This is a genomic window from Allosphingosinicella deserti, assembly GCF_003012735.1.
Taxonomy (GTDB): Bacteria; Pseudomonadota; Alphaproteobacteria; order Sphingomonadales; family Sphingomonadaceae; genus Allosphingosinicella; species Allosphingosinicella deserti.
On sequence record NZ_PXYI01000002.1, the window covers coordinates 1 to 55,916 of the forward strand.

Genomic DNA, 55,916 nt, shown 5'->3' on the forward strand with positions numbered 1-55,916 from the left:
GAACGATCACAATTCCTGTCAGAACCCGTTTCAAGGTCGGCGCAAGCCGGTTCTTCGCATCCTATCGAGGCTCCTCCCCAATGAGCTTCGGGTCCTGGGAGCCGGCAATATGCTTGCCGGCTCCTTTTTTGCGGCTGCATGGGCGCGCGCGATCGCCCGTCCCGGGAGACCTCGTCCTTTTTTCAGAAAAGCGGTGGCCCCGAATTGGGCGGATGCTCTAGGCTCCGCCGATGGGGGATGAAGGATTTCCAAGCCGCGAGCGGGGGTTAGGCGACACGGCGGCGGCCCGGCACCGCGCGCCGACGGCCTTCATGCTGCTCTACGCGCTGGCTTACACCGGGCTGTTCGTCGCCTTCATTCCGTTCTTCAGTCTGTTGCTGCCGGTCAAGGTGGAAGCGGTGTCGGCAGCGGACCGCGTGGCCCTGCTGAGCCGAATCACCCTGGTCGGTGCCTTGGTGGCGAGTGTTTCCAACATCGCGTTCGGAGCGCTGAGCGACCGCACCTATCGCACCCGCGGAACCCGCCGGCCGTGGCTGCTCGCCGGGCTGATCATGCTGATCGGCGCTTATGCGATCGTCAATCTTGCCGGGGATGGAACGGCGTTGCTGCTCGGCGTGGCCGTCTTCCAAATCGCCCTCAACGCGATGTTTGCGCCATTGATCGCGATCATGGCCGACGAAGTGCCCGACGATCGGAAGGGCGTGATGGCGGGTCTGCTCGGAATTGCCCAGCCGGTGGCGACGCTCGCCGGAGTCGGGGTGACCCTGGATTTCGTATCCGGCAAGGCAGCGCAATATGCTTTGGTCTGCCTGGCGACAGCGGCGTTGATCCTGCCGTTGCTGTTGTTCGGCCGTGAAGGCGCACTGCCGGTGCCGCCCACGGCGCAGGCGAATGGCGGGCGCTTCCAGCGCCGCGATCTCGCGCTCGCCTGGGCGGGAAAGCTCGCTATTCAGGTCGCCGGCACGGCGGTCGTCACCTATTTCTTCTTCTACACGAGCGATCTGCTCCGCGGCGAAGCCAACGGCCAGGCGCGCGCGCGCACCATCGCCTGGATCATGGCCGCCGCGACCATCGTCGCAATCCCGCTCGCACTGGCCTGCGGCCGGATCTCCGACCGGATCGGCCGCCGCAAGCCATTGCTCGCCTTCGCCAGCGCGGGAATGGTCGCCGGGCTCGCTCTGATGGCCGGTGCCGGGCGGTGGGAGGTGGCCGCGATCGGCTATACGGCGTTCGCGGCGACCTATGCGGTGTTCATCGCCCTCCACGCCGCCTTCACCATGCAATTGCTCCCCTCGCCCGCCCATCGCGGCCGCGACCTCGGTTTCTTCAACCTCACCAACACCTTGCCCAACGTCGCCGGGCCTTTGCTTGCCTTGCTGCTGGTCGGCGGTGCCTCGACCTTCCCGATCCTGTGGACGGCCGCGGCGATCCTGTGTGCGCTCGGCGGCGGTCTGCTGATGCTCGTGCGGGGACAGCAATGACGACCCCAGCATCGGTCCCCGCGTGAACGGGAGGGAAACGCCGATGGCATTACGGTTCAAGCGGACGAAGGAGAGCGCCGGGCTGCTGCGCCGCGATGACTATCGTCCCCCGGAGTGGATCGTTCCCGATTCCGCACTCGACATCGAGATTTTCGCCGACTGCTTTCGGGTCCGTGCGACGCTGGACGTCGCCCGGGCCGAAGGATCGTCGGCACCGCTCCGGCTCGACGGCGAAGGGCTTCGGCTGCTCGGGCTCAAAATCGACGGCAGGCCCGCCGCGCACAAGCTCGACAAGACCGGGCTGACCGTCCGGATCGCCGCAGATCGCGCCCGTGTGGAGACGATCGTCGAAGCGCCGCTCGGCAGCGAGCAGCTCGGCCTGTTCGCCCAGGGCGGGCTGGTCTGCACCCAATGCGAGCCCCAGGGATTCCGGCGCATCACCTTCTTTCCCGATCGCCCGGACGTCCTCAGCCGCTTCCGCACCCGGATCACCGCCGACGCAGCGCGATTCCCGATCCTGCTCGGCAATGGCAATGCCGACGGCGCCGGCGCACTCGATGGCGGCCGCCACTGGACGGCGTGGGACGATTCCGTGCCCAAGCCGTGTTATGCTTTCTCCGTCGTCGCGGGCGACCCGGCGGCGCGGCGGGACAGGTTCGTCACCAGGGACGGCCGCAACGTCGAGCTCGCCATCTTCTCGGAGGCCGCCGAGGTGCCGAGATCGGCGCATGCGATGGCCGCGCTCAAGGCGGCAATGGCCTGGGACGAGGTCAACTATGGCCGCGTCTACGATCTCGACCGCTACGCGATCGTCGCAGTGCCGGGCTACCGCTTTGGTGCCGTCGAGGCGAAAGCGCTCAACATCTTCGACTCCGCCTTACTGCTTGGGCATCCCGCAACGTCGACGGACGGTGAGCTGGAGGCGATCACCGCCCTCGTCGGCCACGAATATTTCCACAATTGGTCCGGCAACCGGGTCACAATCCGGGACTGGTTCGAGCTTGCCCTGAAGGAAGGGCTTGCCGTCTTCCGCGATCAGGAATTCTGTGCCGCGCTCGGGTCACCAGCGGCGAAACGCATCCAAGACGTCAAGGCGCTGCGCGCCGCCCAGTTCGTCCAGGACGAGGGTCCAGGCGCGCACCCCGTCCGCCCCGAGCAATGCGAAACCATTGCCGACCTCTACGACGCCACGGTGTACATCAAGGGCGCGGAAGTGGTGCGGATGCTGCGGACGATCGCCGGTCCACAGGCGTTCGGCGCCGGACTCGACACCTTCTTCGCCCGCCATGACGGCACCGGAGCGACATGCGACGCGCTGATCGCCGCCGTCGCCGAGCACAGCCCGGACCGGCTGGAGACGTTCGACCGCTGGTATGCGAACACCGGCACCCCGCGGATCACCGCGTCCCTGAGGCAGGACGGTGCGCGTGCGATCCTGACGCTTGTGCAGGACGGTTCGCTTCCGATCCCGATCGGCTGCGCGCTGTTCGGGCCGGACCGAAAGCGGGCCGAGAAGTTAGTGCTGCTCGAGGCGAAGCGACAGGATTTCGTGTTCGAGGACGTTCCCGGACCACTCCTGCTCTCCATCAACCGCACATTCTCGGCGCCGGTGCAGATCGAGTGCGAGCGGACCGACACCGCGCTGCACGCGCTTGCCCTGATCGACGACGATCCCGTGGCGCGCTGGCAGGCGCTGCAGGACCTCGCCGCACGGGCCATCCTTGGCGAGGCCCACACCGCGGCGGTGATCGACGCCATCGCACGCGCGCTCGACGATCATGCGCAGGATCCTGCTCTCGCCGCCGAATTCGCCGCCCTGCCCGCCCAGAGCAGGATCGCCGACGGGCTCGAGGCCGCCGATCCCGGCGCGATTCTCCGCGGTTGGCGCGCAGTGCAGGCGGACATCGGCCGCGCGCTCGCGCCCCGGTGGCGCACCTTCCATGCCGCGGACGGCGCGACTGGCGCAGGAGTGCGCGCGCTGCGGGTGCTCGCATTACAGTATCTGCTCGCCGCCGACGTGCCGGACGCAGGCGCGCTCGCGCTGACGGATGTCGAGGGCAGCGCCACCCTGACCGAGCGATATGGTGCGCTGCGGGCACTCGCCGATAGCGACGCGGCCGAGCGGCCGGCCGCGCTCGACCTCTTCTACCGGCGGCATCGCGCCGACCCCGCGCTGCTCGACAAATGGTTCTGCGCCCAGGCGCTCTCGCTGCGCCCCGACACGGTCAGCGCGGCGCCCCGATTGCTCACCCATCCCGATTTCTCGCTCGCCGCGCCGAACCGGCTGGGCGCGATCGTCGGCGGCTTCACGGCCAATTCCGGCGCCTTCCACCACCCGAGTGGCCGCGGCTACAAATTCGTGACCGACGTGGTGCTCGCGTCCGATCGGATCGCACCCGCGGGCGCTGCAAGGCTGGCAAGGCCTCTGGCACGCTGGCACCGAATCGAGCCGGTGCGGGCGGCGCTGATGCGGGCGGAGGTGGCGCGGATCGCGGGAACGGCCGGGATCTCGCCGGAGCTGCGCAAGGCCGTCGGCGCCGTTCAGCCCAGCTGTATCTCGTAGAGGCGGCTCCAGTTCTTGCCGGTGACGAACAGCCTGCCGCTTTGCGGATCGTGCGCGATCCCGTTGGCGACCTTCTCGCGGTCGCCGGCCGCGGCCTCGGCGACGATCGGGCCGAGATCGATCCAGCCGCGCACGACGCCCGTCACCGGATCGATCCGCGCGATCGCCGGCAAGGTCAGCACGTTGGCCCAAATCTCTCCAGCCACATATTGCAGCTCGTTGATCCACGGCAGCGGCCGCCCGCCCGCAGTGACGACAAGGCTGCAGGCCGGCGCCAGCGTCACGGGATCCAGATAGGACAGACGCGGGGTGCCGTTGCTCATGATCAGGCGGGTGCCGTCATTGGTCAGTCCCCATCCCTCACCATCGAACGCGAACTCGCCGCGAAGCGCGAGCGTCCGGCGATCCCAGCGGAACCCGCGGCCGCCCTGGTAGGTGAGACTGAGCAATTCGTCGCCCCACGCGGTAAGGCCCTCGCCGAACAGATCGTCCGGCACGCGTGACGATTGCAGCACCGCGCCGTCCTCCAGCCGAACCCGGCGGACCGTCGAGCACCCCGTCAGCCCGGTGCTTTCGAACAGGGCATCATCCACCCAGCAGAGTCCCTGCGTGAAAGCTTGGGGATCATGGGGATGCGCGGCAACGACTGTGCAGGGGGAGAGGGAAAGCATCGACACGCGGGTGACCTCGGGAGGATTCATCGTCGCCAATGCGGCCGCGCGCCCGTGAGAACAAGCATCGCCGCGCGGGAGCGCTCGCACCCGGAGACGTCAACGGCGGGAGCCGGCCGTCGTCTGCCTTCCGTCATCTCGGAGATGCAACGTTGCCAAGCGGTCAATGGCGGACAGTTCGAAAATTCCCAGCGCCGTTCCGGCGTGAACGCCTCGCACCGCAATAACCCACACCTTCCCCCATCGCCGCATACGCGCTAAGGGCCGCGCCAACCGCGCCGGGCCGCGTCCTGCTCTCCGGCGCAAAGTACCACTTTGCGACGAGGCACTTATGACCGCTGTCGGCCACGACACTCTCCAGACCCGTACCACCCTCAACGTCGGGGGCAAGGATTACGCTTATTACTCGCTGGCCAAGGCAGCGGCGCAGCTCGGCGACGTGTCGCGCCTGCCCTTCTCGATGAAGGTGCTGCTCGAGAATCTGCTGCGCTTCGAGGACGGAGTCACCGTGTCGCGCGACGACGTCCAGGCGCTCGTCGACTGGCAGAAGGAGCGGTCGTCGACTCGCGAAATCCAGTACCGTCCGGCGCGCGTGCTGATGCAGGATTTCACCGGCGTTCCCGCGGTCGTCGACCTCGCCGCGATGCGCGACGGAATCGCCAAACTCGGCGGCAATCCCGAGCTGATCAATCCGCTCGTTCCGGTGCATCTCGTCATCGACCACTCGGTGATGGTCGACGAGTTCGGCACCCCCAAAGCGTTCGAGCAGAACGTCGCGCTGGAATATCAGCGCAACATGGAGCGCTACCAGTTCCTGAAATGGGGCTCGTCGGCGTTCAACAATTTCAAGGTGGTGCCGCCGGGTACGGGCATCTGCCACCAGGTTAATCTCGAATATATCGCCCGTTCGGTGTGGACCTCCAACGACCAGAATGGCGCCGAAATCGCCTATCCGGATACGCTGGTCGGCACCGATAGCCACACGACGATGGTCAACGGCCTCGGCGTGCTCGGCTGGGGCGTCGGCGGCATCGAGGCGGAAGCGGCGATGCTCGGCCAGCCGGTATCGATGCTGATTCCCGAAGTGGTCGGCTTCCACCTGTCCGGGGCGCTCAAGGAAGGCATCACCGCCACCGATCTCGTCCTCACCGTCACCCAGATGCTCCGCAAGAAGGGCGTCGTCGGCCGGTTCGTCGAATTCTACGGCCCGGGCGTGTCGGAGCTGTCGGTCGCCGACCGTGCGACCATCGCCAACATGGCGCCCGAATATGGCGCGACCTGCGGCTTCTTCCCGGTCGACCACAAGACGCTCGACTACATGCGCCTGACCGGCCGTTCGGAAGAGACGATCGCCCTCGTCGAGGCTTATTCCAAGGCACAGGGCCTGTGGCTCGATCCGGCGATCGAGCCGCTGTTCACCGACACGCTCGGCCTCGACATGGCCAGCGTCGAACCCTCGCTGGCCGGCCCGAAACGCCCGCAGGACAAGGTTCTCCTGTCCAAGGTCGACGAGGAATTCATCGCCAACTTCACCAAGGAGTTCGGCCATGAAGCGACCGAACTCGGTGAGCGCTTCCCGACCGGCAGCCACGATCTGGGCCATGGCGACGTCGTCATCGCAGCGATCACCAGCTGCACCAACACCTCCAATCCCGCCGTGCTCGTCGCCGCCGGCCTGGTCGCCCGCAAGGCGCGCGAGAAGGGCCTGGAGCGCAAGCCGTGGGTCAAGAGCTCGCTCGCGCCCGGTTCGCAGGTGGTCACCGACTATCTCGTCGCCGCTGGCCTGCAGGAGGATCTCGATGCGATCGGGTTCAACCTCACCGGCTATGGCTGCACCACGTGCATCGGCAATTCGGGTCCGCTGCCCGAGCATATTTCCAAGGCGATCAACGAGAATGATCTCGTCGCCGCCTCGGTGCTGTCCGGCAACCGCAATTTCGAAGGCCGCGTATCGCCCGACGTGCGCGCCAACTTCCTCGCCTCGCCGCCGCTGGTCGTCGCCTATGCGCTGAAGGGCACGGTGACCTCGGACATGATCGAGCAGCCGATCGGCACCGGCAAGGACGGCGTCGACGTCTTCCTCAAGGACATCTGGCCGAGCAACGCCGAAGTCCGTGACCTGATGGACCGCTACGTCACCGGCGACATGTTCCGCAGCCGCTATGCCGACGTCTACAAGGGCGATGCGCGGTGGAGCGCGATCCCGGTCACCGGCGGCGAGACCTATGCTTGGTCGGCCGGATCGACCTACATCCAGAACCCGCCTTATTTCGAAGGCATGTCGATGACCCCGACCCCGCCGGGCGACATTGTCGGCGCACGGCCGCTCGCCATCTTCGGCGATTCGATCACCACCGACCACATCTCGCCGGCCGGCGCGATCAAGGCGGACAGTCCCGGCGGCCGCTACCTGACCGAGCATCAGGTCGCCCGTCCGGACTTCAACAGCTACGGCGCCCGCCGCGGCAACCATGAAGTGATGATGCGCGGCACCTTCGCCAACATCCGCATCAGGAACCGGATGACCCCGGGAATCGAAGGCGGGGTCACCAAGCACATCCCGACCGGCGAAGTGATGGCGATCTACGACGCCGCGATGCGTTACAAGGAGGCGGGCACGCCGCTCGTCGTCATCGCCGGCAAGGAATATGGCACCGGATCGTCGCGCGACTGGGCGGCCAAGGGCACCAACCTGCTCGGCGTCCGCGCCGTGATCGCGGAGACCTACGAGCGCATCCACCGCTCCAACCTGGTCGGCATGGGCGTCCTGCCGCTGCAGTTCGTCGGCGATGTGCCGACGTTCGACGGCAGCGAGATGTTCAGCGTCACCAACATCACCGACCTGAAGCCGCGCCAGGAAGTGGAGGTCGTGGTCAGCAAGGCCGATGGTTCGTCCTTCACCTTCACCGCCCGCTGCCGGATCGACACGCTGAACGAGCTCGAATATTTCAAGCATGGCGGCATCCTGCACTACGTGCTGCGCCAGCTTGCCCGGGGGAAGGCCGCCTGAGCGGCACCGAACTCCTCGTAGAGACTGCCGGCTGGGCCGGCGCCGTCCTGATCCTGGTCGCTTATCTGCTCCTCTCGATGGGGCGGATGAGCGGCCAGTCGGCCGCCTATCAGGCGATGAACGTCGTCGGCGCGGCCGGCTTCATCGTCAACGGAGTCTGGCACGGCGCAATGCCGTCCGCGACGCTCAACGTCATCTGGATGCTGATCGGAGTCGTTGCCCTGACGCGGATCGCACGCCGGCGGACCGACATTACGCGCCCCTCGCCGAGCCGGCCCGGAGAGGATTGACTCGCGTCGCGACCCGCGCCTGCCAGAGAGCAAGCGCCGGAACGACGCCAAGCTCCATGCCGAGGCCGAACAGGTGGCCGGCGCTCGGCACCCCAACGACCAGCAGCGACAGCAACCGGGCGAGCCCCCCGCAGACGACCACCAGTGTCAGCCCCTGGAACAGCGCGCTCTTGGCCTCGATCCGCGGAATGCAGGCGGCAAAGCCCAGCCCCACGCCGATCAGCAGGCCCGACAGATAGCGGAAATGGCTGTCGAGATCGGTGGGTGGAATGCCGACGTGCTTCACCATGGCGACGCTCTCGATCACACCGGCCCCGCCGGCGGCGAACGGCACCAGGCACGCCAGCGCCACGGCGAATTGCAACAGACGGCGTTCGTGCATCGATCCTCCTCACGGCCCGGCGACGGACGAGCGGACGGTGAACGTTTGCGCTGCTCCGCCGTATCCGCGCGGCATGGCGGCGGAACGACCGGAACCGGCCCGGGGCGCAGAGGTTGGTCCGTCAACGCTTTCGAGGAGAGCAAGATGAGCAAGAACCAGCACAATCCCGACTCGAGCGACCGCCCGCTCAACCAGAACAACCAGATGTCGGACGATCCTGCCGACGGCAGCCGCAACAGCTTCGTGCTCGGCAAGGACGGCGGCTCCCCGGCCGAAAAGAAGCCGCCGCAGGAGCGCCAGGACCAGTCGACCATCGAAGCCTTCGGCGAGGAAGGCGCGGGCGTCGCGCCCAAGGAGTAAGCGCATGAGCGAGACCGAAACCCTCGACATGATCCACGAGGACGGGCTGCCCGGGCACGAAAGCCAGATGGACGACAAGCCGGATTGGCAACCGCGCTATGCCGGGTCCGGCCGCCTCGAGGGCAAGGTCGCGCTGATCACCGGCGCAGACAGCGGCATCGGCCGGGCGGTCGCGGCCCTGTTCGCCCGGGAGGGCGCCGACATCGCCATTCTCTATCTGTGCGAGCATGACGACGCCGCCAAGACGAAGCAGATCGTGGAGCGCGAGGGCCGCCGCGCGATCACGATCGCAGGTGATGTCGGCGAAAAGGATTTCTGCGACCGCGCCTTGGCCGAGACCGTCGAGAAACTCGGCGGCCTCGACATCCTGGTGAACAACGCCGCGGAGCAGCATCCCGACAAGGACATACGGGACATTACCGAAGAGCAGCTGAAGCGCACCTTCCAGACCAATATCTTCGGCTATTTCTTCATGGTCCAGGCGGCGCGGCCGCACCTGAAATCCGGCTCGGCGATCATCAACTGCACCTCGGTGACGATGTATCAAGGCTCGAAGGAGCTGCTCGATTATTCGGCCACCAAGGGCGCGATCACCGCCTTCACCCGATCGCTGTCCGAGAATCTGATCGAGGCCGGCATCCGCGTGAATGCGGTGGCGCCGGGGCCGATCTGGACCCCGCTCAATCCCTCCGGCGGCGCCAGCCCGGATAAGCTTGAAACGTTCGGTGAGGACACGCCGATGGGCCGCCCGGGTCAGCCCAACGAAGTCGCGCCGAGCTTCCTGTTCCTGGCCTGCGAGGATTCGAGCTACATGTCGGGGCAGGTTCTGCACCCGAACGGCGGCACGATCGTCAACGGCTGATCGAAGGCGATCGGGGCGTCTGTCTCACCGGCCCGGTCGACGCCGCTTCTGGCGGGCGATGATAATTGTTATGCTGACCTTCTGAACAGAAACAGGGGGTGACAATGGCGCGTGTAATCGGTGGCGTGCTCCTCGGCCTGATTGCCGCATTCGTGGCGATCTGGTCCGTGGAAATGGTGAACCACCTCATCTACCCGCTTCCGCGCGACATCCGGGTCGACGATCCGGAGGGCCTTGGCGCCTATGTTCGCGCGATGTCGATCGGCGCCCAGTTGTTCGTTGCCGGAGGATGGCTGGCCGGTGCTTTCGTCGGCGGATGGGTTGCAGGATCGATCAGCCGGCGTAGCTGGACGATCTGGCTGATCGCCGGCCTCATCGTGATCGCCGGGCTTGCCAACATCCTGTACGTGACCCACCCGACCTTTCTCAAGATCGCTTCGGTGGTCGCGCCGCTGATCGGCGGGCTGATCGCAGCCCTGCTTCTGCGCCGCTGCCCTTCGGCGGGGATGGGGGCGCCGGTATGAGCCGTTACCGCAGCTTCGCCGAATTCTGGCCTTTCTACCTGCGCGAGCATTCGCGCCCGACCACCCGCGCGCTCCATTATGCCGGCACCGGCCTCGTCATCCTGCTCGGTGCCGGGGCGATCGCCAGCGGCGACGCGCGGCTGATGATCGCGCTTCCGATCGCCGGCTACGGGTTCGCCTGGGCGAGCCATGCCGTGGTCGAGCGCAACCGTCCCGCGACGTTCAAATATCCCTTGTGGTCGCTCGCCGCCGATTTCCGGATGTTCTTCCTGTGGCTCACGGGCCGGATCGGCCGCGAGCTGCAGTCGGCGGGCGTTCGCACCGACGGGCGCGGCCAAGGGCGCAGCGATACGCCCGATGCCCGGTGACGATCCCGGGATAGAGCGCGCCCTCGCCAAGCTCAGGGTGCGCGACGTCGTTACTCCGGAAGAAGAACGAGTCTTCACCGCCTCGATCGCCGAGACGCGGGTAATCGCCGCGCACCGCCAGATCGTTCGATCCGGCACCACGCTCAGCGAGTCGACGCTTCTGCTGGATGGGTTGGCTTGCCGCTACAAGGATCTCGCCAATGGCGAACGTCAGATCCAGGAGGTCCACGTTCCAGGCGATTATGTCGATCTGCACGGATTCCTGCTCAAGACGCTCGATCATAATGTCGGCGCGCTCACCGACGTCCGGATCGCGCTGGTTCCGCACGACGCGTTGCGCGAGATCACCGAAAACCATCCGCATCTGGCACGTTTGCTGTGGTTTTCGACCTTGCTCGACGCCGCCATCCAGCGCGAGCGCATTCTGTCGATCGGACGTCGCAATGCGGCGTCGCGGATCGCCCATCTGATCTGCGAGCTGTATCTGCGGATGCAGGTCTCCGGTCTTGCCGAGGAAGGCCGATACGCGCTGCCGATCACCCAGACCGACATCGCCGATACCTGCGGACTCACGCCCGTCCACGTCAACCGCATGCTCCGGCGCTTGCGCGGCGAGGGCCTGATGACCTTTCGTGGCGGCGAGGTGGTGATCCACGATTGGGACGGTCTCGTCCGAGTCGCCGAGTTCGATCCGACCTACCTGCATCTGGATCGGCGCCCGCGATAGGGCTTCGGGGATGAGATCTGTTCCGGGGAGGTGTGCAGCTTCCGAGGTGCGCCTTAAGGAAGGGAGGGTTTCGACAGGCTCAACCCGAACGGGGCAGGCCTACCGCACCCTTGCGCGGGAGCCGGTCTCCGGTCTCGCGACGCGGCGTTAAAAGCCTACAGGTTCACCACCTCGAACGACGCTCGGTCCAGCATCCGCTCGGCGAGCATTGCGCGGTGGCAAACGGGCGCGTCCTTTTCGTAGCAGAGCAAGGCGGCGCGGCGTTCCTCTGCAGCGCCCAGAGCCTGGACCATGGCGATCTCGGCTTCAGGAGTCTCGAGCTGATCGGCATAGATGGCGCGCATCTCGGCGGTGCGCCCGGCTCGGGCAGCCTGCCGCCCGGCCGCGGGCGTGCCGAGCGGGCGAAGGTGCAGGTAGTCGATGCCGCGCTCGCGCAGGGCTCCTGAGAGCGCCGTCTTCGAGAAACCGGGCCTGCGCGATGCGGCCACGGCGCGGACGTCGATCAACAGATCGACTCCGGCCGCCTGGAGTTCGCCGAGAAACTCGTCCAGCGTCTTCCCTTCGTAGCCGATGGTGAAAAGCGGCCGCATGGCTTCCCCGCTCAGTCGAATATCTCCTCGAGCCAGCTCTTGCGCCGCTTGTGGGGCTTCTGGTGACCGTGGCCATAACCCTGATGCGGCTGCCCCCACGGCGCCTGCTGCTGAGGCGGCGGGGCATATTGCGGGGAGGCGGGTTGCGGGGTGTATTGCTGCGTCGGCTGGGCAGCGGCCGGCGCCGCGCTGCGCTCGATGATCTTGTCGAGCTCGCCACGATCCAGCCAGACACCGCGGCAATTCGGGCAATAGTCGATCTCGATCGTCTGCCGTTCGCTCATCACCAGCGGTGTGCCGTCGACTGGGCAGGCCATCGGGCCGGATCGGGTCACCATCTCACTCTCCTTTTTGGTCTGACGCTCACTTGGGAACGGGACCGCCGGAACGCAACGACGCCGAAATCGAACAGCCCCTTTCAACCTGCCCGGAATCGCACACCAAGCATTGGTATTTTTCGCCGCCAGTTAGCATGCGCGTCGCCACCAACTGGTGCTGCCGGGCAAGAAAATGGCGGTTTTCTGCCGTTTTCGCGACTTGGCACGCCCTCTGCAAACTTGTGGATACCAAGCGCCGACGATCACCGGAGCGCTTCAACACAGGGAGACAGACAATGACCTTCGAACTTTCCGACCTTCAGCGTTTCGCGGTTTCGGCCTTCGGCGCCCTCTTCGCCGCCTCGCTGTTCATCTCTGCCGCCGTCGGCCCCGCCGGCCAGCTCATCTGATCCAACTTCTTCAAAGGACCAAAGCAATGACCTTCGATCGTACCGACCTGCAGCGCTTCGCGGTTTCCGCGCTCGGCGCGCTCTTCGCCGCCTCGCTCTTCGTCTCCGCCGCCGTCGGCCCCGCCGGCCAGCTCATCTGACCCCTCACACCAAGCACAGGAACAAGCCAATGACCTTCGATCTCTCCAGCCTGCAGCGTGTCGCGGTTTCCGCCTTCGCCGCCCTCCTCACCGCCTCGCTGTTCATCTCCGCCGCCGTCGGCCCCGCCGGACAGTTGATCTGATCCGCCCCGTCATCAGGACACAAACGATGTCGTTCAACCTTTCCAACCTCCAGCGCAGCGCGATCTCGGCCGTGGGCGCAGTCTTCGCCGCAACCTTGTTCATCGGCGCGGTCGTGGGCCCGCTCGGCCAAGTCGCCTGATTCCGCTTCGACTCCAACCTTCAAACAGGAACTTCAGACAATGTCCGCCTTCACGCTCGACAAGACCAACGCCAAGATGATGGGTGTCTGCGCCGGCATCTCCCGCACCACCGGCATCGACGTCACCATCATTCGCCTGCTCGCCGTCGCCGCCACCCTGATCGTCAGCGGCGTCACCATCCCCCTCTACATCATCGCCGGCCTGGTCGCACCGAACGCCTGATTACGCGCCAGCCGACACGAAACCCCGGGAGACAGACGATGGACAAGGTCTACCGCACCTGGATGAAACGCCTTCAGCTCTTCCTCGCCAATCCGGCCCCCGCGACACCGCGGCGCGCGGCCCCGCCCGGCCTCGCTCGGCACAGCTGACCGGCAGCGCGGGAGCCAAGCGGGTTGCGGGACGCGCCCGTTTCGCCGAAGATGCTCCGATGCGCACTGCCCTTTCCCTCTTCGCCTTCTTCGCCCTCTCCGCCTGCGCCGGCTCCGGCATTCCCCGGATCGGCCTCGGCGACTTTTCCGCTCTGAACGTCAATGGCGCCCCGGTCACCGGCGACAGGCCGCTGACCCTGCGGCTCGAGAAAGAGGGCCGCGCCAGCGGACACGGGGGCTGCAACAGCTTCAGCACCAGCTACACCCTCGAATCGGGCGAGCGCATCACCTTCGGTCCGATCGCAAGCACCCGCATGGCCTGCGCGCCCGAGGTGATGGAGCAGGAAACCCGCTACTTCGCCATTTTGTCGGCGGCGGAGAGCTACAGCGTCTACGGCTCGGGCAGCCTGTCGATCATCGCAGCGGACGGCCGCGCCATTCGCTTCCGGCGCTGATCGCGCGGCCATGGCCGAGGCCGGCAAGCCCTTTTACCGGACGCTCTATTTTCAGGTTCTGATCGGAATCGCGCTCGGCATCCTGACCGGCTGGCTGTTCCCGGCTTTCGGCCAGGCGCTGAAGCCGCTGGGCGACGGATTCATCAAGCTGGTCAAGATGATCATCTCGCCGGTGATCTTCCTCACCGTCGTCACCGGAATCGCCGGCATGTCCGATCTGAAGGCGTTCGGCCGGGTGGGCGCCAAGGCGATGGCCTACTTCCTGACCTTCTCGACGCTGGCGCTCGCCGTCGGCCTCGTCGTCGGCAACCTCGTCCAGCCGGGTGCAGGGCTGAACATCGATCCGGCGAGTCTCGATCCGCACGCGGTCGCCGCCTATGTCGGCAAGGCCCGGGAGCAGAGCGTCACCGGATTCCTGCTCCATATCATACCCGACACCGCAGTGAGCGCATTCACCTCGGGCGAGATCCTGCAGGTGCTGTTCGTGGCGATCCTGTTCGGGATCGCGCTGGCGATGCTCGGGGAACGCGGCGAACGCTTCCTCGGCACGCTGAAGACGATCACGGCGGTGGTGTTCCGGATGGTTCACATCGTCATGTATGCGGCGCCGATCGGCGCGTTCGGCGCGATGGCGTTCACCATCGGAGCCTATGGAATCGAGACGCTCGCCAACCTCGCCGGGCTGATCGCGACCTTCTACTTCACGTCTTTGCTGTTCGTCATCATAGTGCTCGGCCTCGTCGCCCGCGCCGCCGGATTCTCGCTGTTCGGCCTGATCCGCTACATCAAGGACGAATTGCTGCTCGTGCTCGGCACCTCCTCGTCGGAAAGCGCGATGCCGCTGCTGATGGAGAAACTGGAGCGCGCAGGCTGCCCGAAGCCGATCGTCGGGCTGGTCGTTCCGACCGGCTATTCGTTCAACCTCGACGGCACCAACATCTACATGTCGCTTGCCGCTCTGTTCATCGCGCAAGCGACCGACACCCATCTGAGCTTCGGCGAGCAATTGCTGCTGATGGCCGTCGCGATCCTGAGCTCCAAGGGTGCCGCCGGGGTGACCGGATCGGGCTTCATCGTGCTCGCCGCGACCCTGTCGGTGGTGCCGTCGGTGCCGGTTGCCGGCATGGCGCTGATCCTGGGGGTCGACCGCTTCATGAGCGAATGCCGCGCCCTCACCAATTTCGTCGGCAATGCGGTCGCGACGATCGTCGTCGCCCGCTGGGAAGGCGCGGTCGATCTCGAGCGGCTCCGCGGAGCGTTCGCCGGCAAGGGCGGCGATCTCACCGACGCCGAGAGCGATGCCCTCCAGATCGAGGGCAGGAGCGACGTTCCCGCTTGAAGCGAGGCGCGGCCGGACTCGGCCGGTCAGCCGCGCCTGATCGGCAGGTGCTCGCGGCGAATGCGGATCGAACGCATCGCCAGCCGGACCTCCCAGAGGAACAGGCAGAGGCCGAGGATCAGGAACAGCATCGCCAGGATGAACAACACGGCGACCGCGGTTCCGAACTTGATCGCGGCAAGATCCGCAACGAACAGCAAGGCGACCACCAGGCAGACGAACAGGGCGCTGGCGGTGCAGGCGCTGATCGAGTGGTTCACCACGTGCATGCGACGATCGAGCAGGACGAGTTCGTTCGACGCGCGCTCCCGCTGATCGGGATCGAAGCTCTTGAAATCGGCTTCGAGCGCGCGGGCGCGGTCGACGACACGGGCAAGACGCTGGGCAAGCACGTTGAGGATCGCGCCGACGCCTGCAAGCAGGAAAACCGGCGCGATCGCCAGTTGAATGAGGTGCGCAATCTGCGAGACGTTGCTGGTCTGATCCATGTGGAGCGAATGAAGCGGATCGGCGCCGGAAGATCAAGGACGGCGCGGCCGCTGCGGCATTCGAACGCCAAAGGTGCACCCGGGCGTTCGCTTCTGCGAGCGATCCGGCTACATCCGCGCGCATGACCGCATCCGCAGACGCAACCCGTTCGCCTTCGGCGCTTCGCAAATTCCTGAAGTCCGAGGCGGCCGGCGGTCTCGTCCTGATGGCGGCGGCGGCATTGGCGCTGATCGTCGCAAATTCGCCGCTGCGGGAAGCCTATGAGCATGGCCTGCATGCCCAGACCGGTCCGACTCTGTCGGAGAAGCTCGGTCCGATGACCGTGCACCTCTGGATCAACGACGCGCTGATGGCGATCTTCTTCCTGCTCGTCGGCCTCGAGATCAAGCGCGAGTTCGTCGACGGGCGGCTGTCGACCTGGGACCAGCGGCGCCTGCCGGTGGTCGCAGCCGCAGTCGGAATGGCCGTGCCGGCAGCATTCTACCTCGGGATCGCCGGCGGCACCGCAGGGTTGGGCCGGGGCTGGGCCATTCCCGCTGCCACCGATATCGCCTTCGCGATCGGCGTGCTCGCATTGCTCGGCTCGCGTGCGCCCACCAGCCTCAAGCTCTTCCTGACCACGGTCGCGATCGCCGACGATCTCGGTGCGGTGGCGATCATCGCGCTCGCCTATACGGCGAGCATCGACTCGCTTGCGCTCGCGCTCGCCTCAGGGATCTTCTTGCTGATGTACGTAATGGGCAAAAGCGGAGTGCGGTCGCTGTGGCCGTTCCTGGTCGGTGCGGCGGCTCTCTGGTATTTCGTGTTGTTGTCGGGGGTTCACGCGACGGTGGCGGGCGTGCTCGCCGCGACCACCGTTCCGATCATCAAGACTCCCGGAGCTCCCGATTCCCCCGATTCGCCGCTTCACCGCCTCGAGCACGCGCTTGCGCCGTGGGTCGCCTTTTTGATCGTGCCCCTGTTCGGCTTCGCCAATGCCGGCGTGCACCTGGGCGGCATGACCTTCTCCGATCTGCTCGCCCCGCTTCCGCTCGGCATCGCCGCCGGCCTGTTCCTCGGCAAGCAGCTCGGCATCTTCGGCGCGGTGTGGCTCTCGGTGACGCTCGGTTTCGCCCGCAAGCTGCGCGGTGCGACCTGGCTGCAGATCTACGGCGTCGCGATGCTCTGCGGCATCGGCTTCACGATGAGCCTGTTCATCGGCGCACTCGCCTTCCCGCACAGCCCTCAGTTGATCGACGAAGCGAAGATCGGTGTCCTCGTCGGTTCGTTCCTGTCCGCGCTCGTGGGCTGGCTGGTGCTGCGGCTTGCGCCGCAGGCAACGACCGGTCAGGATGAGGAGACCCGCCAGAAGGCGGAGATCGCCGCCGATGGGGATGTGGAGCGGATGGAAGATCGATGAGGCCCTGGCCGATCGCGCTGGCAGCGTGGCTGCTGGCGGCATTGCTGCTCGGCGGATGCGTCGCGCGCAGCCCGTCCGGCGACAGCCTGGACGAGATTGCGAAGGACTATGTCCAGCTGCAGCTCGAGATCGGGGAGCGAGAACCCGGCTATATCGACGCTTATTACGGTCCGCCCGAGTGGCAGGCGGCCGCCAAGTCGGCGCCGCGGTCGCTCGCAGAGCTCGCTGCCGGCGCCGCCGATCTGTCGAGGCGGGCACGGGCGATCGACGACGGGCGGCTCGAGCGCATGGAGCAGCGCCGGCGTGCCTTTCTGGTCGCGCAGCTCAAGGCGGCCGAGACGCGCCTCAGAATGGTGCGTGGCGAGAAACTCCCCTTCGCCGAGGAGGCTGAAGGTCTGTTCGGAGTCCGTCCTGCGCTGAAGCCGCTTGCCGAATACGACCCGGTTCTCGCCAACATCGAGGCGCTGGTGCCGGGACCGGGCACGCTCGCGGAGCGGGTCGATGCCTTTCAGGAGCGGTTCGTCATTCCCAAGAACCGGCTGGAGCCGGTGTTCCGCGCTGCGATCGCGGAATGCCGGCGCCGCACGGTCGCCCACATCAAGGTGCCGCCGGAGGAGAAGTTCACCCTGGAATTCGTCACCGGCAAAAGCTGGGGCGGCTACAATTGGTACAAGGGCAATTCCACCAGCCTCATTCAGGTGAATACGGATTTGCCGATCCGGATCGGAAGGGCGATCGACCTCGGCTGTCACGAAGGCTATCCCGGCCATCACGTCTACAACATGCTGCTCGAGCGCGAGCTCGCCCGGGCACGAGGCTGGATCGAGTTCACCATCTATCCCCTGTTCTCGCCGCAATCGCTTCTCGCCGAAGGATCGGCGAATTACGGGATCGAGCTTGCCTTCCCCGGCAAGGACGCGGTCACCTTCGAGGCGCGCACTCTGTATGCCTTGGCCGGCTTGCCGACGGCGGAGGTAGAGCAATATCATGCGTTGGTCGATGCGATGCGTGCGCTCGCCGGCGCGCGCTTCACCATTGCCGCCGATTATCTGGAAGGCCGACTGGACCGGGAGACGGCAATCACGCTGATCCAGAAATATCAGCTGGTGTCGCGGCCGCGCGCGGAGCAATCGCTCGCCTTCACGGAGCAATATCGCTCTTATGTGATCAATTACGGCCTCGGCCTGGACATGGTGCGCGCCCATGTCGAAGCCGCCGGCCCCGGCGCCGAGGAGCGCTGGGCCGCGATGGCGCGTATCCTCTCCGAACCCACCTTACCCAGCGATCTGACGGTCAATTGATGCGGATCTTCCACTCTCCACACCAGCGCCTACACGCACCGGAAAAGGAACTGCACAACGGCGCTTTCGTCCCGTTCGCCGAGCATCCTGGGCGCGTCGACGCGATCCTCGCTGCCGTAGGGCCGACCGACGTTCCGGCTGATCACGGCGAAGATCCGATCTTGCGAGTCCATTCGCGCGCCTATGTCGACTTCCTGAAGACCGCGTTCGAGGATTGGCGTGCCGCCGGGCGGCCGGGAGATGCCGCCGGCTATGTGTGGCCGGTGGTCGGCCGCCGACCGCTCAAGCTCAGCCGCATCGACGCGCGGCTCGGCCAATATAGCTACGATGCCTCGACCCCGATCGGGTCCGGAACGTGGGACGCGACTTATTGGTCGGCGCAAGCGGCGCTGTCCGGCATGGACGCGATTCTCGGCGGCGAGCGTAGCGCCTTCGCCTTGTGCCGGCCGCCCGGCCACCATGCCGGCGCCGATTACATGGGCGGCTATTGCTATCTGAACGCCGCCGCGATCGCGGCGGAGGCGGCGATCTCCGCCGGTCGCAAGCGTGTGGCGATCCTCGACATCGATTACCATCACGGCAACGGCACCCAGGACATCTTCCTGACGCGGGGCGATGTCTTTTTCGCATCGATCCATGCCGATCCGCGGACCGACTATCCCTTCTATTGGGGCCATGCCGACGAGACCGGGATCGGCGGCGGCGAAGGGACGAACCTGAACCTCCCGCTGCCTCAGGGCACTTCGATCGCGCCGTTCGAAGCGGCACTCGACCGGGCGCTGGGCGCAATCGCCCGGTTCGACGCGGATGTGCTGGTCTGTTCGTTCGGGGCCGATACCTTCGCCGGGGATCCGATCAGCTTCTTCGAATTGCGCACGGAAGATTATGGGCCGATCGCGCGACGAATCGCTGCCGCCGGCCTGCCGACGCTGATCGTCATGGAGGGCGGCTACGCGGTCGATGCGCTCGGAGCCAACGTTTCGAGCTTCCTCAGCGGCTTCTGATTATCCCCTCTTCCGGATGGGAAGAGGGGATGATTGCTGCGGAAAAAGTGCCTCAGCCCAGCCGCCCGAGACGGTGGTAGAGATTGGCGTATTTGCTCGATTCCGGCTGATCGCGGACGATCGGCAGATAATGTTCGATGGCGCTGCGGATCAGGCGGAAGTCTTCGTTGGAGAAGACGGCGCGGGGGCGTTGCGGTTCGGTCATGTTCGGTCCTTTCCAGTCGTGGGGACTCACTCGGCGGCGACGGCGGTGAGGAATTGCTCCGCCTCGGTCGATTGGGCGAGCGCAGTGGTCGAGGCCTGACCCCCGGACACCGTCTCGGCCACCAGATCGAAATAGCCGGTGCCGACCTCGCGCTGGTGCCGGGTGGCGGTATAGCCCTCGGCCTCGCTTGCGAACTCGGCCTGCTGCAGCTCCGAATAGGCGGCCATGCCGCGTTCGGCATAACTCCGCGCAAGCTCGAACATGCCGTGGTTGAGGCTGTGGAAGCCGGCAAGCGTGACGAACTGGAACTTGTAGCCCATCGCGCCAAGCTCCCGCTGGAAACGCGCGATCGTGGCCTTGTCGAGCTTCGCTTCCCAGTTGAAGCTGGGCGAGCAGTTATACGCCATCATCTTACCCGGGTGTGCTTTCTGCACAGCCTCGGCGAACCGCTTCGCATCCTCCAGGTTCGGGTGGCTTGTCTCCCACCACAAGAGATCCGCATGTGCGGCGAACGCGATGCCACGTTTGATGCAGTGATCGACGCCCGTTCCGTCCCGCAGCCGGAAAAAGCCTTCCGGCGTCCGCTCGCCCGTCAGGAACTCGTGATCGCGTTCGTCGACTTCCGAGGTGATGAGCTTCGCACTTTCGGCGTCCGTGCGTGCGACGAGGATCGTCGGGACGCCGCAAACGTCCGCGGCAAGCCGCGCCGCATCGAGGTTGCGGATGTGCGCCTGGGTCGGGATCAGGACCTTGCCGCCCAAATGCCCGCATTTCTTCTCCGAGGCGAGCTGATCCTCGAAGTGCACGCCAGCGGCGCCGGCCTCGATATAGGCCTTCATGATCTCGAAGCAGTTGAGCGGCCCGCCAAAGCCAGCCTCGGCATCGGCGACGATCGGCGCGAACCAATCGTGCTTGGCGCCGCCCTCTGCGTGCTCGACCTGATCGGCCCGCTGCAGCGTCCGGTTGATCCGCCGGCACAATTCCGGACCGGCATTGGCGGGATAAAGCGACTGATCGGGATACATCGCACCGGCCGTGTTGGCGTCGGCCGCAACCTGCCAGCCGGACAAATAGATCGCCTTCAGCCCGGCACGCACCATCTGCATGGCCTGATTGCCGGTCATCGCACCCAACGCGTGGACATAGGGCTCGTCATGAAGCAGCTGCCAGAGACGGTCGGCGCCGCGACGAGCGAGACTGTGCTCGATGGCGAACGATCCGCGGAGGCGTTCGACATCGGCTGCCGAATGGGGGCGTGCGACCCCATCGAACCGCCCGGGCGGCGCGGGAACGAGGGTGGAGAAATCGGTCATGGGCTGGCTCCGCTTTGGGACTGTTCAGTCGGTAAAGCGCAGAAATCGGGGCTTTGTCCCGCCAGAAGAGGTCGCGATGTCACGTCATGACTTGCGACCTTTGGCATTGTTTGACAGAGTTCTCGCATGGCGAACCCGGATCGTAAGCTCTACCTCGGCGGTCGCCTGAGACGACTTCGCCGAGAGCTGGGCCTCAATCAGAGTGCAATGGCCGGGGAGATCGGGATCTCGCCGAGCTACCTCAACCATCTCGAGCGCAACCAGCGTCCGGTGACCGCGCAGGTCCTGCTGCGCTTGGCCGAACTCTATGACGTCGACCTCAAGACCTTCGCAGCGGAAGGATCGGAGGGGACCAGCCTCGATCAGCTCGCCGAGATCTTTGCCGACCCGCTGTTCGCCGACCTTGGCGTTCCACGCTACGAGCTGCTCGAAGTCACCGACAACGCACCGTCCGTCGCCGACGCGATCGCCCGGCTTTACGCGGCGCTGATCGAACGGCGACAGCATCCGGATGGCGGCGCCCCCGACGAGACGTCGTTCGTGACGCCCGAGGCATGGGTTCGGGATTACATCCAGGCGCAGCGCAACTTCTTTCCGTATCTGGAAGAAGCCGCGGAGACCCTCGCCGGCGCGCTCGGCGAACCTGGCTTGATGTTCGAGGCGCTGCGCCGGCGGCTCAAGGACGCCTACGGCGTCGACACACGGATCGTGCCTCCGGAGCTGCTCGAGTTCGCAAGCCAGGCCTATGATTTCCATCGCAAGCGGCTGATGCTGTCGGCGCTGCTGCGGCCGGAAAGCCGCACCTTCGGCGCCGCCTATCAGCTTGCTTTGTTCGAATTCGCGCCGATCCTGAAGCGGATGGCCGACACCGCGGGCAGTCCCGACACTCCGACACGGCGCCTGCTCCACATGTCGCTCGCGAACTACGCGGCCGCCGCGATCCTGATGCCCTATGATCGTTTCGTCGCTGCTGCGGAAAAGCAGCGATACGATGTCGACCGCCTATGTGCCGAGTTCGGTGCCAGCGTCGAGCAAGTGTCGCACCGGCTGACGACCCTGGGGCGTGCCGGAGCACGCGGGATTCCCTTCTTCATGCTCCGCGTCGATGCCGCCGGGAATATTTCGAAGCGCTTCGCCGGCGAGAGCTTTCCATTTTCCCGCTTCGGCGGCACCTGCGCACGCTGGAACCTTCATGCGGCGTTCCAGACGCCGGGACGGGTCGCGACCCAGATCGTCGAGACCCCCGACGGGCAGCGCTTCTTCACCATCGCCCGCACCGTCGAGCGGGCGGTGCGGCTCGATCCGCGGGAATCGTCGCAGCTTGCGATCGGCCTCGGGTGCGACGTCAAATATGCGCCGAGGATCGTCTATTCGGACGGTCAGGATCTTGCCAAGCCGCTGGTGACGCCGATCGGTCCGGCCTGCAGCATCTGCCCGCGCGTCCGGTGCCCCCAGCGCGCCGCAGCGCCGGCGGGACGCACGCTCGCGATCAACGAGCTTCAGAAGACGATTTCGCCATATCCCTTCGTCGGCTGAATCCTCCGGTGCGACGCTTAGGCCCTCCGGGACGGGGTCAGCGCGACCAGCTCATTTTCGGGTGGACAGGCAGGCCGATTTTTGATGCGCTTCCAAAGAAGCAAGGAAGCAGGGTATTCACGATGGCGATGCGGTCGGCGGTCGGCGTACTTCTAATGGTGCTGGCCGGCACGAGCGCCCGAGGCCAGGCGCCGTCAATGGCGGATCCGCTGGTGGAGCGGTTCCTCGCGGTGCTGCCAGAAGCGGATTCCCTTCACGTGATCGAACGCAATGCCGATCCGGCGGCGCTTGCGCGCCTTGTCGCGCTGAACCCGGGCAAGGACAACCAGATCCGTCTTATCCTGGAGGAGCATTCGGCCTGTTCGTCGGCAGCGAACAATCGCCTGAGCGAGCGTCTGCTGAGGAACGTCGCGCGCGATCTTGGGCCCGCGAAGCTGCAGAAGATGATCGATTTCTACCAGAGCTCCGACGTTGCGCGCGCCGATCTTCTGTTCGGACGGCTCGAGCGCGGCGAGACGCTGTCGGATGCCGAACAGGGCGAAGCGGACCGGATCATCGCCCGCTATCCGCTCGAGGATTTCACACGGCAGATGGGAAGCCTGCAGCTGTCGGCGCTGGACGACCGAGATTTCGCGGCCGAATTGGCAGCGTGCGAGAGCGCCCGGGATTCGACTTTGGCCCGCGAGAAGATGATCCGGGACGAACTCCCGGACTCCAATCCCTAGAGAATGTGCGCGCCCGGTCTGGGCGTGATCGGGACAAGTGGCGATGGACAGCCACGGCGCTGAATGATGCGCTGAACGCCTCCGTCAGTGGTCTCAGGCGGGAGGAAAAGTCTTACGGATGCGCTTCTCCGTCGGCGAGCAAGTTGAAGCCGACGACCTCATCCGGCTCTACCCGCCCCGGGAATTCGCCGAAGCGCTGGACAGACCGCAAGGGCAGGCGCGGCGCAGCCGCGAGCTGGCGCAGGTCACGCGCTGTGGGACCGACCGTGCAGCGACACTGGTGCGCGCCGGCATGCGCGGCACCGGCGGGCGAACCGGCCGTCTGGTCAGCCGACGTGCCGCGGCACCGCCGGAATGCCAGGGACACAGTCGAGGCCGTTGCGGTCCCAGCCGGCAAGGTCTGCGGCGGCGGCGTAGGTGCTGTCCAGAAAGGCGAGCAGCGCCGCCTCGGGATCGGCCGCCCGGCGCAGAGTCTCGTAGTCGAGCACGAACTCTCCAAGCGTCTCGTCGAAGCGGGCTGCCGCCGGCGCGACCTTGGCCTTGGCGAAGCCCGGAGGCGCCGGATAGGCATAGGAATAGAAGAAGGGCTCTCCGGCCGCCCCGGCGCCGCCCGGCCAGAAGCCCGCGCTCGAGACTTCGTGGCTATAGGCTTCGCGGGTCACGGCATCGGGCAGATGGGGGATGCCGCCGGGGTGGCGCGGTGCCGGACGTCCGGAGAAGCGGGTCACGGCGAGATCGAAGCTGCCCCAAAAGAAATGCACCGGGCTCGCCTTTCCGAGGAAGCCGGAGCGGAACAGGCGGAACACCCGGTCCGAAGCAAGCAGAACCTGAAGGAGCCGGCGGGCGCTTCCGGGATCGTAAGCGCGGGGGAGGTGATCTGCGGCGAACGGCGTTGCGGGATCGATCTCATTGGGCACGCCGTGAATGATGACGTCATGTCCGCGCTCGGCGAGCAGGTGCGTCACCCGATCGTGGAACATCGCAATCGTGGACGGGCCGAGCGGAAGCGATTGGGTGCCCCGCGCGTCGGCGACGATGAAGGCATGATCGACGAGATCGAGCCCGAGCTCGAAGGTGCCGCCGCCGCCATGCAGCGGCTCGGTTCGAAGGCCGCGTGGATGAAGACGAAGCGTGAGGTGCCAGCCATGGTTGCGCCACGGCAGCAGGGCGACGGCGACCTTGCCGACGATCTGGCTGATCAGGTGGAGGGTGGCGATGGTCGGCCCATCGCGGGATGCACTCAGCTCCGCCCAGTCACTCGCCATGATATCGCTCCCGGGTTCAAACCACGGCCAAACTCGGTTACGGCGCGCCTCATGGCAAGCCAGACACACGAAATCGACGAAACCACGCTTCTCGCGCGGATCGATGCCGCGCCCGACATGGCCGCGCTCGAGGCCGAGCGCGTCGCCGCCCTCGGAAAGCAGGGTACGATCACGCAGCTGCTCAAGACGATGGGGCAGATGAGCCCCGAGCAACGTCAGGCCGAAGGGCCGCGCATCCACGGCCTTCGCGAACGTGTGACGACGGCGATCGCCGATCGCAAGGCGGCGCTCGAAGCGGCAGCGCTCGAGCGCAAGCTCGCCACCGAGACGCTCGACATGACCCTGCCTGCCGAGCCGCGCCTGCAAGGCAGCGTGCACCCGGTCAGCCAGGTGATGGACGAGCTTGCGGAGATCTTCGCCGATCTCGGCTTCTCGGTCGCCACCGGCCCCGAGATAGAGGACGATTGGCACAATTTCACGGCGCTCAACATCCCCGAGAGCCACCCCGCGCGCGCGATGCACGACACTTTCTATTTCCCGGACGAGGACGGTGCGGAGCGCAAGATGCTGCTACGGACGCACACGTCGCCGGTGCAGATCCGAACGATGGTGACGCAGAAGCCACCAATCTACATCATCGCGCCGGGCCGCACCTATCGATCGGACAGCGACGCCACCCACACGCCGATGTTCCACCAGGTCGAAGGCCTGGTGATCGATCGCGGGATCCACATGGGCCATCTCAAGTGGACGCTCGAGACCTTCCTCAAGGCGTTCTTCGAGCGGGACGACATCGTCCTCCGCCTGCGACCGAGCTATTTCCCGTTCACCGAGCCTGGGGCCGAAGTCGACGTCGGCTTCTCGATCGAGAAAGGCAAACGGGTGATCGGCGGCTCGGAAGGCTGGATGGAAGTGCTCGGCTCCGGAATGGTGCACCCGAAGGTGATCGCGGCTTGCGGGCTCGACCCCGACGAATGGCAGGGCTTCGCTTTCGGCTGCGGCATCGATCGGCTTGCTATGCTCAAATACGGAATGGACGATTTGCGCGCTTTCTTCGACGGCGATCTGCGCTGGCTCAAGCATTACGGCTTCTCGGCCCTCGACGTGCCCACTTTGTCCGGGGGGGTCGGCGCGTGAAGTTCACCCTTTCCTGGCTGAAGGACCATCTCGACACCGAGGCTTCGGTGCAGACGATCGTCGACACCCTGACCGCGATCGGCCTCGAGGTCGAGAGCGTGGAGAATGCGGCCGAGAAGCTTGCGCCCTTCACGATCGCCAAGGTGCTGACCGCCGAACGCCACCCGCAGGCGGACAAGTTGCAGGTGCTGACCGTCGACACCGGGAGCGGCGACGCGATTCAGGTGGTCTGCGGCGCGCCCAATGCCCGCGCGGGGATGAAGGGCGTGTTCGGCGGGCCCGGCGCCTACGTGCCCGGCAGCGACCTCACGCTGAAGATCTCGGCGATTCGCGGCGTGGAGAGCCGCGGCATGATGTGCTCGGTGCGCGAGCTGCAGCTCGGCGACGAGCATGACGGAATCATCTCGTTGCCCGAGGATGCGCCCGTCGGTGCGCGCTATGCCGACTGGGCCGGGCTCGACGATCCGGTGATCGACGTCTCGGTAACGCCCAACCGGCAGGATTGCATGGGCGTGCACGGCATCGCCCGCGATCTGGCCGCCGCGGGCCTCGGCACTTTGAAGCCGATCGCGATCGCGCCGATCGCGGCCAGCTTCGCCTGCCCGATCGAGATTCGCATCGACGATCCCAAGGGTTGCCCCGCTTTCTTCGGCCGCGTCGTCCGCGGCGTCCGCAACGGCTCCTCCCCGGCCTGGCTGCAGCAGCGCCTGAAGGCGGTCGGGCAGCGGCCGATCAGCGCCCTCGTCGACATGACCAATTACGTCATGCTGAGCTACGGCCGGCCGCTCCACGTCTACGATCTGGCAGCGCTGAAGGGCGCGATCGTCGCCCGCAAGGCGCATGACGGCGAGGAGGTGCTGGCGCTGAACGGCAAGAGCTACCGCCTCGATGCGACGATGACGGTGATCGCCGACGATGCCGGCGTTCACGACATCGGCGGCATCATGGGCGGCGAGCATAGCGGAGTGACCGAAACCACCACCGATATCCTGATCGAATGCGCCTATTTCGATCCGGAGGCGATCGCCCGCACCGGACAGAAACTGACTTTGACCTCGGACGCCCGCACGCGCTTCGAACGAGGCGTCGATCCGGCGTTCCTCGATACCGGCATTGCGCTCGCCACGGCCATGGCGCTCGAACTCGCCGGTGGCGAAGCGTCGGAGATCGTCCGCGTCGGCACCCCGCCGGTGCCGTCGAAAACCGTGACTTATCGACCCGAGCAGGCGCGCACGCTCGGCGGCCTCGACGTTCCCGAGGATCGTCAGCAGGAGATCCTCAGCCGGCTCGGTTTCGGCGTCGCAACCGGCGAGCGTTGGACGATCTCGGTCCCGAGCTGGCGCCGCGACGTCGACGGTGCCGCCGATATCGTCGAGGAAGTGATTCGCATCGAAGGACTTGAGAAGGTCGCTTCCGCGCCGCTCCCCCGCGCCGCCGGGGTCGCGCGGCCGACTGCTACGGCCGAGCAATTGCTCGAGCGCAAAGTGCGGCGTACCGCTGCCGCCCGCGGTCTGAACGAAGCGGTGACCTGGAGCTTCATCGCCGAGGAGGAAGCGGCGCCGTTCGGGGGCAGCCCGTGGGTGCTCGCCAATCCGATCAGCGAGGAGCTGAAGGCGATGCGGCCCTCGCTGCTTCCGGGACTGCTCGCGGCCGCGCGCCGCAACATCGCCCGCGGCGCCGGGAGCATCCGCCTGTTCGAGATCGGCCGCCGCTATCTTGCCGACGGCGAACGCTCCACGCTGGCGTTCGTCCTCGCCGGCGACCGTGCCGCTCGCCACTGGCGCACCGGCAAGGCGCAGGGCTTCGATGCTTATGACGCCAAGGCGGAAGCGCTCGCGATCCTCGCCGCCGCCGGTGCCCCGGTCGACAATCTCCAGGCGCTTGGCGGCGCAGCGTCGGTCTACCATCCCGGCCGCTCGGCGCGGCTCAGCCTTGGGCCCAAGAATGCGCTGGCCGAGTTCGGCGAGCTCCACCCGTCGTCGCTCAAGGCGTTCGATCTTCAGGGGCCCGTGGTCGCAGCCGAGATCTTCCTCGATGCCCTGCCGCAGAAGCGTGGGAGCTCCGGCCACATGCGCGACGCCTATCGCCCGCCTGCCCTTCAGGCGGTGAAGCGCGATTTTGCGTTTCTGGTTCCGGAGGCCGTCCAGGCGGAAGCCCTGCTGCGCGCCGTCCGCGGCGCCGACAAACAGGCGATTGCCGGCGTCAGCCTGTTCGACCTGTTCACCGGCCAGGGCGTACCCGAGGGCGAGAAGTCGCTTGCGATCGAAGTCACGCTGCAACCCAGCGAGAAGAGCTTCACCGACGAGGAGCTCAAGGGCATTTCCGAGCGCATCGTCGCGGCGGCCGCCAAGACGGGTGCCCGGCTGCGCGACTGACCATCACGGTGCATCGGGTGCCGGATCGCAGCCTCGATCCGTCACCCGACGCCATGTGATGCCTGTCGTCCCGCGCTGAGACGATGACGCGAGGCGCGATCACGAGCGCCCCTGGGTCGCTACTCCGGCAGACGGCGGGGATCGCTCTACTATCTGGCGGTCGTCATGCGGAAAGAATTAGGCATGTTCTCCAGTTGACCGAACGCGCCGGGTCGCGGAAGCTCTTCCCAAAACGGGAGGGGGAAGTTCCATGCCGACGACGGGCAGCTGTCATTGCGGGCGGATCAGCTACAGCCTGGCGGAAGACCCGCCGACTCGTGCAATGGCCTGCAATTGTTCGATCTGCCGCCGCAAGGGCTATCTCCACCATTTCACCACGCCCGCCCGCTTCACCTTGAAGAGCAGCCGGGACGACATTCAGGTCTACTCGTTCAAGACTCACGCGGTACGCCACCAGTTCTGCAAGACCTGCGGCTGTGCGCCGTTCGCGGAGGGGCTCGGCTCCTATGGCGAGCCGATCATCGAGATCAATTTGCGGTGCGTCGACGGTCTCGATGTCGGCGGCCTGGAGATCATCTCCTACGACGGCGCCAGCCGGTAGAGTTTCCTCCGCCTTGGACTCTCCTGAGCTCGCACCATTGCGCTCGCACTCCCGCCTGCTATTGCGAGTGATTATCAAGTTAGAAGCAGGTCGAAGTGTCGCAGCGTGCCGTCCGTCTCTGGTATGTCGTACACAAGTGGACGAGCCTGGTGTGCACCGGCTTTCTGCTGATGCTGTGCGTCACGGGCCTGCCGCTGATTTTCCATGACGAGATCGAGCATCTGATCGGCGAGGAGCAGGTGCTCGCGGCGGCGCCGGCGAACGCGCCTTTGCTCAGCCTCGACACTTTGCTGGATCGCGCTCTGGCGTCCCGGCCAGGCGACGTCGGGCTGTTCATGAGCTTCGACGAGGATCGGCCGGTGGTCAACATCACCACGGGCCCCCGCCCGGATGCCGGTGTCGAGCAGATGACCATCCGCTCCTACGATCGGCGCACCGGCGCACAGGTGGGCGTGATCAACGACGATGGCGTCATGGCCTTCCTGCTGAAGCTGCACACCGACATGTTTCTCGGCCTGCCCGGCATGCTGTTCCTCGGCGCGATGGGATTGCTGTTCTTCGTGGCGATCCTCTCGGGCATGGTCCTCTACGCGCCGTTCATGCGGAAGCTGCCGTTCGGGACGTTGCGGGTGCGCCGCAGCCGGCGCCTGAAGTGGATCGACATCCACAACCTGATCGGCATCGTCGCCGTCGCCTGGATGAGCGTGGTCGGGCTCACCGGCGTGATCAACACGCTTGCCGACCCGATCACGGCGATGTGGCAGGACGGACAACTCGCCGAAATGACCGCCGGCTATCGCGACGAGACGGCTCCGCCGCCGACGGCGCTGGGCTCGATCAACCGGGCGGTCGAGACGGCGGTGGCGGCGGCGCCCGGCACCCGCCCGCAATTCGTCGCCTTTCCCGGCGGCAACTTCAGCAGCGCGCATCATTATGCCGTGTTCCTGCAGGGCGCGACGCCGATCACCAAGCGGCTGCTCACTCCGGCGCTGATCGACGCACAGAGCGGCGCGCTGACCGACATGCGGCCGATGCCCTGGTATGCCTATGCGCTGTTCCTGTCGCAGCCGCTCCACTTCGGCGACTACGGCGGGCTGCCGCTCAAGCTTCTGTGGGCGGTGCTCACCCTCCTTACCATCGTCGTGCTCGGCAGCGGCCTTTATCTGTGGATCGGCCGCCGGACGACGCCGCTGACGGCGCGCGTCCGCGAGGTCGAGACCGGCGGCCGGCTCGTCCCCGCCGAATGACCCGCCCGTTCCCACCGCAGCGCCGGCACCGCGGCGCGATGGCGATCTTCGCCGCTCCGCTGCTGATCGCGCTCGTCACCGTCGCCGGCCTGATCGTCGCGCTGACCGGCGACGGCTGGCGCGATCATGTCGCCTGGGTGGCCCTCTCGCTTCCGCTGAGCGCCTTTGCCTGGGCCTTCTCGCGCCGCCACTGATTCCTCGAACCGACTGGACCAACAAGAATGCACGCCTTGCGCTTCGCTCTCCTCGTCTGCACCTCCTCGGCCGCCCTCGCCGCGCCGGCGGCGGCGCAGACGGCCGGCCCGGCGAATGACGCCATCATCGTCACTGCGCCCAATTACGTGCCGGAGGGCAGCGAGGCCGCGACCAAGAGCGACATCCCGCTGATCGAAACACCGCAATCGGTGACGGTGATCACCCGTGACCAGATCGACCTTCTCGACTGGTCGAACCTTGGCCAGACGGTGCGCTACGTCGCCGGAGTCACCGGCGAGAATTACGGGCCTGACGAGCGTGTCGACTGGCTGACGATGCGCGGGTTCGAGCCGGTCCAGTTCGTCGATGGTCTGCAGGCGTCGATCGGCTCGATCGCCAATACCGGACTGGATCTCTACGGCGCCGAGTCGGTCGAGATCCTCAAGGGTCCCTCCTCCGTCCTCTACGGGATCGCACCGCCGGGCGGGATCGTCAACATCACCAGCCGGCGTCCTCAGAACGACTTTGCCGGCGAGATCGAAGGCCAGATCGGCAACCGTGATCACCGGCAGATCAACGGCGATATCACCGGCGCGCTTGCCGACGGGGTCAGCGCCCGGCTGACCGCCCTCTATCGGGATCGCGGCACCCAGACCCGCGAGGTCGATTCGGAGCGACTCTACGTGGCCCCGGCGCTGACCCTGCGGCCGGGTCCGGACTCGCGGATCACCTTGCTGTCTTATTATCAACGGGACGAGGTCACCGGTGACGGCGGCGGCTTCCTTCCGGCGCAAGGGACGTTGCTCCCCAATCCCAACGGCCGGATCTCCAGCACCGCGAATCTGGGAGAGCCCGGCTACAACCGCTTTCTGCGCCGTCACTGGGGCATCGGCTACGATGCCAGCCACGATCTCAGCGACACGATCTCGATCCACCAGAACCTGAAATTCACGCACCTCTATTCCGACCAGCGCGGTGTCGGCGGCAACGGCTTCGTCGATTCTGACTCCAACGGGACACCCGACGATTATCGCAATGTCGCCCGATACAGCTTCTCGTTCCGCGAGAATGTCGACACGTTCGCAGTCGACACCCGGATCAATGCGGGACTGCGCACCGGCGCCGTGCAGCACGATCTCGTCGCCGGCATCGACTATCGCAATTACGATTATCTCGGATCGAGCGCGTTCGGCTTCGGCATCCCGCCGATCGACGCCTACGCGCCGGACTATGGCGCGCTTATCCCGGCGCTGCCGCCGCTTCCGTTCTCGAGCCAGGAGCAACGCCAGATCGGCCTCTATGCGCAGGATCAGCTGCGCTTGGGCGGCGGACTGATCCTCACCCTCGCCGGGCGGCACGACTGGATACGCGACTGCGAGAAGCTTGCCGACACGCGTCGCAGCTTCGGCGATTTCAGCTACCGCGCCGGCCTCTCCTACGTGTTCGACAACGGCATCGCGCCCTATCTGTCGTTCGCCCGGTCGTTCGAGCCCGTGGCGGGCGCGGACCGCAGCGGAACGCCGTTCGATCCGACCACCGGCCGCCAGATCGAAGCCGGACTCAAGTTCGACGCCCGCAATGCGCCCGACGGAACCAAATTGTTCGCGACGCTCGCCGCCTATCACCTCGTGCAACAGAATGTGCTGACGCCGGACACGGCCAATGCCGGCGGCGAGAGTTTCCAGGTGCAGACCGGCGAAGTCACGGTGGAGGGGATCGAGGCCGAGTTGGTCGCCCGTTTCAACGAGCGGCTGAGCCTCAATGCGTCCTACACCTACACCGATTCGGAGGTGACGGAGAGCAACGGCCCCGAACTTGGCGACCAGCTGCCGGTGACTCCGCACCACAAGCTGTCCGCTCTTGCCGACTATACGTTCCAGGACGGCAGCCTGGCCGGCCTCGGCGCCAGCTTCGGCGGGCGCTATCTGTCGAAGAGCACGGGCAATCTCACCTCGGCCTTCGCACCGACAGTGTTCGTCAATCCAGCAGTGACCCTGTTCGATGCCTCGATCCATTATGATCGCAGCGACTGGCGCTTCGCCGTCACCGCAAGCAACCTGTTCGACAAGGATTATGTCGCGCGCTGCTACAGCAACACCAACTGCTTCTTCGGGACCCGCCGGGTGGTGACGGCGAGCGTCAGGCGGCGCTTCTGACGCGAATCACGCGGGCGGTGCATGCCGCCCGCGACCTGCGAGCCATTGCCGGCCGCAGAGGTGCGAGGGATGCCTCGGGCCCTTGAGGGGAAATCGCAGATTGGAAGAAATGGAGCGGGCGAAGGGATTCGAACCCTCGACCCCAACCTTGGCAAGGTTGTGCTCTACCCCTGAGCTACGCCCGCTCGACGCTGCACCGCTCGTGAAGAGCGGCTGGGGTGCGGGGCTGATAGCGCCGCCTTCCGGGGTGCGCAACCCCGAATTCGAAAGGGTTGGCAGACAGGGGTGGAATCCCACATAGGGCACGAACTCAACGGTGTTGGAGAGACGAACGTGGCGACATTGGGCATGAGCGCGGCGGAGAAGGAAGCGCTGGACGCCTTCAAGCGCGACGTCATCGATCCGTCGATGAGCGCGCTGATCATCCTGGATTTCTGGGCCGAATGGTGTGGCCCCTGCAAGCAGCTCACCCCGCTGCTGGAGAAGGTCGCCAGCGATTACGCCGATCGCGGGGTCAAGCTGGTCAAGATCAATGTCGACGAGAATCGGCTGGTCGCTGCCCAGTTCCGGGTGCAGTCGATCCCGACCGTTTACGCGATCTTTCAGGGCCAATTGGTGGCCGACCTCACCCCGGCGCGCACCGAAAGCCAGCTCACCCGCATTCTCGACCAGATCCTGCAGCAGCTGCCGATCGAAGGCGAAGCCCAGCAGCTCGAGGCCGAGATCGAGCCGCTGATCGCAATGGGCGAGGACGTGCTGGCCCAGGGCGATGCCGAACGCGCCGCCAGCATCTTCGCGCAGATCCTCGAAATGGCGCCGGACAATGTCGACGTCATCGCCGGCCTCGCCCGGGCGCTGGCGGCCGCGGGACGCGCCGACGAAGCGCGCACGCTTCTCGACGAGGTGCCGGAGAAGGAGGCGAATTCACCTGCCATCGCCCGCGCCCGCTCGGCGCTGGCGCTTGCCGAGATCGCGCCGGCCGGAGCCGACACCCACGCTTTCGAGCAGCGGATCGCCGCCGATCCCGACGACCATGAGGCGCGCTACGAACTCGCCGGACTGCTGATGGCGGCCGGCCAGCGTGATGCCGCCGCCGATCAGTTGCTCGAGAGCATCCGCCGCGACCGCGAGTGGAACGAAGGCGCCGCCCGCAAGCGGCTACTGCAGTTCATCGAGGTGGTCGGCCTTGAGGATCCCTGGGCCGGGGATCAGCGTCGCCGGCTCTCGGCGATCCTGTTTACCTGATGGCCGAATCGCTGCGCATCCCGATCTTCCCGCTGGCGGGCGCCTTGCTGTTCCCGCGCGCCCAGCTCCCGCTCCACATCTTCGAGCCGCGCTATCGGGCGATGATTCGCGATGCGATGGCCGGAGACCGCCTGATCGGCATGATCCAGCCCCGCGACCAGCAGGAACCGCCGGCTTTGTTCGAAACCGGCTGCCTTGGCCGCATCGAGAGCGTCGAGGAGCTCGAGGACGGCCGCTTCAACATCGTCCTCGAAGGACTGACCCGATTCCGGGTCACCCGCGAGATCGAGGCCGAGACGCTTTACCGCCAGATCGAGGCCGACCGGAGCCCCTTCACCGATCACGAGGAGGAGGATCCGCTCGGACTTGCGCAGCGCGCCGAGCTCGAGCAGGAGGCACGCCGCTATGCCGACGCGCTCGGCTACGCGGTTGATTGGGAAGCGGTGTCGCGGCTCGACGACGAGATGCTGGTCAACGGCATCGCCCAGATCGCACCGCTCGACATCGGCTCCAAGCAGGCGCTCCTCGAAGCGCCGACGATCAGTGACCGCTGCGAGTTGCTCGTCCAGTTCATGCAATTTCAGCGGATGATCCCGGGCGGCGCCGACGGGCCGGAGACGATGCAGTGACTCCCGACCTGCTGGAGCGGCTGGTCTGCCCTGCCACCCGGTCTCCGCTCCGCTTCGATGCATCGAACAACGAACTGGTCTCGAATCAGGCGAGGCTTGCCTATCCGATCCGGGACGGCGTCCCGGTCCTTCTGATCGAGTATGCGCGTCCGCTCGACTGAAGCGCGAGCGAGCTGGCGATCAGATCGGCAGGCCTCGTAGCAGCAGAGGCATGTCGCCGGTCTCGCCGCGGGCTTCCGCCATCAGCTGCGCACGCAGCGGCCCGATGCGTTGGACGATACCCATCCCGAAACGGCGAATCGCCGAAGCGGCGCGGCCGGGAACGCCGTAGATGCGGGTGAGCCCGTCGGTCGCGGCGGCGACCATGAACGTATCGAGGCTTCGCCACTGCTCGTAGCGCGAGAGCAATTGCGCATCACCGAGATCGAGCCCGAGACGCGCCCCTTCGACCAGCACCTGGGCGATCGCTGCGGCATCGCGGAAGCCGAGATTCAGCCCCTGACCGGCGATAGGATGGATCCCATGGGCTGCGTCGCCGACGAGGGCGAGACGCTGTCCGGTAATGGTGGCGGCATGGTGGAAGCCGAGCGGGTAGGACCAGCGCCGTCCGGCAATCTGGATCTTGCCAAGGAATCCGCCCATGCGCTTCTCGATCTCGGCCGCGATCGCGCGATCCGGAAGATCGACGATCGCCGCCGCGTCGGCGGCCGACACCGACCAGACAATCGCGGACCGGGTGCCCGGAAGCATCGGCAGGATCGCGAACGGGCCCGAGGGATAGAAGATCTCGTAGGCGACATTCTCGTGATCATATTCGTGGGTGATGGTGAGCACGATCGCATGATGATCGTAGCTCCAGCGCGCCATCGGAATCGCGGCCGCCTCGCGGGTCGGGGAGTTGCGACCCTCGGCGGCGATCAGCAGCGGCGCGGAGACGAGGCGGCTGTCGTGGAGCGCCACCCGCACTCCGTTGCCGTCGCGGACCACGTCAGCGGCGGAGGCGGGCATCAGCAGCTGTATGTTTTTGGCCTCGGCAGCGGTTTCGCGAAGCACCTGTCGGAGGCGGCGATTCTCGAACATGGTGCCGAGCGCATCGTCGCCTTCCTCGGGATCGAAGACGATGCCGCCGGGCTCCAGCCCTTCGCTGACCCGGATCGACCGGATCGGGCAGCCTTCGCCTTCAAGCTTGGCACCGACGCCGATCGCCTCGAGCATCCGCCAGGAGGAGCTCGACACCGCCGTGGCGCGGCCATCATGCGCCGGCGCGAGCGTCAGCTCCGGATCGGCGGGGTCGATGACGATGCTGGAAAGGCCGTGGCGGTCCAGGGCAATGGCGGTCGTCAGGCCGACAAGGCCCCCGCCGAGGATGATGACGTCCGCGCGATCCATGATGTCGCCCTAGCCCCTCGACGAGGGGCGGGAAAGCGCTTTGCAAGAACAGTGCGCCACGCGTGCGGGTGGAAGCATCCCTCGGGTCCTCGTCGTTCGTCGCAACCGAACAACGCGGCAGTGTCAAATTCGTCTACAAATCCTTAAGATGTGCGCAATCGGCCTCACCCCGGACGCAAAGCGTCCGCGGTGGCGGCCAGCGCTTGACCGGGGACTCCCCCGAAGCGCATGACTGGCAAACGGAACATACGGGGACGGGAATGGCGACAAAGGCAGCGCAGGGCGCTCGTCAGGAGCGCATGGCACAATGGCGGGCGGGCGTCGGTCGCGGCGCACGGCGCACCGGCGCGCTCGCCGCCGGCGGTGCCCTGATCGCCGGCGCTCTGCTCGCCGCCGTATCGCTCGCCACCTATCACACCACCGACCCTGCGCTGAACACGGCGGCGGCCGGCCCGGTGTCGAACTGGCTCGGCGCCCCGGGCGCGTGGGCGGCCGACCTTCTGCTGACCCTGTGGGGGCTTCCCGTCGTCCTCATCCTGCCGTTGCCGTTCCTGATCGGCATCCGGATCGCCCGCGGCAGCAATGCCGGCCGTTGGGGCAAATCGCTGCTGCTCAGCATCGCCGGCCTCGCACTGGTCGGGACCGGCGCCGCCTTGTTGTCAGGCGAGGCGGTGAACGGCCTCCCTGCGGGGTGGGGCGGCGCCTTCGGCCTTTCGATCGCCAAGCTGGTGACGCTCGGCCTCGACGCGATCGGCGACGCGAGCATCACCGAGCCGTTCCGGATCGCGCTGGTCGGCGTGTTCGGCCTCGCCGGCCTGGTCCTGCTATGGCTCGGGCTCGCGCCGCGCTCGGAGGAATTGAACTGGATCGCGTCGCGGCGGCTGGGCAGCCTCCGCCGGAGCCGGCCGGATGCGGACGATTATCATGACGACGATGAGGATTACGATTACGAGGATGACGATCTGCCGGTCGCCACGGAGCGCCCTGCCCGCGCGCCGGTAATCAACGCCCCCGAGCCCTCGCGCACCGTCATCAAGGATCGGCCGAGCGCCGCCACCCCCGATACGCGCCGCCCGAACAAGGAGCGGCAGGCACAGCTCGCGCTCGGCGATTCCTACCAGCTGCCGCCGCTCGAGCTGCTTGCGCCGCCGCCGCCGAGCTCTGCCGGCACGCTCGACAAGGCGGCGCTGGAACGCAATGCCCGGCTGCTCGAGACGGTGCTCGAGGATTTTTCGGTCAAGGGTGAGATCGTCGAGGTACGCCCGGGTCCGGTCGTCACCATGTACGAGCTCGAGCCGGCCAGCGGGATCAAGGCCAGCCGGGTGATCCAGCTTGCCGACGACATCGCCCGCAACATGTCGGCCCTCTCGGCCCGTGTCGCGACGATCCCGGGCCGCACCGTGATTGGCATCGAGCTTCCCAATGTGAAGCGCGAGATCGTCGCGCTGTCCGAGCTGATCGCGAGCCAGGCCTTCGAGGATCAGGTCGCCCAACTGCCGATCGTGCTCGGCAAGAACATCGCCGGCGATCCCGTGGTCGCCGATCTCGCGCCCATGCCGCATCTGCTCGTCGCCGGCACCACCGGGTCGGGCAAGTCGGTCGGCCTCAACTGCATGATCCTGTCGCTGCTCTACCGGCTGACTCCCGAGCAATGCAAAATGATCATGATCGATCCCAAGATGCTGGAGCTCAGCATCTACGACGACATCCCTCATCTGCTGGCGCCCGTAGTCACCGAGCCTGCCAAGGCGATCCGCGCGCTCAAATGGACCGTCGAGCAGATGGAGGAGCGTTACCGGATGATGGCGTCGGTCGGCGTTCGCCAGCTGTCGAGCTTCAACGCCAAGGTGCGCGAGGCCAAGAGCAAGGGCCAGGCGCTCGGCCGCCGGGTCCAGACCGGCTACGATGCAGAGACAGGCCAGCCGAAATACGAGATGGAGGAGCTCGAATACGAGGTCCTGCCGCAGATCGTGGTCGTCGTCGACGAGCTCGCCGATCTGATGATGACCGCGGGCAAGGAGGTCGAGTTCCTCATCCAGCGCCTGGCCCAGAAGGCGCGCGCCGCCGGCATCCACCTGATCATGGCGACGCAGCGCCCCTCCGTCGACGTCATCACCGGCGTCATCAAGGCCAATCTCCCGACCCGTATCTCGTTCGCCGTGACCTCGAAGATCGACTCCCGCACCATTCTTGGGGAGCAGGGCGCCGAGCAGCTGCTCGGCAAGGGCGACATGCTCTACATGCCCGGCGGCAAGCAGATCGCCCGCGTCCACGGCCCGTTCGTGTCGGACGAGGAGGTGCGCGCGATCGCCGACCATTGGCGCGGCCAGGGCACGCCCGATTACATCCAGGCGGTGACCGAGGAGCCGGAAGACGGTGGCTACATGTTCGAGGGCCAGCCGACCGGCGACGACGACGCCGAGACCCAGCTGTATCGCAAGGCCGTGCAGACCGTCGCCGAGAGCCAGAAGGCCTCGACCTCGTACATCCAGCGTCAGCTGCGCATCGGCTACAACAATGCGGCGCGGCTGATCGAGCGCATGGAGAAGGACGGGATCGTCAGCACGCCCGATCATGTCGGCCGCCGTGAGGTGCTGGTCGATCCCGAGGGTCGTCCGGTCTAAGCAGGGGCGGCGCCGGCGAGGCGGGGACCCGGGAACCCGGCAGGTTCAGTGGGCATTCAACGCCGCGACCTTATCGCTCCCCGCAAATTCGGATCTTCAGGAGACACATGATGTTGCGTTTCAAAGCGCTCGCCTTGGCCGCCGTGCCGATCGTCGCGGCCGCGATGATCGTGCCGCAGAGCACGGTGCTGGCGCAGGCGGCCTCTCCGCTGACGGCCGTGGCTGCCCATCTCAGGGCGGTCAACACGATGACTGCGAGCTTCAGCCAGACCGACCGGCGCGGCCAGACGCTGACCGGCACCTTCACCTTGAAGCGGCCCGGCAAGATCCGCTTCCAGTACCAGCCCGATGTGCAGATGCTGATCGTCGCCGACGGCAAGAAGCTCCACATGGTGGATTACGAGACCAAGCGCGACGACGATTGGCCGATCGGCAACTCGCCGCTCGGCGTGCTGCTCGATCCCAATCCGAACCTGTCGCGGATCGCCAAGGTCGTCCGCAGCGACTCGCAGACCTTGCTCGTCCAGGCCAAGGATCCGAAGCGCCCGCAATATGGCACCGTGACCCTCGGCTTTGCCCGGGTCGCATCCGCGCCCGCCGGGCTGCTGCTGCAGGGGTGGACCGTCGTCGACGCGCAAAATAACCGCACTACGGTGAAGCTGACCAATCAGCGCTTCAATGTCCCTGTGGCGGACAGCGCTTTCACCTATCGGCGGCCCAAATAATTTCAGTTTCCGTTCGGGACTTAGAAACCATTCATCCGGGCGACAGGTAGCTCGGGGTAAAGAACAGACTGCGATTACGGCAGACCGCCTCGGGTTTTCCCCCTGTTGCCCGACCGGAAAACGTAATCGACCTCGCGTATACCGCAAGGTTGGCCCCCGCTCCACGCCCCCGGAGCGGGGGCCTTTGCGTTTCCGGATGCAGCGTTCCGAATGCAGCACGTCCTCGCGCGCACCAGTGGCGCTTGCGGCCAAGCGTCGCTACATCCGCGCCATGTCCACTACATTGAAGATCGCTTCCTGGAACATCAATTCCGTGCGCGCACGGATCGGCATCGTCGAGCAGTTCCTCCGTTCCGAAAGTCCCGACGTCCTCTGCCTCCAGGAAACCAAGGTGGTGGATGCCGATTTTCCGGCCGCGGCCTTTCAGGATCTCGGCTACGTCCATCAGATGATCCGCGGCCAGCGCATGCACCATGGCGTCGCCATCCTGTCGCGCATCCCGTTGCACGAAGACCGGCATCATGACTGGCAGGCGAATGGCGAAGCGCGTCACGTTGGCGTGCGCCTCGATTGCGGCATTCGCCTGGAGAATGTCTACATCCCGGCGGGTGGCGATATCCCCGACCGAGCGCTCAACCCCAAATTCGGCCAGAAGCTCGACTTCATCGAGCGGATGACGCGCTGGTCGGAGGAATGCGACTGCCCGACCATCCTCGTCGGCGACTTCAACGTTGCGCCGCTCGAATGCGACGTCTGGAGCCACAAGCAATTGCTGAAGGTGGTCAGCCACACGCCGATCGAGGTGGAGGCGCTGACCAGGCTGCAATCGAGCAACGACTGGGTCGATCTCGGCCGTCATTTCCATCCCGCGCCAAAGCGGCTCCACACCTGGTGGAGCTATCGCTCGCCCGATTTCAGCAAGAACGATCGCGGTCGCCGGCTCGACCATATGTGGGCGACGAGGGATGTTGCGGCGCAGGCGACCGAACACCATGTCCACGAGATCTGCCGGAGCTGGCTCAAACCCTCCGATCACGTTCCGCTCGTGACCGAGTTCGTCCTGTGACCGGCGGCCGCGACGTCGCGCGCGCCATCGACGCGCTGCGGCGCGGCTGGACGGTGACCGTGGACGGCACGGCCTATCTCGGCGTCGAGACTGCCGACGACGCCGCACTGGCGGTGTTCGATGCGCCGGGGCGCGCGGATCTCCTCATCTCCGGGCCGCGCGCCGTGACCCTCAAGCTCGCCAACCAGCGCGAGGCGGTTCCGACCGGACCGGTGCTGATCGAGCGGACGTCGTGGATCGACCTTGCCGAAGCCGTCGCGATTGCGGACCCCGCCCGAGACTTGTCCAACCCGCTCAAGGGCCCTTTCCGTGCGGGCGCAGCACCTTCAGGCGCCGAAGCGGCAATCCAGCTGACCCGCCTCGCCGGTTTGCTCCCCGCACTGTTCGCTGGCGGAACGCCCGGCGCGGATGCGGTGCACCTGTTGAGCGGGGACATCTTCTTCACCGTGGACCAGCCCTCCGTGTCGGTGGCATCGCGCGCGCGCCTTCCGATCGAGCAGGCGGAGAAGGCCGAGATCGTCGCCTTCCGGACCCTTGGCGATCCGGCAGAGCATGTCGCTCTGGTGATCGGGCAGCCGACCGGCGTCCCACCGCTCGTGCGCCTGCACAGCGAGTGCCTGACCGGTGACGTGCTCGGATCGCTCAAATGCGATTGCGGCCCACAACTCGATGGCGCGCTCGAAGCGATCGCCGAGGCGGGCTGGGGAATCCTCCTCTACCTCCGGCAGGAGGGCCGCGGGATCGGCCTGATCAACAAGCTGAGAGCCTACGCGCTACAGGACCAAGGCTTCGATACGGTAGACGCAAATTTGCGCCTCGGCTTCGGCGACGACGAACGGCGCTTCGCAGTGGCCGCCCGCATGCTGGAGGCGCTGGGCCAGCCCGAAGTGCGGCTGCTTACCAACAATCCCCGGAAGGTCGCCGGCCTCGAAGCGGCCGGCATCCACGTGCGCGAACGGGTTCCCTTGCAACGCGGGCTCAATCCCCACAACCGCGCTTATCTCGATACCAAGCGCACCCGCAGCGGCCACGCTTTGTAGGGCCGCTTCACGTCAAACCTGCAGGTGATCGAGCACTCGTCGCAGGAGCGCGCCCACGGCGCGCTCCGCTGCGCCGTGATCGGTCCAGAACACACCGTCCATGGCCGGGGGGCGAAGCCGTGGACGATCGACCAGTCGGCGATCGATCTGGGAGCCCGGCCGCGTACCCTGGGGGGTGCTGGCCGGCGGCACGCCCGCATATTGCGCCCTCACCCTGGGCCTGTTCGCACAGGCCGGCGCCGGGCGGGCGCTGATCCCCGCTGGAAGCCTACTGTCCGAACAGCAGGGCGGCGACGTCCTCGAAGCTTGCCGCGATGTGGTGGACGCCGAGCGAACGCAGCCGACCCGCATGGTCCGCTCCGCAATGGCGGCCCGCGCAGAGACCGATCACCTGAGCGCCCGACGCCACGGCCCCCGTCACGCCGACCGGGCTGTCCTCGATGATCACGCAATCCCTGATGTCGACGCCGAGGTTCCTCGCGGCCAGCCAGTAGAGATCGGGTGCCGGCTTGCCGCGCTCGACATGCTCCGCACCGCTGAAGATCCGATCCTGGAAAAGCTCTCGCAGCTTCAGATGGTCGAGGTGAGTCTCGATCCAATGGGTGGAGCTGGACGACGCAATCGCCTTGGGAAGGGCATGCGGCAGGGTTTCGATAAATGCGATCGCCCCGGCGACCGCTTCGAGGCCCTGCTCGAGCACGCGTGCATCCTCCTCCGCGCGCGCGACGTGGAAGTCGTCCGGAAGCGGACGGCCGATCCACTGCTCGATCGCAGCGAGGAATGCAGGGCCGGCAAGGCCCATGAAATGCGCCATCGAATGTTCGGGCGTGGTCGGGTGGCCGATCCGGGTGAGATAGTCCGCAATCTGCCGGTTTCCGGCATATTCGCTCTCCAGGAGGACACCGTCGAAGTCGAAAATCAGGGCGTCGAACTTCAAGCGCGCTCTCCGAACAGGGCGGTCCCGACCCGAACATGGGTGGCACCGATGGTCACCGCAGTCTCGAAATCGCCGGACATGCCCATGCTGAGGGCGCCGAGACCGTGCCGCCGCGCGAGCTTTGCCAGCAAGGCAAAATAGGGTGCCGGCTCCACGTCCGCCGGCGGCACGCACATCAGCCCAATGATCGGCAACCCGGCCTCGCGCGCGCCCTCGATCAGTGTCGGGAGTTCGGCCACCGGGCAGCCGCCTTTCTGCGGCTCGTCGCCGACATTCACCTGCAGGAAGCAATCGGGACGACGTCCGGTCTTCTCCATCGCCTTGGCGAGCGCGGTGACCAGGGACGGTCGATCGACGCCGTGGATGGCGTCGAACAGCGCCACAGCCTCGTCCGCCTTGTTCGACTGAAGCTGCCCGACATGGTGCAGGACGACATCGGGGAATTCGCGCTGCAGCGCCGGCCATTTGGCCTCCGCCTCCTGAACGCGATTCTCGCCGAACACACGCTGCCCCGAAGCCAGCAGCGGCCGGATTGCTTGGGCGTCATGGGTCTTGGAGATCGCGATCAGCGTCACGTCTACAGCCTTGCGCCGCGCGAGCTCCGCCGCCTTGTCGATCCGGGAGCGGATCTCGCTTAGTCGTTCCTCTGCTGCACCATTCATGGCGGCTGCTATAGGTAGCCCCATGCTCCGCCGCCAGCCTCTGCCGCGCCTTTGGCTGATGACCGACGAACGGCAGGGCGAGGATCTCTGGACCGCGCTCGAACGCCTGCCCAAGGGCGCCGGCGTGGTGTTCCGCCACTACGGCCTGGCGCCCGGCGAGCGCCGGCGGCTGTTCCATGCCGTACGCGCCGTGGCGAGACGGCGCAGGCTCGTCCTCATCGTCGCCGGCTTCGCGCTGGCCGGTGCCGATGGTCGTCACGGCGTGCAGGGGCGCGGGCTCTTCACTGCCCCTGCCCATGACCTCAGCGAAGTCAGAGCGGCCGAGCGCCTCGGCGCCGACCTCATCTTCCTCTCGCCCGTCTTTCCGACCCGATCGCATCCGGGCGGCCGCACTCTGGGCCGGGTACGGTTCGGACTCATCGCCAGCCGAACGGCGATTCCGATCATCGCGCTGGGCGGCATGACGGCCGAGCGCGCCCGCGGGTTGCGGGCGCTCGGCGCCTATGGATGGGCAGCGATCGATGCGTGGGGCAGCGCCTGATTCAGCCGCAATCGGCTTAGAAGCGGAAAGCCGTTCCGATGTAGACGGCCTGGCTGTCGCGGCGCTGGTCGCTCACCGGCTCGAGGCGGTCACGCTGGAACTTGTAGCGGACTCCGCCCGTCACATCGATGTTGCGGGTGATCTTGTAGGATCCACCGACTCCGAGCGAATAGCCATTCTCGATCGGAATGATCCGCGGCGTGGTCGGATCCGCCTTGTCGACTCCCGCCTCGATGCGCCCGGTGAAGCGCTTGCCCGAATAGCTCACGCCAACTTCGGCATTTTTGCGGCCGCCCGGCAGGGTTCCGCCTTTGACCTCGGCGACGTCGCCCGAAAGCGCGAAGTTGCGCCAGCCGACCGAGACGCCGAGATTGTACGCGCTGGGCGTGATCGCAGTGACCGGGGTCGTCGACGTCTCGGCGGCACGGATCGCTTGCTGCGGAGTCGCCGCACGGGCGCGCACGGCGACCCGGATGTTGCGGCTGCCGACGCTGGTCGAGGTCGACGGGGTGAAGCGGAAATTGCCGCCATTGAGACCGCGCCGCGCCAGCTCGGCAGCGAGACGCGGGTCGGCAGCGGCGGGCGTGAAGACGTCGGTACCCGTGGGCGTCAGACGATAGCGCGCCGGCGGCGTCGACTTGGTAGGCGCTGCAAGCGCAGGCGTGAGCACGAGCGCCAACGCTGTCAGCGCCACGCCCCCTGCCGCAGATATGCCTACGATTCTCAACACGCCTTACGACTCTCCCTGTTCATGCCATGTAGAGCGCTCAAACGCTTCAAACCAGCAAGCAGAACCCGTTCCGAAACGAATCCTATCGGCTGTTGCACGTTATCCACAATCGTCGTTGCACTTCGATGACAGCGCTGGCGGCCCGTAACCCTGATTCGCAGCGGAGCCAAGACGCTTGCCGCCCGCGCCCGCTTATCTATAACGGCGCCTGACCCCCTGTAGTTTCCAAGGAACCACCCTGATGGTACGCGCCGCCACTCTCGCCCTCTCGATCGGGCTGGCTTTCTCGCTGAGCGCTTGCGACTTCATCCAGAAAGACATCAACAAGACGCTTGGCAAGGGCGAGCCGGACAAGGTGCGGGCGGCGGATCTCGCGGCGTCCAACGTCACCACGATCGGCGTCAACGCTTATCTGTGGCGCGCTGCGCTCGACACTCTGTCGTTCGCGCCCCTGGTCCAAGCCGATGCCAACAGCGGTGTGATCGTAACCGACTGGTACCAGAATCCGAACACCCAGGGCGATCGGGTCAAAGTCACGGCAACCATTCTCGACCGCGATCTTCGCGCCGATGCACTCCGTGTCGCGGCGTCGCGCCAGGTGCTGCGCAACGGCCAGTGGGTCGATGCTCCGGTCACTGCGGCCACCGTTCAGAAATTGGAGGAGGTCATCCTCACCAAGGCCCGCGACCTTCGCCGGAACGCGATCGCCGGCTAAAGGAGTTCATACATGGCGGCGCGTTTCAATCCGCTCGAGGCCGATGCCCATTGGCAGAAAGTCTGGGAAGAGCGGGGAACCTTCCACGCCTCCGACGCGAGCGGCAAGCCGAAGGCCTATATTCTCGAGATGTTCCCCTATCCGTCGGGGCGCATCCACATGGGCCACGTACGCAACTATACGATGGGCGACGTGCTCGCACGCTACCGGCGGATGAACGGCTTCGAAGTGCTGCACCCGATGGGTTGGGACGCCTTCGGCATGCCCGCCGAGAATGCAGCGATGGAAAAGAAGGTCCATCCCGGCGCGTGGACCTGGGACAATATCGCGGCGATGCGCGCGCAATTGAAGCGGATCGGCTTCGCGCTCGACTGGAGCCGTGAGCTGGCGACCTGCGATCCGGCCTATTACGGCCAGGAACAGGCATTGTTTCTGGACTTGTTCGAGGCGGGGCTCGTCTATCGCAAGCAGAGCGAGGTCAATTGGGACCCGGTCGACATGACCGTGCTCGCCAACGAGCAGGTGATCGACGGCCGCGGCTGGCGATCGGGCGCACTCGTCGAGCGACGCAAGCTCAGCCAATGGTTCCTTAAGATCACCGATTTCGCCGAAGAGCTGCTCGACGGCCTTGGCTCGCTCGAGGATTGGCCGGAGAAAGTCCGGTTGATGCAGGAGAATTGGATCGGAAAGAGCCAGGGCCTGCGCTTCCGCTTCGCGCTGACCGAGCCCGTCGCAGACCAGGACGGGTTCGAGGTGTTCACCACCCGTCCCGACACGATCTTCGGCGCGAGCTTCGCGGCGATCGCCGCCGACCACCCGATCGCGACCGCAATCGCCGAGAACAATCCGGCGCTCGCGGCCTTCATCGACGAGTGCAAGAAGGGCGGCACCACCGCCGCCGAACTCGAGACCGCCGAGAAGAAGGGCTTCGACACCGGCCTTCGGGTGCAGCATCCGCTGGATCCGAACTGGACGCTGCCGGTCTATGTCGCGAACTTCGTCCTGATGGAGTACGGAACTGGGGCCGTGTTCGGTTGCCCGGCGCACGATCAGCGCGATCTTGATTTCGCCCGCAAATACGGCCTTCCCGTGACCCGGGTCGTCGCACCCTCGCCCGAGGAAGCTGCCGAGCCGATCGGGACCGAGGCCTATACCGGCCCGGGCCGGCTCGTGAACAGCGCCTTCCTTGACGGATTGACGGCACAGGACGGGATCCGCGAGGTGATCGCGCGCGCCGAAGCCGGCGGCTGGGGCGAAGGCACGACCGTATGGCGCCTTCGCGACTGGGGCGTGTCGCGTCAGCGTTATTGGGGCACCCCGATCCCGATCATCCACTGCGAGGCCTGCGGCGCGGTTCCGGTCCCCAAGGACCAATTGCCGGTCGTGCTGCCCGAGGATGTCAGCTTCGATATTCCCGGCAATCCGCTGGATCGTCACCCCACCTGGTCCAAGGTCGATTGCCCGACCTGCGGCGCTGCGGCCCGGCGCGAAACCGACACGCTCGACACGTTCGTCGATTCGAGCTGGTATTTCATCCGCTTCGCAAGCCAGCCGGCCGACCAGCCGTTCGACCGCGCCGTGGCGGAGAGCTGGTTGCCGGTCGATCAATATATCGGCGGCGTCGAGCATGCGATCCTCCACCTCCTCTATGCGCGTTTCTGGACTCGCGCGCTGAAGCGGATCGGTCGCATCGACGTTGACGAACCGTTCCAGGGTCTCTTCACCCAGGGCATGGTCACCCACGAGACCTACAAGGCGCCTGACGGCCGTTGGCTGAGCCCAGGCGAGGTCGTCCAAAGCGACGGCGGACTGATCGTCGAGGAGAGCGGCGAGGCGGTGACCGTCGGCCGTGTCGAGAAGATGTCCAAATCGAAGCGTAACACGGTCGATCCCGAGCCCATCCTCGACCAATATGGCGCCGATGCCGTTCGCTGGTTCATGCTCTCCGACAGTCCGCCGGAACGCGACCTGCCGTGGAGCGAGGCCGGCATCGAGGGCAGTTGGCGCTTCGTTCAGCGGCTCTGGCGGCTCGCCTCCGAGCTGGTCGAGCAAGGCTCGTCGACCTGGCTCGGCGACACCGGCGCATCCGAGGCCGACAAGGCACTCGATCGCAAGCTTCACCAAACCATCGCCGCAGTCGCGGCCAACGTGGAATCCCTGTCCTTCAACAAGGCGGTGGCGAACATCTACGAACTCGCCAATGCCATCGAAAAGGCGGGGCCCTCTCCCTCCCGCGGGCAGGCCATCGAAAGTCTGCTGCTGCTGGTGGCGCCGATGGTGCCGCACCTTGCCGAACAGGCTTGGACGTCGCTCGGGCGGGAAGGCCTGATCGCCGATGCCGCTTGGCCTGACGTCGATCCTGCCTTGTTGGTCGAGGATGAGGTAACGATCGCGGTTCAGGTCAACGGCAAGCTCCGCGACACGCTCACGGCGCCCAAGGGTGCGGCCAAGGACGCACTGGAGGAGATGGCGCTCGGATCCGAAAAGATCGTCCGTCTGCTCGAGGGCAAGGCACCTCGCAAGGTGATCGTCGTCCCCGACCGCCTGGTCAACATCGTCGCATGAAGCCCTCTCTCGCCCGACTAGGCCTTGGCCTCGCTCTGGCTCTGGGCCTCTCGGCGTGCGGGCTGAAGCCGCTGTACAGCGGCGGCAGCAACGGTCCGGTTGCACAGTCGCTGCAGTCCGTGTCGGTCGCGCCGATCGGCGGCCGCGGCGGGTGGCTGGTCCGCACCGCCCTGGAAGACCGCCTCGGCACCAAGGACGGCGTCCCGCATCGCTATCGCCTGGAGGTCACGCTCGACGACCAGATCATCGGCTTCGGCGTGCGGCGGGACGATGCCGAGACTCGCGAACGCCGGACTCTGCGCGCCCGCTATCGCCTTGTGGAAGCCGACAAGGGCACCGTCGTGCTCGATGCCACCGCAGGGTCCGACGCCGGCATCGACGTCGTCAGCTCCGAATATGCAACCGTGGCTGCCGAACAGACGGCGCTCGAGCGGCTGTCGAACGAGGTCGCTGACCAGATCGTCGCCCGCCTTGCCCAGTTCGCCTCGCGGGGCGGCCCGGAGCGGTGAAGGCTGCAAAGGGCCAGATCGACCGCGCGCTGAAGGCTCCCGGCGACTGGCGTTTCTTCCTTCTCTACGGCCCCGATGATTCCGGTTCGCGGGCTCTGCTGCGTCACGTCAAGGCTGCCGCCGGACCGGAGGCGGAGCGGATCGAACTCACCGGCGCGGAGCTCAAGGGAGATCCTGCCCGCCTCGCCGATGAGGCGGCATCAATTTCGCTGTTCGGCGGCGCCCGCTACATCATCGTCGAGCCCGCGGGCGATGAGAGCCTGGCCGCCGTCGAGGCGCTCCTGCAGGCTCCCGCGGCCGGAAATCCGGTGGTGCTGATCGCCGGTGCGCTGAAGCCGAGCTCGAAGCTGCTGAAGCTGGCGCTTGCCGAGCCTGCCGCGCTCGCCTTCGCGAGTTATGCGCCCGAGGGTCAGGAGGCCGATCGCCTCGCCGCCGAGATGGCCCGTGAATTCGGCCTTATCATCCGTTCGGACCTGGCACGGCGGCTTGCCGATGCCTGCAACGGCAATCGCGCGATCCTCGCCCAGGAGCTGCAGAAGCTCGCGCTCTATGTCGATGCCGACCCGGCCCACCCGCAGCCGGTCGATCATGACGCGCTCGACGCAATCGGCGCCAGCGCCGAAGAAGGCGATCTCAGCCGCCTTGTCGACAGCGTCAGCGGCGGCAGGCCCGATCAGCTCGGTGCAGAGCTTGCCCGCCTCTCCAGCGAAGGCATCGAGGGAATCCCGCTGATCCGCGCGGTGCTCCGGCGGATGAGCCTGCTCGCCAAGCTCCGCGCCGGGGTCGAGGCCGGTAACAGCGTCGACTCCGTCATGGCGACGGCCGGAAAGGCGCTGTTCTGGAAAGAGAAGGGATCGGTCGCCAGCCAGGTCGGCCGCTGGCGCTCGGATCTTCTGGCAAAGAGCGTCAGCCGCCTGGTCGAGGCCGAGCGCCAAGCCAAGGCGTCAGGAGGCCTCGGCGCCGCTGCGGTGGACGAGGAGCTGTTCGCGATCTGCCGACAGGCCGCGCGGCTTCGCTGACCCTCAATGTCCCTCCCCGGTCGAACACGGGCCGAGCCGAGAAGCTAGATCTTTTCCCCGCTTAGGCGCTGACAGATCATGTCGAGCTGATCCAGTGTCGAATAATTGAGCATGACGGCACCGCCAGTCGGCCCGTGCTTGATCTGGACCTTGAGACCAAGCATGTCACCCAATTGCCGTTCCAGCGCGTCGATGTCGGCGCTCGATCCCGGCTTGTAGTCGAGCCGCTGCTGGCGTTCCCGGTTGGGCTTGCCGAACCGGGCAAGCTTCTCGGTGTCGCGCACGGACAGGCCGCGATCGACGACCTCACGCGCGATCGTCTCCGGCTCTGCGGCGGTGACGAGCGCGCGGGCATGACCCATGCTGAGCTCGCCCTCGACCACCATGGTCCTGACAGTTTCCGGAAGATCGAGCAATCTCAACAGGTTGGCGACGTGACTCCGCGACTTGTTGACGATCTTCCCAAGCTCTTCCTGCGTGTGTCCATATTCGTGGATCAGCCTTCGATACCCTTCGGCCTCTTCGATCGCATTGAGATCCTGCCGCTGGATGTTTTCGAGCAGGGCGACTTCGAGCGTTTCCGCGTCGTTGAACTCGCGAACGATTACCGGGACTTCGTGCAGCCGCGCCTTCTGCGCCGCACGCCAGCGACGCTCCCCGGCGACGATCTGATAGCGGTGCCCGTGCGGACGCACGACGATCGGCTGGATCAGCCCGCGAGTCTGGATCGACTCGGCAAGCTCCGCCAGCGCGGCTTCGTCGAAATGGCGGCGCGGCTGATCGAGGTGCGGCTCGATGCTCGACACCGGCATCATCTGGACGCCGCCGCGCGCGGCGCTCGCCCCGCCGGCGGAGATCGGCGCTTCCTGCGCGACTTCACCAAGCAGCGACGACAGGCCGCGCCCGAGCCCCGAAGGACGTCGACGTGCCGGAGCGTCGTCGCTCATGCCGCCACCGCGCGCTTGGGCATTCGGGCGATCAGTTCGCGGGCGAGTGCAATGTAGGCTTCGGAGCCGGAGCAGCGATGGTCGTAGATAAGAGCGGGTATCCCGTGGCTGGGCGCTTCGGACAGGCGAACGTTGCGGGGAATGACGGTGTCGAACACCACCTTGCCGAGGCAGGCGCGAACGTCATCGGCAACCTGCGCGGACAGATTGTTGCGACGGTCGAACATGGTCAGCGCAACGCCAAGAATAGAGAGCTCGGGATTGAACCTGGCGCGGATGCGCTCGATCGTCTGCAGCAGCTGGCTGAGGCCCTCGAGAGCGAAGAACTCGGTCTGCAGCGGCACCAGAATCGAATGAGCGGCAACGAGCGCATTGATCGTCAGCAGGCCCAGCGAGGGCGGACAATCGATAAGGCACACATCCCACCGGCCCGGCGGAGTGGACGCAAGCGCATTGTCGAGCCGGTGTGTTCGTTCCGGCAACTCGACCAGCTCGATCTCCGCTCCGGATAGATCGACCGTTGCCGGCACGAGATCGAGACGCGGAACCCGGGTAGGTACGAAGGCTTCCTCGACCGTGCAGCTCGACGTGAGCAGGTCGTAGCTGGACAGATCACGCTGGGCGTGGCCGATGCCGAGCCCGGTGGAGGCATTGCCCTGCGGATCGAGATCAACGAGCAGGACGCGCCAACCGGTTGCGGCAAGCGCCGTTGCGATGTTGATCGCCGTCGTGGTCTTGCCAACCCCGCCCTTCTGATTGGCTACGGCTATACGGATCATCGGGTTCGTTTCCCCCCATGCTTGCGGCGAACCTCGCGGGCGACGATGATCTGCGCGTCGGAATCGGTGAGGCTCGGCTCGAGACGAAAGTCACCCTGCCATGAAGACCGAATCGCGTCGAGTTCGGACTTCGCGTTTCGTCCCTTTGGAAGCACCCAAACCGTATCAGTTGTGGAAAACTTCTCTGCGAGGCCCAGCAATTTGTCCAATGGCGCGAAAGCGCGGGCGCTGATCACGGCAAAAGCCCCCAGGGGAACCGCTTCGATCTTCGAAAGGAGGATGTCGGTTCGCTCGGCTACACCCAGGATTTCAGCACTGCGAATGAGGAACTCGACCCTGAGCCGACGTGCCTCGACCAGCGTGAAATTTGCAGGATGCATCGCCGCCGCGATCAAACCTGGAAAGCCGGCGCCGGTCCCCAGATCAAGCCACGTGTTTGCCTGTTCCGGAACGAAGCGAAGCAATTGCGCCGAGTCGTAGATGTGGCGCGCCCACACCGACTCCAGCGACGGTCGGGAAACAAGATTCTGCCTGTCATTCTCCTCGGTGAGGTATCGAACGAAGCTGTCGAGCCTTGCTAATGTTTCACGTGGAACATCGAGAGCATCGCGAGCTTGGTCCTCGGTCACTTAAGCGGCTTTTCGACGGGCATGGACGAGAATTGCGGCGAGCGCGGCGGGCGTGATGCCGCGAATACGGCTCGCCGCGCCGATCGTCTGAGGCCGGGATCGGGTGAGGCGTTCGACCATCTCATTCGAGAGTCCTGCTATCGCGGAATAATTAAGATCAAGCGGAACGCGGATTGCTTCATCGGCCCGAAGCCGCGAAATCTCCGCCTGCTGTCGTTCGACATAGGGGGCGTAGCGATGGTCCTCGACAGCCTCCTCGAGGATGTCACTCGGCATCTTAGCCAGTTCCGGTAAGAGCTTCAGCAACGCGGATCGGTCCACGGCCGGGAAGCGCAGCCACTCAGCGAGGGTCCGACGCACACCGTCATCCCGGACGTCGATGCCCACTCGGATCAGCTCCGCTCCCGTCCGTGCAACGCTGAGCGAATCTTCGATCGCCCGACGGTGGAACCTGGAACGTTCGAAATGGCGGCGCCGCTCAGGCGTAGTAGCTCCAGCGTCGATCGCCTGCTGAGTCAGCCGCGCCTCGGCATTGTCCGCGCGGAGACGGAGCCGATACTCGGCACGCGCAGTCAGCATGCGATACGGCTCAGTGACGCCCTGGAGGGTGAGATCGTCGACCATGACGCCGATATAGGAATCGCCGCGATCGAACAGGATCGGCTCCCCGGCTCCGGCATGCGCCGCCGCGTTGAGGCCGGCAACCAGGCCCTGCGCTGCCGCTTCTTCATAGCCCGTGGTGCCGTTGATCTGGCCGGCGAGGAACAGGCCGGAAACGTCGCGCACGCCCAGCGATGGTTCGAGGATTCTCGGATCCACGTGATCATACTCGACGGCGTAACCGGGCTGGAGAATCTCGACCCTTCGGAGTCCCGGCATCGACCGCACCATGGCCAGCTGGACGTCCTCCGGCAAGGATGTCGAGATTCCGTTGGGATAGACGACGTGGTCGTCCAAGCCTTCCGGTTCGAGGAAGACCTGGTGAGATTCCCGATCGGCGAAACGATGAACCTTGTCCTCGATCGATGGGCAATAGCGAGGCCCGACGCCGACAATCTCACCGGCGAAGAGCGGTGAACGATCGAGCCCGCCCCGGATGATCGCGTGAGCCTCGGGCGTAGTGCGGGTAATCGCACAAAAGAGCTGCGGTGCCGAACGCCCGCCCCCCATCGGCGACATCGTCCAGTGAGAGGGATCCGAATCCTGGCGCTCCAGCGCGCCCCAATCGATCGTGCGCCCGTCGAGCCGGGGAGGCGTCCCGGTCTTCAGCCGCGCGAGTGGAAGGTTCATTGCCCGGAGTTGGAAAGCGATCGCAGTCGCCGCACGCTCCCCGACACGGCCGCCGGCGCAGCTCGTCATGCCGAAGTGCAGCTTTCCTCCAAGGAAAGTTCCGGTGGCGAGTACCACAGCCTTCGCACCAATCTGCGAGCCATCGGCCAAGGTCAGGCCGGTGATAACCCGTCCGTCCAGCTGCAACGCGGCAGCTTCACCCTCAATGACCACCAAGCCAGGTTGCGCATCTACGAACCCTTGCACAGCGGATTTGAACAGCCGGCGATCGGCCTGCACTCTTGGTCCCCGGACCGCAGCACCCTTGCTGGCATTGAGCATCCGATAGTGAATGCCGGCTGCGTCGGCCGCCCGTCCGATCACGCCATCAAAGGCATCCACCTCCTTGACCAGATGGCCCTTGCCCAGGCCCCCAATGGCAGGATTGCACGACATGGCTCCAATTTGCCCGCGTGCGAACGTGACGAGCCCGACGGCCGCACCCATCCTGGCGGCCGCACAGGCCGCTTCGACGCCGGCATGTCCGCCGCCGACGATGATGACATCGAATTTCTGGTTCACGACGCGCCTTTAGCGCAAAATCGGCCCGGAGCGAAGACGGCAACTTCCACCATGTTCCACGTGAAACATGCCCTACTTCCCGATGCAGAAACGCCCGAACAGGGCGTCCAGCATGTTCTCGACACCCGAACGTCCGGTGATCGCGTCCAATGCCACTCGTGCCTGGCGGAGGCTCTCCGCGGCGATGAGATGGTCAGCGGTTCCAATGACCTCCTGCAGCTGGGCGCGTACCCGCACCAACTCCGACCGGTGGCGCTCGTTCAGCGCGACCTCGCCGTTGCCCGGCAAAAGGCATCTTGCCCGGGAGATCAGCAAATCAATCAACGCGCTCATCCCCTCCCCTGTCTCCGCCGAAACGCCAATAGCGGCTCGAGGCGACGGCTCACCAAGCCCAAGGTCGATCTTGGACTGAACGATGATCGCGCGCTCCGGGTGAGGACAGTCCTCTGCCGCTCCGAGCCACAGCACGACATCCGCTGCGGCAATGCTGTCGAGCGCCCTCCCTACACCGATGGCTTCGACCTCGTCGTCACTTTCCCGCAGGCCAGCCGTGTCGACCAGCAAGAAGGGCGTACCCGCGATCGAGGTCGGGGCTTCGACAAGATCACGTGTCGTTCCGGCAATCGCTGCGACGATGGCTGCCTGGCGGCCGACGAGCCAGTTGAGCAGGCTTGACTTCCCGGCATTCGGCGGTCCCGCGATCACCACCCGCACGCCATCGCGCAGACGTTCGACGGACGGGCGGGCAAGATAGGCGTCGAGCTCCGCCGCGAACGCAGCGACCTCTTCGATCCAGCGCGGCGGCAAATCGTCGCCGACCTCACCTTCGTCGGAGAAATCAAGGCTCGCTTCCAGCCGCGCGGAGAGCCCAAGCAGGGTCTGTTGCCAGATCTCGATCTGCCGGCTGAGGGCACCCCCGGCGAGCGCCTGGGCCGCCCTGCGCTGTGACTGGGTTTCGGCGGACAGAAGATCGGCGAGCCCTTCCGCCTCCGGGAGATCCACGCGGCCATTATCGAACGCACGGCGGGTGAACTCACCTGCCACAGCAGGACGAAAGCCGTCGAGCTCCGCCAAAGCTTCCAGCACGACCGCAACGATAGCCCTGCCACCATGAAGATGAAGCTCAACGAGATCCTCCCCGGTGACACTGCCAGGCCCGGGGAACCGGATCACCACGGCCCGATCGAGCACCTCGCCAGCGCGGCGCAAGGTGGCCAGCTGCGCGTGTCGCGGCGGCGGCAGGCTGCCCGCGAGTTCAGCAAGCGCGGCGTCCGCCCGTGGGCCGCTGATCCGAACGATCGCGATCGCGGCCGGCGGTGCGCCGGACGACAGAGCGAAAATGGTGTCGGCGATCGGCTCAGCCCTCACGGCGTCCGCTCATCCCTTCGAGCATGGATCGCCACATCGACATTCCGGCCTCGCTCATCGGACCCCACTTGTTCATCATGTCGCCGACCATGTCGGGCGTCACGCCTTCGCTTACCGCCTTGGTCATGCGATCGACATAAGCGGCGTGCACGGGTGCGAGATCGGGCAGTCCCATGAATCGGCGTGCCTCCTCGGGCGTGCAATCCACATCCACCGTGATTTTCATCGTCTGCGTCTCCCGGTTATTGCCGCGTGTTCGACGACTATGTGTATAGAAGCCGCCTTCGCACAAGGAGAACAGACGCATGATCCGGATCGACACGCTCGACGGCACCGACAGTTTCGGTGCCTACCTGGCCGAGCCCACCGATACGCCCCGCGCGGCCATCGTCGTCATCCAGGAGATATTCGGCGTCAACGAAGGCATCCGCCGCAAGTGCGATGGCTGGGCGGAGAAAGGCTATCTCGCCATTGCGCCCGATCTTTTCTGGCGACTCGAACCGGGAGTCGAACTCGATCCGGATCAGGAGCCGGAGTTGCAGCAGGCATTCGGATTGATGAACCGGTTCGACCAGGATCAGGGAATTGCCGACATCGAGGCAACGCTTCGCGCGGTTCGGGCACGCCTGCCCGAGGGCGCGAAGATCGGCTGCGTCGGCTACTGCCTTGGCGGCCGACTTGCCTATATGACTGCGGCGCGTACCGACGTCGATGCGAGCGTCGGCTATTACGCGGTTGGCCTGCCGAACATCCTGCACGAGAAGAATGCGATCGCACGGCCGCTCCTGCTGCACATCGCCGGCGCCGATCATTTCGTCACGCCCGACCAGCAGCAGGCGATGCACGAAGGCCTCGACGATCATCCACGCGTGACCCTGGTCGATTATCCCGGCGAGGATCACGGCTTTGCCGCCGAGATGGGCAATCGGCGCAGCGAACAGGCTGCCCGGCAGGCCGATGCACGCACCGAAACCTTCTTCGCGGAGCATCTCGGGTGAGCGATCCCTATGCCTTCATCCTCCGCGAGACCGGCGGACCAGAGACGCTCGCCGCCGAGGGGATCAGCATCCCGGTTCCCGGCCCAGGTCAGGTGCTGGTTCGCCATGAGGCGATCGGGCTCAATTTCATCGACACCTATCATCGCTCCGGCCTCTACCCGCTTCCGCTCCCGTCCGGGGTTGGCAACGAAGCTGCCTGCACCATCGAAAGTGTCGGCGAAGGCGTGAGCGGGTTTCGTGAGGGGAACCGGGTTGGTTACTTCACGGGTCCCCTCGGAGCCTATTCGACGCATCGCGTAGTCGACGCCAATCGGCTCGTGCCGCTTCCGGACGATATCGGCTTCGAAGATGCGGCGGCAACGATGCTGAAGGGCTGCACCGCCGAATATTTGATCGAGCGATGCGCACGCGTCGCCGCCGGCGACACGGTGCTCGTCCATTCCGCGGCAGGCGGCGTCGGTTCGATCCTCGTTCCGTGGCTGAAGGCCATTGGCGCCACAGTCATCGCCCATGCCGGAGACAGCCGCAAGGCGGCGATTGCGAAGGAGCTCGGCGCCGATCATGCGCTTTGCTGCCCGCTCGATGAGCTCGCCTCCGAAGTGCGCACGCGGACCGAAGGCAAGGGCGTGCCGGTGGTCCTCGACGGTGTCGGCGCTGCGAGCTGGAAAGCGTCGCTGGGATCGGTCGCACGCCGCGGCATAGTCGTCACCTACGGCAATGCGTCTGGCCCGGTGCCCCCATTCACGGCCCTGGATCTGCTCAGCGCCGGGTCGATCTTCGTCACCCGCCCGACTCTCGGCGACTATTGTCACACCCAGGAAGAGCGCCAGAATTCCGCCGCCCGCGTCTTCGAGAT

55 protein-coding genes and 1 tRNA gene (1 of these 56 running past the window's edge) are annotated in these 55,916 nt (G+C 66.1%); 37 read left to right on the top strand and 19 right to left on the bottom strand.

Translation table 11 applies throughout. The features are described 5' to 3' along the window. Positions 1–230 precede the first annotated feature (230 nt). A complete protein-coding gene (locus C7I55_RS04245) occupies positions 231–1,481 on the top strand; it encodes an MFS transporter (RefSeq protein WP_106511689.1) in 1,251 nt (416 codons plus the stop codon). Positions 1,482–1,524: 43 nt separating this feature from the next. Further along, on the top strand, positions 1,525–4,044 hold the full coding sequence (pepN, locus tag C7I55_RS04250) for an aminopeptidase N (protein ID WP_106511690.1): 2,520 nt from the start codon (positions 1,525–1,527) through the stop codon (positions 4,042–4,044). Here pepN and C7I55_RS04255 read toward each other — a convergent pair. Continuing rightward, positions 4,023–4,745 carry a glutaminyl-peptide cyclotransferase gene (locus C7I55_RS04255; protein ID WP_106512404.1) on the bottom strand — a complete coding sequence of 241 codons (723 nt, stop codon included), beginning with the start codon at positions 4,743–4,745 and terminating at the stop codon, positions 4,023–4,025. The two genes, pepN and C7I55_RS04255, sit on opposite strands and share 22 nt — an antisense overlap. A 301-nt stretch (positions 4,746–5,046) precedes the next feature. Between C7I55_RS04255 and acnA the strand changes: the two genes are divergently transcribed. Then, complete coding sequence (gene acnA / locus C7I55_RS04260; protein WP_106511691.1) at positions 5,047–7,725, top strand: aconitate hydratase AcnA; 2,679 nt, start codon at positions 5,047–5,049, stop codon at positions 7,723–7,725. Next, entirely contained in the window at positions 7,722–8,015 is a 294-nt protein-coding gene (locus C7I55_RS04265) for a CBU_0592 family membrane protein (protein ID WP_106511692.1), read from the top strand. Before acnA ends, C7I55_RS04265 begins: the two co-directional genes overlap by 4 nt. On the opposite strand, the gene C7I55_RS04270 is transcribed toward C7I55_RS04265, so the two are convergent. Beyond that, on the bottom strand, positions 7,978–8,397 hold the full coding sequence (locus C7I55_RS04270) for a DUF4345 domain-containing protein (protein ID WP_106511693.1): 420 nt from the start codon (positions 8,395–8,397) through the stop codon (positions 7,978–7,980). The genes C7I55_RS04265 and C7I55_RS04270 overlap by 38 nt on opposite strands. A gap of 144 nt (positions 8,398–8,541) precedes the next feature. On the opposite strand from C7I55_RS04270, the gene C7I55_RS04275 reads away from it, so the two are divergent. The 5 genes from C7I55_RS04275 to C7I55_RS04295 all read left to right on the top strand — a co-directional run bounded on the left by C7I55_RS04275 (position 8,542) and on the right by C7I55_RS04295 (position 11,238). Beyond that, positions 8,542–8,757 (top strand): hypothetical protein, encoded by a 216-nt coding sequence (locus tag C7I55_RS04275; RefSeq protein WP_106511694.1) that lies wholly within the window; start codon positions 8,542–8,544, stop codon positions 8,755–8,757. 4 nt (positions 8,758–8,761) lie between these two features. Then, entirely contained in the window at positions 8,762–9,619 is an 858-nt protein-coding gene (locus C7I55_RS04280; protein ID WP_106511695.1) for an SDR family oxidoreductase, read from the top strand. Between the two features lie 104 nt (positions 9,620–9,723). After that, complete coding sequence (locus C7I55_RS04285) at positions 9,724–10,143, top strand: hypothetical protein (RefSeq protein WP_106511696.1); 420 nt, start codon at positions 9,724–9,726, stop codon at positions 10,141–10,143. After that, the gene (locus C7I55_RS04290; RefSeq protein WP_106511697.1) at positions 10,140–10,511 is read left to right on the top strand and encodes a DUF962 domain-containing protein; all 372 of its coding nucleotides are present in this window, start codon (positions 10,140–10,142) and stop codon (positions 10,509–10,511) included. The genes C7I55_RS04285 and C7I55_RS04290 overlap by 4 nt, the downstream gene beginning before the upstream one ends. Further along, positions 10,501–11,238 carry a Crp/Fnr family transcriptional regulator gene (locus tag C7I55_RS04295; protein WP_106511698.1) on the top strand — a complete coding sequence of 246 codons (738 nt, stop codon included), beginning with the start codon at positions 10,501–10,503 and terminating at the stop codon, positions 11,236–11,238. Before C7I55_RS04290 ends, C7I55_RS04295 begins: the two co-directional genes overlap by 11 nt. A 155-nt stretch (positions 11,239–11,393) precedes the next feature. On the opposite strand, the gene C7I55_RS04300 is transcribed toward C7I55_RS04295, so the two are convergent. Then, positions 11,394–11,828, bottom strand: a complete 435-nt coding sequence (locus tag C7I55_RS04300; protein ID WP_106511699.1) for a DUF488 domain-containing protein — start codon at positions 11,826–11,828, stop codon at positions 11,394–11,396. An 11-nt stretch (positions 11,829–11,839) separates the two neighbouring features. Beyond that, positions 11,840–12,166, bottom strand: a complete 327-nt coding sequence (locus tag C7I55_RS04305; protein ID WP_233222049.1) for a TFIIB-type zinc ribbon-containing protein — start codon at positions 12,164–12,166, stop codon at positions 11,840–11,842. Positions 12,167–13,018: 852 nt separating this feature from the next. On the opposite strand from C7I55_RS04305, the gene C7I55_RS04310 reads away from it, so the two are divergent. The 3 genes from C7I55_RS04310 (at position 13,019) to C7I55_RS04320 (ending at position 15,144) form a co-directional block, all read left to right on the top strand. Continuing rightward, positions 13,019–13,201 (top strand): PspC domain-containing protein, encoded by a 183-nt coding sequence (locus tag C7I55_RS04310; protein ID WP_106511700.1) that lies wholly within the window; start codon positions 13,019–13,021, stop codon positions 13,199–13,201. 208 nt (positions 13,202–13,409) lie between these two features. Then, a complete protein-coding gene (locus C7I55_RS04315) occupies positions 13,410–13,805 on the top strand; it encodes an META domain-containing protein (protein ID WP_106511701.1) in 396 nt (131 codons plus the stop codon). A gap of 10 nt (positions 13,806–13,815) precedes the next feature. Beyond that, positions 13,816–15,144, top strand: coding sequence for a dicarboxylate/amino acid:cation symporter (locus tag C7I55_RS04320; protein WP_106511702.1), 1,329 nt, complete (start codon positions 13,816–13,818; stop codon positions 15,142–15,144). Positions 15,145–15,170: 26 nt separating this feature from the next. On the opposite strand, the gene C7I55_RS04325 is transcribed toward C7I55_RS04320, so the two are convergent. Then, positions 15,171–15,632 carry a DUF2721 domain-containing protein gene (locus C7I55_RS04325; RefSeq protein WP_106511703.1) on the bottom strand — a complete coding sequence of 154 codons (462 nt, stop codon included), beginning with the start codon at positions 15,630–15,632 and terminating at the stop codon, positions 15,171–15,173. Between the two features lie 122 nt (positions 15,633–15,754). Between C7I55_RS04325 and nhaA the strand changes: the two genes are divergently transcribed. From nhaA to C7I55_RS04340, 3 genes are read left to right on the top strand one after another with little or no spacing between them, the layout of a single operon-like run. Continuing rightward, complete coding sequence (gene nhaA / locus C7I55_RS04330) at positions 15,755–17,032, top strand: Na+/H+ antiporter NhaA (protein WP_106511704.1); 1,278 nt, start codon at positions 15,755–15,757, stop codon at positions 17,030–17,032. After that, positions 17,029–18,333, top strand: coding sequence for a hypothetical protein (locus C7I55_RS04335; RefSeq protein ID WP_233222050.1), 1,305 nt, complete (start codon positions 17,029–17,031; stop codon positions 18,331–18,333). The genes nhaA and C7I55_RS04335 overlap by 4 nt, the downstream gene beginning before the upstream one ends. Beyond that, positions 18,333–19,337 (top strand): histone deacetylase family protein, encoded by a 1,005-nt coding sequence (locus tag C7I55_RS04340; protein WP_106511705.1) that lies wholly within the window; start codon positions 18,333–18,335, stop codon positions 19,335–19,337. Before C7I55_RS04335 ends, C7I55_RS04340 begins: the two co-directional genes overlap by 1 nt. A 52-nt stretch (positions 19,338–19,389) precedes the next feature. Here the strand turns inward: C7I55_RS04340 and C7I55_RS28450 are convergent, their stop codons facing one another. After that, entirely contained in the window at positions 19,390–19,542 is a 153-nt protein-coding gene (locus C7I55_RS28450) for a hypothetical protein (RefSeq protein WP_199192726.1), read from the bottom strand. 26 nt (positions 19,543–19,568) lie between these two features. Next, positions 19,569–20,855, bottom strand: coding sequence for an isocitrate lyase (gene aceA, locus C7I55_RS04345; protein ID WP_106511706.1), 1,287 nt, complete (start codon positions 20,853–20,855; stop codon positions 19,569–19,571). A gap of 126 nt (positions 20,856–20,981) precedes the next feature. Between aceA and C7I55_RS04350 the strand changes: the two genes are divergently transcribed. Together C7I55_RS04350 and C7I55_RS04355 are read left to right on the top strand one after the other, a co-directional pair. Continuing rightward, positions 20,982–22,391: a helix-turn-helix domain-containing protein gene (locus C7I55_RS04350; protein ID WP_106511707.1), complete on the top strand. Its 1,410-nt coding sequence runs from the start codon at positions 20,982–20,984 to the stop codon at positions 22,389–22,391. Between the two features lie 197 nt (positions 22,392–22,588). Further along, positions 22,589–23,116: a hypothetical protein gene (locus tag C7I55_RS04355; protein WP_146150922.1), complete on the top strand. Its 528-nt coding sequence runs from the start codon at positions 22,589–22,591 to the stop codon at positions 23,114–23,116. A 326-nt stretch (positions 23,117–23,442) separates the two neighbouring features. Here the strand turns inward: C7I55_RS04355 and C7I55_RS04360 are convergent, their stop codons facing one another. Next, entirely contained in the window at positions 23,443–24,381 is a 939-nt protein-coding gene (locus C7I55_RS04360; protein ID WP_106511709.1) for a DUF5996 family protein, read from the bottom strand. Between the two features lie 117 nt (positions 24,382–24,498). Here C7I55_RS04360 and pheS point away from each other — a divergent pair, with 117 nt between their 5' ends. From pheS to C7I55_RS04390, 6 genes are all read left to right on the top strand, one after another. Further along, positions 24,499–25,518, top strand: a complete 1,020-nt coding sequence (gene pheS, locus C7I55_RS04365) for a phenylalanine--tRNA ligase subunit alpha (RefSeq protein ID WP_408640591.1) — start codon at positions 24,499–24,501, stop codon at positions 25,516–25,518. Continuing rightward, a complete protein-coding gene (gene pheT, locus C7I55_RS04370) occupies positions 25,515–27,893 on the top strand; it encodes a phenylalanine--tRNA ligase subunit beta (RefSeq protein ID WP_106511711.1) in 2,379 nt (792 codons plus the stop codon). Before pheS ends, pheT begins: the two co-directional genes overlap by 4 nt. A gap of 250 nt (positions 27,894–28,143) precedes the next feature. After that, entirely contained in the window at positions 28,144–28,494 is a 351-nt protein-coding gene (locus C7I55_RS04375) for a GFA family protein (RefSeq protein ID WP_106511712.1), read from the top strand. 95 nt (positions 28,495–28,589) lie between these two features. Next, entirely contained in the window at positions 28,590–29,741 is a 1,152-nt protein-coding gene (locus C7I55_RS04380) for a PepSY-associated TM helix domain-containing protein (protein ID WP_106511713.1), read from the top strand. Then, positions 29,738–29,935: a hypothetical protein gene (locus C7I55_RS04385; protein ID WP_106511714.1), complete on the top strand. Its 198-nt coding sequence runs from the start codon at positions 29,738–29,740 to the stop codon at positions 29,933–29,935. The genes C7I55_RS04380 and C7I55_RS04385 overlap by 4 nt, the downstream gene beginning before the upstream one ends. A 36-nt stretch (positions 29,936–29,971) precedes the next feature. Continuing rightward, positions 29,972–32,092 (top strand): TonB-dependent siderophore receptor, encoded by a 2,121-nt coding sequence (locus C7I55_RS04390; protein ID WP_158266284.1) that lies wholly within the window; start codon positions 29,972–29,974, stop codon positions 32,090–32,092. 110 nt (positions 32,093–32,202) lie between these two features. On the opposite strand, the gene C7I55_RS04395 is transcribed toward C7I55_RS04390, so the two are convergent. Further along, a tRNA-Gly gene (locus C7I55_RS04395) sits at positions 32,203–32,277 on the bottom strand. A gap of 148 nt (positions 32,278–32,425) precedes the next feature. Between C7I55_RS04395 and C7I55_RS04400 the strand changes: the two genes are divergently transcribed. The 3 genes from C7I55_RS04400 to C7I55_RS04410 are packed head-to-tail and all read left to right on the top strand — an operon-like array spanning position 32,426 to position 34,127. Continuing rightward, the gene (locus C7I55_RS04400) at positions 32,426–33,337 is read left to right on the top strand and encodes a tetratricopeptide repeat protein (RefSeq protein WP_106511716.1); all 912 of its coding nucleotides are present in this window, start codon (positions 32,426–32,428) and stop codon (positions 33,335–33,337) included. Then, positions 33,337–33,966 carry an LON peptidase substrate-binding domain-containing protein gene (locus C7I55_RS04405; protein ID WP_106511717.1) on the top strand — a complete coding sequence of 210 codons (630 nt, stop codon included), beginning with the start codon at positions 33,337–33,339 and terminating at the stop codon, positions 33,964–33,966. The genes C7I55_RS04400 and C7I55_RS04405 overlap by 1 nt, the downstream gene beginning before the upstream one ends. Next, complete coding sequence (locus C7I55_RS04410) at positions 33,963–34,127, top strand: Trm112 family protein (RefSeq protein WP_199192727.1); 165 nt, start codon at positions 33,963–33,965, stop codon at positions 34,125–34,127. The genes C7I55_RS04405 and C7I55_RS04410 overlap by 4 nt, the downstream gene beginning before the upstream one ends. Before the next feature lie 19 nt (positions 34,128–34,146). Here the strand turns inward: C7I55_RS04410 and C7I55_RS04415 are convergent, their stop codons facing one another. Further along, the gene (locus C7I55_RS04415) at positions 34,147–35,355 is read right to left on the bottom strand and encodes a UbiH/UbiF/VisC/COQ6 family ubiquinone biosynthesis hydroxylase (protein WP_106511719.1); all 1,209 of its coding nucleotides are present in this window, start codon (positions 35,353–35,355) and stop codon (positions 34,147–34,149) included. A gap of 260 nt (positions 35,356–35,615) precedes the next feature. On the opposite strand from C7I55_RS04415, the gene C7I55_RS04420 reads away from it, so the two are divergent. From C7I55_RS04420 to ribA, 4 genes are all read left to right on the top strand, one after another. Next, a complete protein-coding gene (locus C7I55_RS04420) occupies positions 35,616–37,979 on the top strand; it encodes an FtsK/SpoIIIE family DNA translocase (protein WP_408640581.1) in 2,364 nt (787 codons plus the stop codon). A gap of 110 nt (positions 37,980–38,089) precedes the next feature. Further along, on the top strand, positions 38,090–38,704 hold the full coding sequence (locus C7I55_RS04425) for a LolA family protein (RefSeq protein ID WP_106512407.1): 615 nt from the start codon (positions 38,090–38,092) through the stop codon (positions 38,702–38,704). Positions 38,705–38,975: 271 nt separating this feature from the next. Then, positions 38,976–39,770 (top strand): exodeoxyribonuclease III, encoded by a 795-nt coding sequence (locus C7I55_RS04430; protein WP_106512408.1) that lies wholly within the window; start codon positions 38,976–38,978, stop codon positions 39,768–39,770. Further along, positions 39,767–40,810, top strand: a complete 1,044-nt coding sequence (ribA, locus tag C7I55_RS04435; RefSeq protein ID WP_106511721.1) for a GTP cyclohydrolase II — start codon at positions 39,767–39,769, stop codon at positions 40,808–40,810. The genes C7I55_RS04430 and ribA overlap by 4 nt, the downstream gene beginning before the upstream one ends. 268 nt (positions 40,811–41,078) lie before the next feature. Here the strand turns inward: ribA and C7I55_RS04440 are convergent, their stop codons facing one another. After that, a complete protein-coding gene (locus C7I55_RS04440; protein ID WP_106511722.1) occupies positions 41,079–41,747 on the bottom strand; it encodes an HAD family hydrolase in 669 nt (222 codons plus the stop codon). Further along, positions 41,744–42,409 carry a YggS family pyridoxal phosphate-dependent enzyme gene (locus C7I55_RS04445; protein ID WP_106511723.1) on the bottom strand — a complete coding sequence of 222 codons (666 nt, stop codon included), beginning with the start codon at positions 42,407–42,409 and terminating at the stop codon, positions 41,744–41,746. Before C7I55_RS04445 ends, C7I55_RS04440 begins: the two co-directional genes overlap by 4 nt. 22 nt (positions 42,410–42,431) lie before the next feature. Here C7I55_RS04445 and C7I55_RS04450 point away from each other — a divergent pair, with 22 nt between their 5' ends. Beyond that, on the top strand, positions 42,432–42,950 hold the full coding sequence (locus C7I55_RS04450; RefSeq protein ID WP_106511724.1) for a thiamine phosphate synthase: 519 nt from the start codon (positions 42,432–42,434) through the stop codon (positions 42,948–42,950). 16 nt (positions 42,951–42,966) lie between these two features. Here the strand turns inward: C7I55_RS04450 and C7I55_RS04455 are convergent, their stop codons facing one another. After that, a complete protein-coding gene (locus tag C7I55_RS04455) occupies positions 42,967–43,680 on the bottom strand; it encodes a hypothetical protein (RefSeq protein ID WP_233222051.1) in 714 nt (237 codons plus the stop codon). 241 nt (positions 43,681–43,921) lie between these two features. On the opposite strand from C7I55_RS04455, the gene C7I55_RS04460 reads away from it, so the two are divergent. Genes C7I55_RS04460 through holA form a run of 4 tightly spaced genes read left to right on the top strand, consistent with a single transcriptional unit; the run spans position 43,922 to position 48,488 of the window. Continuing rightward, complete coding sequence (locus C7I55_RS04460; RefSeq protein WP_106511725.1) at positions 43,922–44,395, top strand: DUF3576 domain-containing protein; 474 nt, start codon at positions 43,922–43,924, stop codon at positions 44,393–44,395. A 12-nt stretch (positions 44,396–44,407) separates the two neighbouring features. Further along, the gene (leuS, locus tag C7I55_RS04465; RefSeq protein WP_106511726.1) at positions 44,408–46,960 is read left to right on the top strand and encodes a leucine--tRNA ligase; all 2,553 of its coding nucleotides are present in this window, start codon (positions 44,408–44,410) and stop codon (positions 46,958–46,960) included. Then, on the top strand, positions 46,957–47,469 hold the full coding sequence (lptE, locus tag C7I55_RS04470) for an LPS assembly lipoprotein LptE (RefSeq protein ID WP_106511727.1): 513 nt from the start codon (positions 46,957–46,959) through the stop codon (positions 47,467–47,469). The genes leuS and lptE overlap by 4 nt, the downstream gene beginning before the upstream one ends. After that, positions 47,466–48,488 (top strand): DNA polymerase III subunit delta, encoded by a 1,023-nt coding sequence (gene holA / locus C7I55_RS04475; protein ID WP_106511728.1) that lies wholly within the window; start codon positions 47,466–47,468, stop codon positions 48,486–48,488. Before lptE ends, holA begins: the two co-directional genes overlap by 4 nt. A gap of 44 nt (positions 48,489–48,532) precedes the next feature. Here the strand turns inward: holA and C7I55_RS04480 are convergent, their stop codons facing one another. From C7I55_RS04480 to C7I55_RS04505, 6 genes are all read right to left on the bottom strand, one after another. Further along, positions 48,533–49,435, bottom strand: a complete 903-nt coding sequence (locus C7I55_RS04480) for a ParB/RepB/Spo0J family partition protein (RefSeq protein WP_106511729.1) — start codon at positions 49,433–49,435, stop codon at positions 48,533–48,535. Then, entirely contained in the window at positions 49,432–50,214 is a 783-nt protein-coding gene (locus tag C7I55_RS04485; RefSeq protein WP_106511730.1) for a ParA family protein, read from the bottom strand. The genes C7I55_RS04480 and C7I55_RS04485 overlap by 4 nt, the downstream gene beginning before the upstream one ends. After that, the gene (locus C7I55_RS04490) at positions 50,211–50,843 is read right to left on the bottom strand and encodes a 16S rRNA (guanine(527)-N(7))-methyltransferase RsmG (RefSeq protein ID WP_106511731.1); all 633 of its coding nucleotides are present in this window, start codon (positions 50,841–50,843) and stop codon (positions 50,211–50,213) included. Before C7I55_RS04490 ends, C7I55_RS04485 begins: the two co-directional genes overlap by 4 nt. Then, the gene (mnmG, locus tag C7I55_RS04495) at positions 50,844–52,694 is read right to left on the bottom strand and encodes a tRNA uridine-5-carboxymethylaminomethyl(34) synthesis enzyme MnmG (RefSeq protein WP_106511732.1); all 1,851 of its coding nucleotides are present in this window, start codon (positions 52,692–52,694) and stop codon (positions 50,844–50,846) included. Positions 52,695–52,766: 72 nt separating this feature from the next. Next, complete coding sequence (gene mnmE, locus C7I55_RS04500; protein WP_106512410.1) at positions 52,767–54,047, bottom strand: tRNA uridine-5-carboxymethylaminomethyl(34) synthesis GTPase MnmE; 1,281 nt, start codon at positions 54,045–54,047, stop codon at positions 52,767–52,769. A 4-nt stretch (positions 54,048–54,051) separates the two neighbouring features. After that, complete coding sequence (locus C7I55_RS04505) at positions 54,052–54,288, bottom strand: DUF6489 family protein (protein WP_106511733.1); 237 nt, start codon at positions 54,286–54,288, stop codon at positions 54,052–54,054. A gap of 79 nt (positions 54,289–54,367) precedes the next feature. On the opposite strand from C7I55_RS04505, the gene C7I55_RS04510 reads away from it, so the two are divergent. After that, positions 54,368–55,060: a dienelactone hydrolase family protein gene (locus C7I55_RS04510; protein ID WP_106511734.1), complete on the top strand. Its 693-nt coding sequence runs from the start codon at positions 54,368–54,370 to the stop codon at positions 55,058–55,060. Continuing rightward, positions 55,057–55,916, top strand: partial view of a quinone oxidoreductase family protein gene (locus C7I55_RS04515; RefSeq protein WP_106511735.1) — the 5' portion only. Its footprint extends 121 nt past the window's final position; the window shows 860 of its 981 coding nt (coding positions 1–860); its start codon is at positions 55,057–55,059; its stop codon lies off the right edge, out of view. The genes C7I55_RS04510 and C7I55_RS04515 overlap by 4 nt, the downstream gene beginning before the upstream one ends.

Bases quoted from the DNA above. Each gene is read 5' to 3' on its own strand.
- leuS (WP_106511726.1), top strand. From the start codon at position 44,408: ATGGCGGCGCGTTTCAATCCGCTCGAGGCCGATGCCCATTGGCAGAAA.
- pepN (WP_106511690.1), top strand. From the start codon at position 1,525: ATGGCATTACGGTTCAAGCGGACGAAGGAGAGCGCCGGGCTGCTGCGC.
- aceA (WP_106511706.1), bottom strand. From the start codon at position 20,855: ATGACCGATTTCTCCACCCTCGTTCCCGCGCCGCCCGGGCGGTTCGAT.
- C7I55_RS04285 (WP_106511696.1), top strand. From the start codon at position 9,724: ATGGCGCGTGTAATCGGTGGCGTGCTCCTCGGCCTGATTGCCGCATTC.
- C7I55_RS04255 (WP_106512404.1), bottom strand. From the start codon at position 4,745: ATGAATCCTCCCGAGGTCACCCGCGTGTCGATGCTTTCCCTCTCCCCC.
- pheS (WP_408640591.1), top strand. From the start codon at position 24,499: ATGGCCGCGCTCGAGGCCGAGCGCGTCGCCGCCCTCGGAAAGCAGGGT.
- C7I55_RS04340 (WP_106511705.1), top strand. From the start codon at position 18,333: ATGCGGATCTTCCACTCTCCACACCAGCGCCTACACGCACCGGAAAAG.
- C7I55_RS04460 (WP_106511725.1), top strand. From the start codon at position 43,922: ATGGTACGCGCCGCCACTCTCGCCCTCTCGATCGGGCTGGCTTTCTCG.
- C7I55_RS04300 (WP_106511699.1), bottom strand. From the start codon at position 11,828: ATGCGGCCGCTTTTCACCATCGGCTACGAAGGGAAGACGCTGGACGAG.
- C7I55_RS04485 (WP_106511730.1), bottom strand. From the start codon at position 50,214: ATGATCCGTATAGCCGTAGCCAATCAGAAGGGCGGGGTTGGCAAGACC.
- C7I55_RS04510 (WP_106511734.1), top strand. From the start codon at position 54,368: ATGATCCGGATCGACACGCTCGACGGCACCGACAGTTTCGGTGCCTAC.
- C7I55_RS04295 (WP_106511698.1), top strand. From the start codon at position 10,501: ATGCCCGGTGACGATCCCGGGATAGAGCGCGCCCTCGCCAAGCTCAGG.
- nhaA (WP_106511704.1), top strand. From the start codon at position 15,755: ATGACCGCATCCGCAGACGCAACCCGTTCGCCTTCGGCGCTTCGCAAA.
- C7I55_RS04445 (WP_106511723.1), bottom strand. From the start codon at position 42,409: ATGAATGGTGCAGCAGAGGAACGACTAAGCGAGATCCGCTCCCGGATC.
- C7I55_RS04310 (WP_106511700.1), top strand. From the start codon at position 13,019: ATGTCCGCCTTCACGCTCGACAAGACCAACGCCAAGATGATGGGTGTC.
- C7I55_RS04405 (WP_106511717.1), top strand. From the start codon at position 33,337: ATGGCCGAATCGCTGCGCATCCCGATCTTCCCGCTGGCGGGCGCCTTG.
- C7I55_RS04270 (WP_106511693.1), bottom strand. From the start codon at position 8,397: ATGCACGAACGCCGTCTGTTGCAATTCGCCGTGGCGCTGGCGTGCCTG.
- C7I55_RS04305 (WP_233222049.1), bottom strand. From the start codon at position 12,166: ATGGTGACCCGATCCGGCCCGATGGCCTGCCCAGTCGACGGCACACCG.
- C7I55_RS04355 (WP_146150922.1), top strand. From the start codon at position 22,589: ATGGCGGATCCGCTGGTGGAGCGGTTCCTCGCGGTGCTGCCAGAAGCG.
- C7I55_RS04430 (WP_106512408.1), top strand. From the start codon at position 38,976: ATGTCCACTACATTGAAGATCGCTTCCTGGAACATCAATTCCGTGCGC.
- C7I55_RS04290 (WP_106511697.1), top strand. From the start codon at position 10,140: ATGAGCCGTTACCGCAGCTTCGCCGAATTCTGGCCTTTCTACCTGCGC.
- C7I55_RS04425 (WP_106512407.1), top strand. From the start codon at position 38,090: ATGTTGCGTTTCAAAGCGCTCGCCTTGGCCGCCGTGCCGATCGTCGCG.
- C7I55_RS04320 (WP_106511702.1), top strand. From the start codon at position 13,816: ATGGCCGAGGCCGGCAAGCCCTTTTACCGGACGCTCTATTTTCAGGTT.
- C7I55_RS28450 (WP_199192726.1), bottom strand. From the start codon at position 19,542: ATGACCGAACCGCAACGCCCCCGCGCCGTCTTCTCCAACGAAGACTTC.
- C7I55_RS04315 (WP_106511701.1), top strand. From the start codon at position 13,410: ATGCGCACTGCCCTTTCCCTCTTCGCCTTCTTCGCCCTCTCCGCCTGC.
- C7I55_RS04325 (WP_106511703.1), bottom strand. From the start codon at position 15,632: ATGGATCAGACCAGCAACGTCTCGCAGATTGCGCACCTCATTCAACTG.
- C7I55_RS04360 (WP_106511709.1), bottom strand. From the start codon at position 24,381: ATGGCGAGTGACTGGGCGGAGCTGAGTGCATCCCGCGATGGGCCGACC.
- C7I55_RS04350 (WP_106511707.1), top strand. From the start codon at position 20,982: ATGGCGAACCCGGATCGTAAGCTCTACCTCGGCGGTCGCCTGAGACGA.
- C7I55_RS04505 (WP_106511733.1), bottom strand. From the start codon at position 54,288: ATGAAAATCACGGTGGATGTGGATTGCACGCCCGAGGAGGCACGCCGA.
- C7I55_RS04375 (WP_106511712.1), top strand. From the start codon at position 28,144: ATGCCGACGACGGGCAGCTGTCATTGCGGGCGGATCAGCTACAGCCTG.
- C7I55_RS04335 (WP_233222050.1), top strand. From the start codon at position 17,029: ATGAGGCCCTGGCCGATCGCGCTGGCAGCGTGGCTGCTGGCGGCATTG.
- acnA (WP_106511691.1), top strand. From the start codon at position 5,047: ATGACCGCTGTCGGCCACGACACTCTCCAGACCCGTACCACCCTCAAC.
- C7I55_RS04385 (WP_106511714.1), top strand. From the start codon at position 29,738: ATGACCCGCCCGTTCCCACCGCAGCGCCGGCACCGCGGCGCGATGGCG.
- C7I55_RS04450 (WP_106511724.1), top strand. From the start codon at position 42,432: ATGCTCCGCCGCCAGCCTCTGCCGCGCCTTTGGCTGATGACCGACGAA.
- C7I55_RS04415 (WP_106511719.1), bottom strand. From the start codon at position 35,355: ATGGATCGCGCGGACGTCATCATCCTCGGCGGGGGCCTTGTCGGCCTG.
- C7I55_RS04480 (WP_106511729.1), bottom strand. From the start codon at position 49,435: ATGAGCGACGACGCTCCGGCACGTCGACGTCCTTCGGGGCTCGGGCGC.
- C7I55_RS04420 (WP_408640581.1), top strand. From the start codon at position 35,616: ATGGCGACAAAGGCAGCGCAGGGCGCTCGTCAGGAGCGCATGGCACAA.
- C7I55_RS04275 (WP_106511694.1), top strand. From the start codon at position 8,542: ATGAGCAAGAACCAGCACAATCCCGACTCGAGCGACCGCCCGCTCAAC.
- C7I55_RS04280 (WP_106511695.1), top strand. From the start codon at position 8,762: ATGAGCGAGACCGAAACCCTCGACATGATCCACGAGGACGGGCTGCCC.
- lptE (WP_106511727.1), top strand. From the start codon at position 46,957: ATGAAGCCCTCTCTCGCCCGACTAGGCCTTGGCCTCGCTCTGGCTCTG.
- C7I55_RS04245 (WP_106511689.1), top strand. From the start codon at position 231: ATGGGGGATGAAGGATTTCCAAGCCGCGAGCGGGGGTTAGGCGACACG.